The sequence below is a fragment of the Blautia sp. AM47-4 genome (assembly GCF_003479865.1).
GTDB lineage: Bacteria > Bacillota > Clostridia > Lachnospirales > Lachnospiraceae > Fusicatenibacter > Fusicatenibacter saccharivorans.
This window is the reverse complement of sequence record NZ_QUHY01000024.1, coordinates 1-48,729: the sequence shown is the minus strand read 5'-3', so window position 1 is coordinate 48,729 and position 48,729 is coordinate 1. Positions and strand designations below refer to the sequence as shown.

At 42.6% G+C, this 48,729-nt stretch carries 50 protein-coding genes and 5 pseudogenes; 20 read left to right on the top strand and 35 right to left on the bottom strand.

All coding sequences use genetic code 11. The features are described 5' to 3' along the window. Positions 1 to 126 precede the first annotated feature (126 nt). Complete coding sequence (locus tag DW965_RS14365) at positions 127 to 1,014, bottom strand: DegV family protein (protein WP_119198497.1); 888 nt, start codon at positions 1,012 to 1,014, stop codon at positions 127 to 129. A gap of 205 nt (positions 1,015 to 1,219) precedes the next feature. Between DW965_RS14365 and udp the strand changes: the two genes are divergently transcribed. Both udp and DW965_RS14355 read left to right on the top strand, forming a co-directional pair. Then, a complete protein-coding gene (gene udp, locus DW965_RS14360) occupies positions 1,220 to 1,996 on the top strand; it encodes a uridine phosphorylase (RefSeq protein ID WP_055220432.1) in 777 nt (258 codons plus the stop codon). 41 nt (positions 1,997 to 2,037) lie between these two features. After that, complete coding sequence (locus DW965_RS14355) at positions 2,038 to 2,469, top strand: cytidine deaminase (RefSeq protein WP_119198496.1); 432 nt, start codon at positions 2,038 to 2,040, stop codon at positions 2,467 to 2,469. A gap of 86 nt (positions 2,470 to 2,555) precedes the next feature. Here the strand turns inward: DW965_RS14355 and DW965_RS14350 are convergent, their stop codons facing one another. Next, positions 2,556 to 4,016 (bottom strand): DUF1846 domain-containing protein, encoded by a 1,461-nt coding sequence (locus DW965_RS14350; RefSeq protein WP_117802108.1) that lies wholly within the window; start codon positions 4,014 to 4,016, stop codon positions 2,556 to 2,558. A gap of 699 nt (positions 4,017 to 4,715) precedes the next feature. Between DW965_RS14350 and DW965_RS14340 the strand changes: the two genes are divergently transcribed. The 4 genes from DW965_RS14340 to DW965_RS14325 all read left to right on the top strand — a co-directional run bounded on the left by DW965_RS14340 (position 4,716) and on the right by DW965_RS14325 (position 7,735). Next, a complete protein-coding gene (locus DW965_RS14340; protein ID WP_330421212.1) occupies positions 4,716 to 5,324 on the top strand; it encodes a DedA family protein in 609 nt (202 codons plus the stop codon). A 307-nt stretch (positions 5,325 to 5,631) separates the two neighbouring features. Next, a complete protein-coding gene (locus DW965_RS14335; protein WP_117509394.1) occupies positions 5,632 to 6,051 on the top strand; it encodes a hypothetical protein in 420 nt (139 codons plus the stop codon). 178 nt (positions 6,052 to 6,229) lie between these two features. Then, positions 6,230 to 6,916, top strand: coding sequence for a tRNA (N6-threonylcarbamoyladenosine(37)-N6)-methyltransferase TrmO (gene tsaA / locus DW965_RS14330; RefSeq protein WP_117509440.1), 687 nt, complete (start codon positions 6,230 to 6,232; stop codon positions 6,914 to 6,916). A 156-nt stretch (positions 6,917 to 7,072) separates the two neighbouring features. Continuing rightward, positions 7,073 to 7,735, top strand: a complete 663-nt coding sequence (locus tag DW965_RS14325; RefSeq protein ID WP_117509393.1) for a YkgJ family cysteine cluster protein — start codon at positions 7,073 to 7,075, stop codon at positions 7,733 to 7,735. Positions 7,736 to 7,838: 103 nt separating this feature from the next. On the opposite strand, the gene DW965_RS14320 is transcribed toward DW965_RS14325, so the two are convergent. Continuing rightward, the gene (locus tag DW965_RS14320; protein WP_158554971.1) at positions 7,839 to 8,246 is read right to left on the bottom strand and encodes a LytTR family DNA-binding domain-containing protein; all 408 of its coding nucleotides are present in this window, start codon (positions 8,244 to 8,246) and stop codon (positions 7,839 to 7,841) included. A gap of 428 nt (positions 8,247 to 8,674) precedes the next feature. Here DW965_RS14320 and DW965_RS14315 point away from each other — a divergent pair, with 428 nt between their 5' ends. The 9 genes and pseudogenes from DW965_RS14315 (at position 8,675) to DW965_RS14270 (ending at position 17,707) form a co-directional block, all read left to right on the top strand. Further along, positions 8,675 to 9,127 (top strand): hypothetical protein, encoded by a 453-nt coding sequence (locus DW965_RS14315; RefSeq protein ID WP_022461015.1) that lies wholly within the window; start codon positions 8,675 to 8,677, stop codon positions 9,125 to 9,127. Positions 9,128 to 9,189: 62 nt separating this feature from the next. Next, positions 9,190 to 10,269, top strand: a pseudogene (locus DW965_RS14310) (UDP-N-acetylglucosamine 4,6-dehydratase family protein); the annotation flags it as partial. Then, positions 10,197 to 11,053, top strand: a pseudogene (locus tag DW965_RS22640) (tyrosine-protein phosphatase). The pseudogenes DW965_RS14310 and DW965_RS22640, both read left to right, overlap by 73 nt. Before the next feature lie 45 nt (positions 11,054 to 11,098). After that, entirely contained in the window at positions 11,099 to 11,974 is an 876-nt protein-coding gene (locus DW965_RS14295) for a hypothetical protein (RefSeq protein WP_119198492.1), read from the top strand. Positions 11,975 to 11,985: 11 nt separating this feature from the next. Continuing rightward, entirely contained in the window at positions 11,986 to 13,389 is a 1,404-nt protein-coding gene (locus DW965_RS14290) for a polysaccharide biosynthesis tyrosine autokinase (protein ID WP_119198491.1), read from the top strand. A 15-nt stretch (positions 13,390 to 13,404) separates the two neighbouring features. Continuing rightward, the gene (locus tag DW965_RS14285) at positions 13,405 to 14,886 is read left to right on the top strand and encodes a polysaccharide biosynthesis tyrosine autokinase (RefSeq protein WP_119198490.1); all 1,482 of its coding nucleotides are present in this window, start codon (positions 13,405 to 13,407) and stop codon (positions 14,884 to 14,886) included. A 12-nt stretch (positions 14,887 to 14,898) separates the two neighbouring features. After that, the gene (locus tag DW965_RS14280; protein ID WP_227093694.1) at positions 14,899 to 15,549 is read left to right on the top strand and encodes a sugar transferase; all 651 of its coding nucleotides are present in this window, start codon (positions 14,899 to 14,901) and stop codon (positions 15,547 to 15,549) included. Between the two features lie 291 nt (positions 15,550 to 15,840). Continuing rightward, a complete protein-coding gene (locus tag DW965_RS14275; RefSeq protein WP_117509438.1) occupies positions 15,841 to 16,920 on the top strand; it encodes a glycosyltransferase family 4 protein in 1,080 nt (359 codons plus the stop codon). 52 nt (positions 16,921 to 16,972) lie between these two features. Further along, positions 16,973 to 17,707, top strand: coding sequence for an EpsG family protein (locus DW965_RS14270; protein WP_119198489.1), 735 nt, complete (start codon positions 16,973 to 16,975; stop codon positions 17,705 to 17,707). A gap of 113 nt (positions 17,708 to 17,820) precedes the next feature. Here DW965_RS14270 and DW965_RS14265 read toward each other — a convergent pair whose 3' ends face one another. The 6 genes from DW965_RS14265 to DW965_RS14235 all read right to left on the bottom strand — a co-directional run bounded on the left by DW965_RS14265 (position 17,821) and on the right by DW965_RS14235 (position 21,417). Next, a complete protein-coding gene (locus tag DW965_RS14265; RefSeq protein ID WP_002317706.1) occupies positions 17,821 to 19,020 on the bottom strand; it encodes a tyrosine-type recombinase/integrase in 1,200 nt (399 codons plus the stop codon). A gap of 80 nt (positions 19,021 to 19,100) precedes the next feature. Further along, positions 19,101 to 19,307: an excisionase gene (locus DW965_RS14260; RefSeq protein WP_002317707.1), complete on the bottom strand. Its 207-nt coding sequence runs from the start codon at positions 19,305 to 19,307 to the stop codon at positions 19,101 to 19,103. Between the two features lie 405 nt (positions 19,308 to 19,712). Then, the gene (locus tag DW965_RS14250; RefSeq protein ID WP_002317709.1) at positions 19,713 to 19,961 is read right to left on the bottom strand and encodes a helix-turn-helix domain-containing protein; all 249 of its coding nucleotides are present in this window, start codon (positions 19,959 to 19,961) and stop codon (positions 19,713 to 19,715) included. Further along, positions 19,948 to 20,376, bottom strand: coding sequence for an RNA polymerase sigma factor (locus DW965_RS14245; protein WP_002317710.1), 429 nt, complete (start codon positions 20,374 to 20,376; stop codon positions 19,948 to 19,950). Before DW965_RS14245 ends, DW965_RS14250 begins: the two co-directional genes overlap by 14 nt. A 432-nt stretch (positions 20,377 to 20,808) precedes the next feature. Next, positions 20,809 to 21,174: a hypothetical protein gene (locus DW965_RS14240; protein WP_002317711.1), complete on the bottom strand. Its 366-nt coding sequence runs from the start codon at positions 21,172 to 21,174 to the stop codon at positions 20,809 to 20,811. Positions 21,175 to 21,192: 18 nt separating this feature from the next. Beyond that, positions 21,193 to 21,417, bottom strand: coding sequence for a sporulation initiation factor Spo0A C-terminal domain-containing protein (locus tag DW965_RS14235; RefSeq protein WP_002317712.1), 225 nt, complete (start codon positions 21,415 to 21,417; stop codon positions 21,193 to 21,195). A gap of 156 nt (positions 21,418 to 21,573) precedes the next feature. Here DW965_RS14235 and DW965_RS14230 point away from each other — a divergent pair, with 156 nt between their 5' ends. After that, entirely contained in the window at positions 21,574 to 21,942 is a 369-nt protein-coding gene (locus DW965_RS14230) for a helix-turn-helix domain-containing protein (protein ID WP_002317713.1), read from the top strand. Positions 21,943 to 21,981: 39 nt separating this feature from the next. Here DW965_RS14230 and DW965_RS14225 read toward each other — a convergent pair whose 3' ends face one another. The 26 genes and pseudogenes from DW965_RS14225 to DW965_RS18970 form a co-directional block, all read right to left on the bottom strand. Further along, on the bottom strand, positions 21,982 to 22,293 hold the full coding sequence (locus DW965_RS14225; RefSeq protein ID WP_002317714.1) for a winged helix-turn-helix domain-containing protein: 312 nt from the start codon (positions 22,291 to 22,293) through the stop codon (positions 21,982 to 21,984). Between the two features lie 115 nt (positions 22,294 to 22,408). Further along, positions 22,409 to 22,765 carry an ATP-binding protein gene (locus DW965_RS20080; protein WP_243036645.1) on the bottom strand — a complete coding sequence of 119 codons (357 nt, stop codon included), beginning with the start codon at positions 22,763 to 22,765 and terminating at the stop codon, positions 22,409 to 22,411. A 29-nt stretch (positions 22,766 to 22,794) separates the two neighbouring features. Continuing rightward, positions 22,795 to 23,778: a histidine kinase dimerization/phospho-acceptor domain-containing protein gene (locus tag DW965_RS14220; RefSeq protein ID WP_243036644.1), complete on the bottom strand. Its 984-nt coding sequence runs from the start codon at positions 23,776 to 23,778 to the stop codon at positions 22,795 to 22,797. Then, a complete protein-coding gene (locus DW965_RS14215) occupies positions 23,760 to 24,428 on the bottom strand; it encodes a response regulator transcription factor (RefSeq protein ID WP_002317716.1) in 669 nt (222 codons plus the stop codon). The genes DW965_RS14220 and DW965_RS14215 overlap by 19 nt, the downstream gene beginning before the upstream one ends. A gap of 12 nt (positions 24,429 to 24,440) precedes the next feature. Continuing rightward, positions 24,441 to 25,193, bottom strand: coding sequence for a lantibiotic immunity ABC transporter MutG family permease subunit (locus DW965_RS14210; RefSeq protein WP_002317717.1), 753 nt, complete (start codon positions 25,191 to 25,193; stop codon positions 24,441 to 24,443). Position 25,194: 1 nt separating this feature from the next. Beyond that, positions 25,195 to 25,953 carry a lantibiotic immunity ABC transporter MutE/EpiE family permease subunit gene (locus tag DW965_RS14205; RefSeq protein WP_002317718.1) on the bottom strand — a complete coding sequence of 253 codons (759 nt, stop codon included), beginning with the start codon at positions 25,951 to 25,953 and terminating at the stop codon, positions 25,195 to 25,197. Continuing rightward, positions 25,946 to 26,650 (bottom strand): lantibiotic protection ABC transporter ATP-binding subunit, encoded by a 705-nt coding sequence (locus DW965_RS14200; RefSeq protein WP_002317719.1) that lies wholly within the window; start codon positions 26,648 to 26,650, stop codon positions 25,946 to 25,948. The genes DW965_RS14205 and DW965_RS14200 overlap by 8 nt, the downstream gene beginning before the upstream one ends. A 149-nt stretch (positions 26,651 to 26,799) precedes the next feature. After that, positions 26,800 to 27,710, bottom strand: a pseudogene (locus DW965_RS14195) (conjugal transfer protein). A 17-nt stretch (positions 27,711 to 27,727) separates the two neighbouring features. Then, complete coding sequence (locus tag DW965_RS14190) at positions 27,728 to 28,735, bottom strand: C40 family peptidase (RefSeq protein WP_002317721.1); 1,008 nt, start codon at positions 28,733 to 28,735, stop codon at positions 27,728 to 27,730. After that, positions 28,732 to 30,942 carry a CD3337/EF1877 family mobilome membrane protein gene (locus tag DW965_RS14185; RefSeq protein ID WP_119198488.1) on the bottom strand — a complete coding sequence of 737 codons (2,211 nt, stop codon included), beginning with the start codon at positions 30,940 to 30,942 and terminating at the stop codon, positions 28,732 to 28,734. Before DW965_RS14185 ends, DW965_RS14190 begins: the two co-directional genes overlap by 4 nt. Then, on the bottom strand, positions 30,942 to 33,392 hold the full coding sequence (locus tag DW965_RS14180; RefSeq protein ID WP_117557166.1) for an ATP-binding protein: 2,451 nt from the start codon (positions 33,390 to 33,392) through the stop codon (positions 30,942 to 30,944). Before DW965_RS14180 ends, DW965_RS14185 begins: the two co-directional genes overlap by 1 nt. Continuing rightward, the gene (locus tag DW965_RS14175) at positions 33,370 to 33,768 is read right to left on the bottom strand and encodes a conjugal transfer protein (RefSeq protein ID WP_002317724.1); all 399 of its coding nucleotides are present in this window, start codon (positions 33,766 to 33,768) and stop codon (positions 33,370 to 33,372) included. The genes DW965_RS14180 and DW965_RS14175 overlap by 23 nt, the downstream gene beginning before the upstream one ends. 163 nt (positions 33,769 to 33,931) lie before the next feature. After that, the gene (locus DW965_RS14170; protein ID WP_002317725.1) at positions 33,932 to 34,438 is read right to left on the bottom strand and encodes an antirestriction protein ArdA; all 507 of its coding nucleotides are present in this window, start codon (positions 34,436 to 34,438) and stop codon (positions 33,932 to 33,934) included. Between the two features lie 15 nt (positions 34,439 to 34,453). Beyond that, positions 34,454 to 34,951, bottom strand: coding sequence for an antirestriction protein ArdA (locus tag DW965_RS14165; RefSeq protein ID WP_002317726.1), 498 nt, complete (start codon positions 34,949 to 34,951; stop codon positions 34,454 to 34,456). Further along, the gene (locus DW965_RS14160; RefSeq protein ID WP_002317727.1) at positions 34,948 to 35,160 is read right to left on the bottom strand and encodes a hypothetical protein; all 213 of its coding nucleotides are present in this window, start codon (positions 35,158 to 35,160) and stop codon (positions 34,948 to 34,950) included. The genes DW965_RS14165 and DW965_RS14160 overlap by 4 nt, the downstream gene beginning before the upstream one ends. A 121-nt stretch (positions 35,161 to 35,281) precedes the next feature. Next, positions 35,282 to 35,473 (bottom strand): hypothetical protein, encoded by a 192-nt coding sequence (locus DW965_RS14155; protein WP_002317728.1) that lies wholly within the window; start codon positions 35,471 to 35,473, stop codon positions 35,282 to 35,284. An 84-nt stretch (positions 35,474 to 35,557) separates the two neighbouring features. Then, positions 35,558 to 35,779: a hypothetical protein gene (locus DW965_RS14150; RefSeq protein ID WP_002317729.1), complete on the bottom strand. Its 222-nt coding sequence runs from the start codon at positions 35,777 to 35,779 to the stop codon at positions 35,558 to 35,560. Continuing rightward, the gene (locus DW965_RS14145; protein WP_002317730.1) at positions 35,776 to 35,919 is read right to left on the bottom strand and encodes a DUF3789 domain-containing protein; all 144 of its coding nucleotides are present in this window, start codon (positions 35,917 to 35,919) and stop codon (positions 35,776 to 35,778) included. The genes DW965_RS14150 and DW965_RS14145 overlap by 4 nt, the downstream gene beginning before the upstream one ends. A gap of 6 nt (positions 35,920 to 35,925) precedes the next feature. Further along, positions 35,926 to 37,125, bottom strand: coding sequence for a MobT family relaxase (mobT, locus tag DW965_RS14140; protein ID WP_002319753.1), 1,200 nt, complete (start codon positions 37,123 to 37,125; stop codon positions 35,926 to 35,928). Between the two features lie 250 nt (positions 37,126 to 37,375). Then, positions 37,376 to 37,780 (bottom strand): hypothetical protein, encoded by a 405-nt coding sequence (locus DW965_RS14135; RefSeq protein WP_002317732.1) that lies wholly within the window; start codon positions 37,778 to 37,780, stop codon positions 37,376 to 37,378. Beyond that, the gene (locus DW965_RS14130; RefSeq protein WP_002317733.1) at positions 37,777 to 39,168 is read right to left on the bottom strand and encodes an FtsK/SpoIIIE domain-containing protein; all 1,392 of its coding nucleotides are present in this window, start codon (positions 39,166 to 39,168) and stop codon (positions 37,777 to 37,779) included. Before DW965_RS14130 ends, DW965_RS14135 begins: the two co-directional genes overlap by 4 nt. 67 nt (positions 39,169 to 39,235) lie before the next feature. Beyond that, positions 39,236 to 39,847 (bottom strand): helix-turn-helix domain-containing protein, encoded by a 612-nt coding sequence (locus tag DW965_RS14125; protein ID WP_002317734.1) that lies wholly within the window; start codon positions 39,845 to 39,847, stop codon positions 39,236 to 39,238. Between the two features lie 204 nt (positions 39,848 to 40,051). Next, positions 40,052 to 40,434, bottom strand: a pseudogene (locus DW965_RS14120) (YdcP family protein). Between the two features lie 14 nt (positions 40,435 to 40,448). Next, positions 40,449 to 40,775 carry a YdcP family protein gene (locus DW965_RS14115; protein WP_002317736.1) on the bottom strand — a complete coding sequence of 109 codons (327 nt, stop codon included), beginning with the start codon at positions 40,773 to 40,775 and terminating at the stop codon, positions 40,449 to 40,451. Positions 40,776 to 41,009: 234 nt separating this feature from the next. Next, positions 41,010 to 44,067: pseudogene (locus tag DW965_RS14105) on the bottom strand (SrtB-anchored collagen-binding adhesin). Between the two features lie 416 nt (positions 44,068 to 44,483). Then, entirely contained in the window at positions 44,484 to 44,723 is a 240-nt protein-coding gene (locus tag DW965_RS18970) for a hypothetical protein (RefSeq protein ID WP_147398798.1), read from the bottom strand. A gap of 69 nt (positions 44,724 to 44,792) precedes the next feature. Here DW965_RS18970 and DW965_RS14095 point away from each other — a divergent pair, with 69 nt between their 5' ends. From DW965_RS14095 to DW965_RS19380, 4 genes are all read left to right on the top strand, one after another. Further along, positions 44,793 to 45,632, top strand: a complete 840-nt coding sequence (locus DW965_RS14095) for a glycosyltransferase family 2 protein (RefSeq protein WP_117760625.1) — start codon at positions 44,793 to 44,795, stop codon at positions 45,630 to 45,632. Positions 45,633 to 45,649: 17 nt separating this feature from the next. Beyond that, positions 45,650 to 46,348, top strand: coding sequence for a glycosyltransferase family 32 protein (locus DW965_RS14090; protein ID WP_117509387.1), 699 nt, complete (start codon positions 45,650 to 45,652; stop codon positions 46,346 to 46,348). Next, a complete protein-coding gene (locus DW965_RS14085) occupies positions 46,345 to 47,565 on the top strand; it encodes a glycosyltransferase (RefSeq protein ID WP_117509386.1) in 1,221 nt (406 codons plus the stop codon). The genes DW965_RS14090 and DW965_RS14085 overlap by 4 nt, the downstream gene beginning before the upstream one ends. Before the next feature lie 166 nt (positions 47,566 to 47,731). Further along, positions 47,732 to 48,729 (top strand): glycosyltransferase (locus DW965_RS19380; protein ID WP_199681660.1); only part of this gene is annotated, 998 nt, incomplete at its 3' end.

Genomic DNA, 48,729 nt, shown 5'->3' with positions numbered 1-48,729 from the left:
TACTGCGTCACAGATTTTCGTCGTACCCCGGTACGCCTTCAAATCTGTTCCTTGCAATTCGCGCTCTGCAGCACTGCCTTTTTTGCATTATTTTCGGGTCTTGCTATAGATGGAAGTGCAGGAGAGTTAATCCACCCGTTCTTTCCCCCAGAAAAACAATGCCACGGTTCCTGGCCCTGTGTGGCTGCCGATGGTGGTTCCGATGTTGTTGATCTCGACTTTTCCGTTCAGATTGGGAAAGCGTTCCTCGATAAGATCCGCAACGGCCCGCGCATCGTCGTAGCAGGCGGACTGGGAAATGTAGCATTTGCCGGAGTAGGAGAGGCCGCCCTCGGCGTTTTCTTCCATCTGGTCGACGATTTTTTTGATGACTTTTTTCTTCGTACGGATTTTGAACCGCGGAATCAGCCGTCCTTCGTTGTCCATGTTGAGCAGCGGGCAGATACCGAGGAGTCCGCCGATTGCGCCGGAGGCTTTGGAGATGCGGCCACCGCGCACGTAGAAGGTGAGGTCCGTGGAGAAGAACCAGTGATGGACTTTGAGGCGGTTTTTCATCGCAAAATCGTAAACCTCTTCCAGCGGTTTTCCTTCATCGCGCAGGTCGGCAAGGCGGTCCATCAGAAGACCATAGCCGGAGGAAGCGCCGAGGGAATCCACGATGAGGATTTTCCGTTCCGGGTAGCGCTCTTCAAGGTTGGCTTTGGCGATCATCGCAGAATTCAGGACACCGGAAATGCCGGAGGAGAGGCAGACGTGGAGAATGTCTTTGCCGTCCTGCAGGAATGTTTCAAAATAGGCTTCAAATTCATCGGCATTCACCTGGGATGTTTTCGTGGAAGCGCCGGCGGCCATGGCGGCATAGAACTGATCGAACGGCATGGACTTGCCGAGATCGTCCGCGTACTCGGTGTCATTTAATTTGTAATGGAAACAGATGTATGAGATTTCCCGTTTGGAGAAATGTTCTTCGGTAAGGTCTGCTGTAGAGCAGCAGCTGATGACATAGGAACTCATAAAATAATCCCTCCTTGTAAAAATGAAAGTAAGAACTCTGGTTTCTGTGCCTATTGTAGCATCCCGAATGGGAAAAGGCAACTGCGGAACGTGATTATATCCGTAATGAAAGGGGAAGCGAAATGGTGTCAAGCCTTGTATTTGCGGTGCGGCCTGTGGTAAAATAGAACTATGAGAATACGAAAATACAAGGAGGTTTTTGCATATGCAGAATTACTCAGGAGAAGAAGGGCTGCAGTATCATCTGCAGATCCGAAAAGGCGATGTGGGACGGTACGTGATTCTGCCGGGAGATCCCAAACGGTGTAAAAAAATTGCAGCTTACTTTGAGAACCCGGTGCTCGTCGCAGACAGCCGGGAATTTGTGACTTATACGGGTACTTTGGACGGTGTAAAGGTTTCCGTTACATCTACCGGCATCGGCGGTCCGTCGGCTTCCATCGCGATGGAAGAGCTGATCCAGTGTGGCGCCGATACGTTTATCCGCGTCGGAACATGCGGCGGTATGGCACTCGATGTAGAGGGCGGCGATATCGTGGTGGCAACGGGAGCGATCCGTGCGGAGGGAACGTCAAAGGAATACGCTCCGATCGAGTTCCCGGCAGTCGCAGACCTTACCGTGACGAATGCGCTGGTGCAGGCGGCAAAGAATCTTGGGAAAAAATGGCATGCGGGCGTGGTACAGTGCAAGGATTCCTTCTACGGCCAGCACGACCCGGAGCAGATGCCGGTCGGTGATGAGCTGCTGAAAAAATGGGATGCATGGATGAAGCTTGGATGCAAAGCGTCAGAGATGGAATCGGCGGCACTCTTTATCGTGGCAAGTGCCCGCGGCGTCCGTGCCGGATCGGATTTTCTTGTGATGGGAAATCAGGAGAGAGTGAAACGCGGCATGGAGAACCACATTACGCACGATACGGAAGGTGCGATTCAGGTAGCCATCGAGGCACTGCGGATTCTGATCCGGGAAGATCAGAAATAAGAAAGAAAAAATAAGGGGATACTGGAAAGGGGAGGCTGGATATGAAACAGGAAATCAGTACAGAAATAAAACAGGAGCTGGTAAAACAGGCTCTGGCAGCGCGGAAATTTGCGTATGTGCCGTATTCGAAGTTCCGCGTAGGCGCGGCGGTTCTGGCAAAGAATGGAGCGATTTATACCGGATGCAACATTGAAAATGCGGCGTATACACCGACAAACTGCGCGGAGCGCACCGCGGTCTTCAAAGCCGTATCCGAGGGCATAACGGAATTTGACGCGATCGCCGTCTGCGGCGGCCCGGGAGAGGCAGAGCCGGGGGATTTCTGCACACCGTGCGGTGTCTGCCGCCAGGTCCTGCGGGAATTTGTCGATCCGAACGAATTTCTCGTTCTCCTCTGCAAGGGCGACGGTTCCTGGAATGAAATGACACTTGAGGAGCTGCTGCCGATGGGATTCGGAAAAGAAAATTTATAAACAGAAGCCGGAAATAGAAAAAGTCCAGGCAGATACGGAAAGTACCGTATGCCCTGGACTTTTTTGTTTAATATACGAAAAATTATTTACTGAAATTTCGGCTCACAGGTCAGATCGCATCCCAGACGCTGGAACATTTTGCGGTCCACATCGGAGAGCATAACGCTGGAGTGAACCTGGCAGCCCTTTAACTGCGGCAGGCAGGACAGCGCTTTCTGTGCATCCTCGCTCTGTGCAGCAGTAGCGGACAGCGCGATCAGAACCTCATCGGTATGAAGACGCGGGTTCTTGCTTCCGAGGTACTTGGTTTTCAGGGTCTGGATCGGAGCGATGGATTCCGGTGAGAGAACATGTACGTCATGGTCGATGCCGGAGAGCTCTTTTAATGCATTCAGCAGAAGCGCCGCGCTCGATCCGAGCAGATCGCCGGTCTTTCCGGTGATGACGCGTCCGTCCGGAAGTTCCATGGCAGCGGCCGGTGCGCCGGTCGCCTCGGCACGGACAAGAGCCGGGGAAACGGTGGTACGGTCTGCGGCAACGATGTTTTCCTGTTTCATCAGAAGCTCGATTTTGTAAGCCTCAGTCTCGGAGCGGGAGCCGTCTGCGATACCGTCCACAGCAGTGTAGTAGCGGCGGATGATCTCCTGACGGGAAGCCTCACGGCATGCCTCATCATCAATGATACAGTTTCCGGCCATGTTGACACCCATGTCAGTCGGGGATTTGTACGGGCTCTCGCCGAAGATCTGCTGGAAGATCGCACGCAGAACCGGGAAAATCTCGACATCACGGTTGTAGTTGACGGTTGTCACGCCGTATGCCTCGAGGTGGAACGGGTCGATCATGTTGACATCGTTCAGATCGGCGGTAGCAGCTTCGTAAGCCAGGTTGACCGGGTGCTTCAGCGGCAGATTCCAGATCGGGAAGGTCTCATATTTTGCATAGCCGGCGTTTACACCGCGTTTGTGCTCATGGTAAAGCTGGGAAAGGCAGGTTGCCATCTTTCCGCTTCCCGGTCCCGGTGCGGTAACGACAACGAGCGGGCGGGTTGTCTCGATGTACTCGTTCTTTCCGTATCCCTCATCGCTCACGATCAGAGGCACATTGTGCGGATAGCCCGGAATCGTGTAGTGAATGTAAACCGGGATGCCGAGCTTCTGCAGTCTCTTTTTGAACGCGTCTGCGCTGTGCTGGCCGGAGTACTGGGTGATGACAACGCTTCCGACATAGAGGCCGCGTCCGCGGAACTCGTCGATCAGACGGAGCACGTCGCTGTCATAGGTGATGCCGAGGTCACCGCGGATTTTGTTTTTCTCAATATCGGCTGCGGAAATTGCCATTACAATCTCTGCCTGGTCGGAGAGCTGCATCAGCATGCGCAGTTTCGCGTCCGGTGCAAAGCCCGGCAGAACGCGGGATGCGTGGAAATCGTCGAACAGCTTTCCGCCGAATTCCAGATACAGCTTGTTGTCAAACTGGTTGATGCGGTCGCGGATGTGCTCGGACTGCATTTTCAGGTATTTTTCATTGTCAAATCCAATTTTCATGGTATTTTTCTCCCTTTTTTCCATGGTATTTGTTTGAAAGAAACGGATCATTCCTGCAGGGATGATGCAAAGTTTTCCCCATTGGGTTCTGAAGAGTTACAAACAACTGATTTTATTTTACTATAGAGAAAAGTCACGTGCAAGAAAAAAATGCGGCAGGAATAGAAGCGATTCAGAAAAAGCACTCCTTCGCGCAAGCATGATTCGCGATTTTTCCGGAATTTCGCATGGATCTGAATCGTTACAAAAAAAATCTCCCCAAAAGGAGAGAGGCCGGGACTTGGTTGAAGCCCCGGCGGTATGAAAAAGAAATCTATCTATTAGAAAGGTTGGCGTTGGAGACGTGCTTCCAGAAATGCTTTGCCGTCTCCGGTTTATTTATAGAGAAACAATGGAGGTTGTTTTTTACTTCCTTTGTTGTTGATAAGATTAGTATACGGGAAAATTGTGACCAGAATGTGTACACGGGATAAAGCTTTTCTGAAGAGAACATGAAAACAAAAGGAAGAAAATCTGACGGAATTGTAAAGAAGTAGTCAAAAAGGATTCATGCACCGTGGAAAAGGCGCATAAAATGCAGGAGAAGAAAAAGAGCATTTCCGGCAGGAAAACCGATAAGACCGGAAAACCGGCTATCTGCAGCTGCGGGGAAGAGGTTTCTATGCCGGAAATGAAAAGGAAGAGAAAAATTTGCAGAGCGTGATTCTGGATATGGTCAACCGTTTTGGCTATCTTGGTATTCTGATTCTGATTGCGGTGGAAAATGTATTTCCACCGATTCCCTCCGAGGTGATTCTGACCTTTGGCGGTTTTCTGACAACGTGTACTCGGCTGCACCCGGCGGGGGTTGTGCTGGCATCTACGGCGGGCTCACTGCTTGGCGCGCTGGTGCTGTACGGAGCCGGAACCCTCGTCAGCCCGGAAGGGCTTGCCGAGCTGCTCGAGAGCCGGCCGATGAAGCTTCTGGGGTTTCGGGCAGAGGATGCCTGGAAGACCATTGCCTGGTTTCAGAAAAAGGGGCAGCGGGCTGTGCTGCTCGGCCGATGCATTCCGATCATCCGAAGTCTCATCTCGGTTCCGGCCGGCATGGCGGGGATGAAGATGCCGGGATTTCTGCTATATACCATAGTCGGGAGTACGGTCTGGAATCTTCTTCTGGTTGGCATCGGTGCAGCGGTCGGCGCTGCATGGGAGCAGGCGGCAGAATATGTGAAGCTATATGCGGATGTGGTTTTCCTTATTTTAATGGTGGGAACCGTATGCTTTCCGGCATTCCATTTATATAGGAAGAAACACCGTCAAAAATAATAGGATGCATGAAATCATGCATGATATGCAAAAAATATGCTTGCAATTTAGCAATAAGTGTGCTAAGATTCATCTCAACAAATAAAAGGGAGTAGCGAAACGCCGCGGGATCTGAAATAAAAACATCCCGTGCGGGTTTGAAACCGTCAGCCGATGTTGAGAAACATCCGTATCAAATGAGAACGCAAGACTTTTATTGTGGCAGATGTCATGATAGGAGTCTTTTTTTATCCTTCGACTCCTGAATACCAAACATGAACTGCCATCCGTTGCCAGCGAAAGAAGCGTGGCGGAGAGAGAGGAATGTATGAGCAGCCAAAGAGTAAAAAAAGAATTGTACGAAACTGCAATGACAGGAGAAAAGGCACTGACCAGCCTGATGTATGTACAGATGACACTGTATGCAGCAAAAAGCCAGAAAACGTATGCCAGGGTGCGAAGCGAGGGGCGTGCAAGGATGCGCCACACGGGGCTTCATATGAATCAGTATTTAAGAGCGGCAGGAAAGGATCTGGAAAGCTTTCGAAACCGTCTGAAAGAGACACATCTGCCGGAAGAGCTTCAGTCAAAGGCAGAAACATTTCTGGTCCAGACGGTACATGCGCTGGATGTGACGGAGAAAAAACAGATGTACCGCAGGGAACTGATCGGGATGGAAGAGAAAGTAAAGGAAACAGCAGAACAGATCGAGGAGCTGCTGAAAAGCATGCGGGAGCTTGGAGTATAAGTCACCGTCTGGCAGGCTCTGCGTGACCCGTAACGTGTAGTATCCGCAGGGGAGTCGGCGAAGGGGAATGCGCATGGTGGACTTTTCAAAAACAAAATGTTAAGATAAAACATATGGTAATGATTCAGAGCCATGCGAAATAGAAGAGAAGATGCAGGAAAGAAAAGGAGTAAGAAACGTGGCAGAAGAAATTGCAATGAAGGTGATCGCCCGAATCCACACGGATTTCCCGGAAAAATTCGGGATTCCGAGGCAGAGCGGACTGATCGAAGAACTAAAGAGTACGATCGTTTTTGAACCGGAGTTCCGCGATGCAAATGCACTGAGGGGGCTGGAAGAATATTCCCATCTCTGGTTGATCTGGGAGTTTTCGGAAGCCGTGCGGGATACCTGGTCTCCGATGGTGCGGCCGCCGCGGCTTGGCGGAAATAAGCGTGTCGGCGTATTTGCTACGCGTTCGCCGTTCCGTCCGAATCCGATCGGTCTTTCTTCGGTAAAGCTGGAATATGTGGAGCAGCATCCGTCGCTTGGTCCGGTATTGCACCTTACGGGAGCAGATCTGATGGACGGCACACCGATTCTGGATATCAAACCGTATCTGCCGCATGTAGACAGTCACGTGGAGGCACTTGGCAGCTTTACGGAAAAGACGAAAGAATACTTTATTCCGGTTGAGATTCCGGACGAGCTGCTGGAAAAGGTTCCGGCAGACCACCGTGCGGCGCTGAAAAAAGTGCTGGAGCAGGATCCGCGTCCATCGTATCAGAACAGCGAAGAGCGCGTCTACGGACTTTCCTTTGCGGGAATGGAAATCAAATTCCAGGTAAAGGACGAGGTACTGCATGTTGTGGGAGTAGAAATGTGAGGAAGAAATAAAGATCGGGAGAAAAGACCGAAAGCAAGGATCGAAAGCAAAGATCAAAAGCGAAGATCAAAAGCAAAGATCAAAAGCAAGGATTAAAAGCAAAGATCGAGAGAAGAGACCAAAAGCAAGGATTAAGAGAAAAGATAGGAAGAAAAAATGGAACGAAATGTAGAGATAGATAAAATTTCAGATGGAAAACGATACGGAGCTAATGATCTTGTAAAAGTGGGCTGCGACGACTGCCGCGGATGCTCCGCCTGCTGTCATGGGATGGGAGATTCGATTGTACTCGACCCGATGGATGTCTACCGCCTGGAGAAAAAGCTGGGAAAGACGATGGAAGAGATTTTGCTGGCTGGGAACGTGGCGCTTCGTGTCGTGGACGGTGTTATTCTGCCACATCTGAAGATGACAGAGCAGTCAGACCGGTGCAGCTTTTTAAATGAAGAAGGCCGCTGCAGCATCCACGATGCACGCCCGGGCTTCTGTCGGATGTTTCCGCTGGGTCGGCTGTATGAGGATGGAACATTTTCTTATTTCCTTCAGGTGAACGAATGTCCGAAGGAGAACAAGACAAAGGTCAAGGTCCGCCGCTGGCTCGATACGCCGGAGCTTGGGAAATACGAAGCCTTTACGACAAAATGGCATTATTATCTGAAGGAAAAACAGAATGCGGCGCGCGAAAGCGAGGACGATGCATTCCGGCAGCAGATCAGCATGAACATTCTGAAGCTGTTTTATCTGCTTCCGTATGACGGAAATACAGATTTTTATACACAGTTTGCAGCTCGAATGGAGCTTGCAGCAGACAAGCATTAAGCAAAAACATATATTAACAGGAGAGGCTGTCGCACGAAGCGAAAACACTACAAAATCTATATTTTGTGGAAATTTTTCTTCGTGCGGCAGCCCTCCTGTTTTTTTATATCGTTTCGTAGGAAAACTTTCCTGCTCCGGCGTAGACCAGGAAGGCTTCCCGGGTCTCACGCCTCCGCCGGCGGCTGCAGAAAATGATCTGCCCATTTTTCAGCAGAACTTCGCCAGTTACCTGTACAAGGGAAACGTGGGCAAAGTTGATCAGCAGACCTTTTCCGCCGTGGAAAAAACGATCACTTGGTGTAAGGCAGACCGTCAGGTCGGCAAATGTGCAGCGGGTTGTAAAATCTCCCTGAATGGTGTGGAGAATCAGTCGGTGCTGGCAGGCTTCAACGTAAATCAGGTCGTCGAGCGCCAGCCGGTATTTTTGGGAAACACCCTGTGAGATAATGACTGGAATTTCGAGCAGAACAGAATCGTTCGGATCGAGTGGGAATATTAATTTGGAATACAAGAAAAACACCTCCGGGAAAGTATACCGTTTGCGTCGAAGTGCAGCCGTTCAAGTCGAAGCGGTTGTCCAGCGCAAAGAAACATGATAGGGTACAAAATAAAAGCAGGAGGAGAGCATTACAGCAAACATCATAAAAATACAAAGTGTAGTTTAACACAGTGACAGAATCTCATTCAAGCCGAATTGACGGACTTCTGTTAAAATCGTTCGACAGAAAGTGACACCGTATGGCAGAAAGGGGCGAAAAAAGTAAAAAAAGGAACGATAGACAGAAAAAGCAGAAGAAAAAAACAGGAAAATCAAAAGAAAATCGAAAGAAAAGGAGGCAGAGAAGATTGACGATGCGAGATTGATTTGGTATAATATTCCAAAAATAATTATTACATATAACATTACCATAAAAGAATAAATATCATATGGAGAGAAATATGAACAGAGAAGTAGAAACAATCAGAGAAAAAGTACATACAACAGCAGATGCAGCATTATTTTTATGCTTTCAGGAAGTGAAGGGAAGCCATTCCAAAGGAGTGATCCGGCTGCCGCTGCTTCATTATGACATTCCGTTTGAGGGATACGGAGAAATGCTGCTTCGGATGAACCGCATTTATGACCTGCTCGGCATGCCGGATGCAGGAAGCTGTATGCGGAGCCTTTCAGAAGGGGAAAAAGAAGAGTGGGAATTTACAGATGAAATGAAGAACAATCAGGATACAACGCTTCCAGCCGGAACCGAGCGTATGGTCAGTATTCAGATTCAGTTCCGACAGCACTGTAGTCTGCAGGGATTTCTGATCTGCGGAAAACAGAAAGCAGGTTTTCGTTCAGCACTTGAAATGCTGTATTTACTGGAAGATTGTCTGCAGGAACAGGATAACTGAATACGGGAGAAAAACGCAACAGAATGAGAGTGGGAGCTATGAAGGAAGAAAAAAAGATCAGAAAGAAAATAAAAATTGAGGATTTGTTGCCAAGAGATCTCATCCGGGTGGATCTCGATGCAATCCTGGGCTATGTGAAGGGAAAAACAATCCTGGTAACAGGCGGAGGCGGTTCGATCGGAAGTGAGATCTGCCGCCAGCTGGCCGGACACGACGTCGGGCATCTGATCATTTTTGACATCTACGAAAACAATGCGTACCAGATTCAGAAATCTCTGGAATGGGAGTTCCCAGATCTCAATTTGACAGTACTGATTGGTTCTGTGCGGGATGAGCGGAGGCTGGAATCAATTTTTTCGAAGTACCGGCCGGACATCGTCTTTCACGCAGCAGCCCACAAGCATGTGCCGCTGATGGAGGACAGCCCGAATGAAGCGATTAAAAACAATGTTATTGGAACCTTAAAAACGGCGCGCACAGCAAGCCATTATCAGGTAAAGAAGTTTATCCTGATATCAACAGACAAGGCAGTCAACCCGACCAACATCATGGGAGCGAGCAAGCGGCTCTGTGAGATGGTGATTCAGCTGATCGGAAGACACAGCACGACAGAGTTTGCGGCAGTGCGCTTTGGAAATGTACTGGGAAGCAACGGAAGTGTCATTCCGCTGTTCCGCCGTCAGATCGAACACGGCGGTCCGGTGACGGTTACGCATCCGGATATCATTCGATATTTTATGACGATTCCGGAGGCAGTCAGCCTGGTACTTGAGGCAGGCGCCTATGCGAAAAACGGTCAGATCTTTGTCCTGAATATGGGAGATCCGGTCAGAATCGCAGATCTGGCAAAAAATATGATCCGCCTTTCCGGATATGAGCCGGAAAAAGAAATCAAGATCAAATACATTGGCCTGCGGCCCGGCGAAAAGCTGTATGAGGAACTTCTGATGAATGAAGAGGGCATGCAGACCACAGAAAACAGCCGGATTTTTATTGGCAGACAGATTGCATTTGACGAGAAGGTATTCCGGGAGCAGATAAAGGAACTCGCGAAGGAAGCGGAAAACGAATGTCCGAACATCTGCTATCTGGTAAAGAAAATGGTGCCGGAATACCAGTACGAAGGAGAAAAGCAGGAATGACGGATCTTCATGTACATATTCTGCCGGGAGTTGACGACGGATCCCCAAATTTGTCCACCTCCCTTGAAATGGCAGAAATGGCGGCACAAAGCGGGGTACGCATCCTCGCGGTGACGCCGCATGCAAACCAGACGGGAATCGAAGGCGTGGAGGACGGATACGTCAACTACGAATCGGAACAGTTAGAAGAGCTGTTTTACCGTCTGGAGAGGGAAATCAACAGAGAACACATTCCCATCAGCTGGTGCGCGGCATGGAAATCATGAGCATCGGGCCGCTTGGAAAAAAAATCAGAGAGAGAAAGCTGATACCGCTCCATGAGGGCCGCTATTATCTGATCGAGGTGCCGTTTGATATGGCGCCGGACGGAATCAGAAAGCGGCTGCTGGAATTTCCGGCGATGGGAAAAATCCCGGTGCTGGCGCATCCGGAGCGGTATTTCTGCGTTCAGGATACACCGGAGCTTCTGTACGAATTTCGGGAAATGGGCGCGGTTTTGCAGATCAACAAAGGAAGTGTGTTTGGAAGATTTGGAGAAGAAGCGGAGCGGACAGCGGTTTTTTTGCTGGAAAACCGCCTCGCGGGCTGTGTGGCAAGCGATGCACACGGGGCTGATTACCGGACCACGGACATGCGGCCGGTCCGGCAGTTTCTGAAGGAGCGGTATGGAGAAGCGTATGCACAGCTTTTATTGAAAGTGAATCCGAGAAGAATCCTGGAGGACCGTCAGATTTTCTATGAACCGTCCCCGGAACGAAAACGGAAAAGACGCTGGTTCCTCTGAAAACAGGAAGAATGGCGTTACAGAAACGAAAGGAGCATCTTTGATATGCACAAAACGAGAGCGGCAGTTCTCATTCTGTTTCTGGCTTCCACACTTGCCTTTGGCGGGTGTCTGGTGCGGCAGCAGACGGGAAAAGACGGAAAAGGGCCGGAAATTACGATGGACAACAGTGAGATTTCTGCCAGCATCCATGCAGAGGAGTCAGAACTTCTGGCCGGAGTAACTGCTTACGATAAAAAAGACGGCGATGTGACGAGTTCTCTTGCTGTGGAACATATTTCGAATTTTGTGGAAAAAGGGCGGCGGAAAATCAGTATCGTCGCCTTTGATTCCGATAACCACGTTACGCATGCGGAGCGGGAACTGGTGTATAATGATTACACCTCACCGGTCTTTTCCCTGGATCGCCCGCTGCGGTTCAGCCTGAATGCAGATGATCTGACAGAGGGACTTTCCGCGGAGGACTGCCTGGACGGAACGATTACCGACCGCATCCGGATTTCTTACGAGGATGAGATCAGCAGTACACCGGGACTGTACCACGTGACATATTCGGTTGCAAACCGCGCCGGAGATGTGACAAGTCTTCCGGTGACAGTAGAACTCTACGATCCGGCAGAGGAGAACGGAAAGCCGCAGATTACCCTGAGCGATTACCTGATTCATCTGGATCTGCAGCAGCCATTTGATCCGCAGGCATATCTGGAAAGCGTGAGTGTAGATCAGATGCTGTATGAAAAGAGAGAAGACGGTGCGCTTCATGCAGCTTCGGATGAAGAAGAGCTCCTGGGAGAAAACCAGTTTTCCATTGACAATCCGGTCGATACCGGCAGTGCGGGTGTTTATGAAGTGACATACACTGCGACAGCGGAGGAGGGGCAGACAAGCTCCGTCCGACTGATCGTCTGTGTAAACGAATAGGGGGGATCCAGATGGGAGAATACGACAGAACAGGAAACGGGCAGAGCAGCAAAACAGACTGGGATCTCCGAAGTATCCTGTGCGACATTGCAAAAAACTGGTGGGTCATCCTTCTGATTGCCTGTTCGGTGGCAATGATAACCTATACCGTATTGACGACCGTACACAAAGACCGGTATACGGTAAAAACCACATTTGCCGTTATGGGACGCGGGGTGGATGCCAATGCGGCATCGAGCCTGTCGGCCACATATGAGATGGCACAGAAATTTGAAGCAATTCTGGAAAATACGATTTTGAAGAAAAAAGTGATGGAGGAGCTTAGCCTGTCCTCGTTTCCGGCAAAAATGAATGCTTCCATTGTGCCGGAATCCAATCTGATGGAGCTGTCTGTGACCGCAGATTCGCCGGAAATGGCATTTCGGATCTTAAAGTCGGTACTGAACAATTATACGAGCATTTCCGACTATATTATTCCGAATGTAGTGTTGGAGACACTGCAGCAGCCGCAGGTTTCCGGCGTGCCATCGAACCAGATTCCGACCAAAAAGTATGCCGCGACCGCATTTCTTGCGGCAGCCCTTGCTATGGCGGCACTCATCGGACTCTTTTCCTTTCTGCGGGATACCGTCAAAAATGAGGCAGAATTCACCCGCAAAATCGATGCGGACCTGCTGGGCGTTGTGTATCACGAAAAGAAGAAGAAAAACAGCTCCATGCTGATTACCAATCCGGCGCGGAGCTTTCTGTATGTGGAATCCTTAAAGCGTATTGCATCGCGTGTGCGGGGGCGTCTGAACCGAAAAGGCGGAAAAGTGCTGCTGGTGACCAGTGTGGCGGAAAATGAAGGAAAATCGACCCTTGCGGCAAATCTGGCGCTTGCCCTTGCAGAAGAGCAGAACCGTGTACTGCTTTTGGACTGCGATTTCCGACAGCCGGCGTTACATAAAATCTTTGAGATTCCGGAAAAAGACGGAAAGGATTTCGGAAAGGTTGTCCTCGGAAAAGAGTCGGCATCCGGCGTTTTTGAGAAACACAAGGATACCAACGTATATACCGGAATCTGCCGTAATCGTCTGGAAGAGCCGTCGCTTGCAATCGGCGGTGAGATTTTCCACCGGATTCTGGAGACATGCCGGACCAATATGGACTACATTATTCTGGATACGCCGCCGATGGGAATGACGGCGGATGCAGAAGAGCTTGCAGAGTATGCCGATGCGGCAGTTCTTTCCGTACGGCAGGACGGCGCACTGACGAGGGATATCAACGACGCGATTGATGCATTGAACCAGAAAGAGGAAAAAGTGATCGGCTGTGTATTTGGAAATGTTTATCCGGGATTCGGTGAGCGGATCGGCAACAGCTACGGTTATGGATATGGATACGGCACCTACAGCAGGGCAGAACGATAAGAGGGAGCAAAGAGCATGAGCAGAGAAACGTATGAAACCTATTCGGCGGAACCGGAGAAAATCGATCTGATCGCCTTTCTGGCAGAATATTTCCAGGCGTTCCGAAAATTCTTTTTGGGCGTGCTGATTCTTGTGATCCTCATGGGAGGCGGCTCCTTTCTGACGGCAAAGCTGCGGTATCAGCCCATGTATGAGGCATACACCTCATTTGTGGTCGGATCAAACCGCGCGGTCGGCTATTCCTATTATGACAATGTGACGGCGCAGCAGCTTGGAAAAACCTTTCCTTATATCGTAACAAGCGGTGTATTAAAGGATGTTGTAGCACGGGATCTTCAGGTGGGAGCAGTGACATCCCAAATTGAGGCGAGTGTGATGGAAAACACCAACCTGTTCACGATTCGCGTCAAAGATTCTTCACCGGATACGGCATATCGCGTACTTCAGTCCGTCATAACCAATTATCCGGAGGTGGCGGAGTACATTATCGGTGCGACAACGCTGACGGTGGTAGACGACAGCGGCGTACCGGTATCCCCGATCAACAGCCAGGATGCGGTACATGCCGGAATGATCGGAGCAGCGGCGGGACTTGCCGTTGCACTGCTTTTGATTTTCATCTATGTGAGAACAAGAAAAACAATTCGCCAGGCAGAGGACGTGAAAAAGCTGACGAACGCAACGTTCCTTGGAAATCTGCCGGAGGCGAAAATCAAGAAACGAAGCAACGTAAAAGAACAGACCATCACGATCTGTAACCCTAAAGTGCCGGATTCCTTCAAAGAAGCAATGCAGCTCATCCGGACAAGAACAGAGGACGGGCTTGGAAAAGCCGACTGTCCGGTTTTGCTTGTGACAAGCTCTGTGCCGGGAGAGGGAAAGACGACCGTTGCCGTGAATCTCGCAGAGGCATTCGCAAAGAAGAAGTACCGCGTAGTGCTGCTGGACGGAGATCTGCGAAATCCGTCGGTATTGAAGTGTATTGGACTTTCCGAGCGGAAGGGACGTGGAATCATAGGAGTGCTGAAAGGACAGATCAGCCTGGATGAGGCACTTACCGATTATCGGGATCTGTCGCTGAAAATTCTGCCGGGTGTCGGAAGTACACAAAATCCGGCCGGCCTGCTGCGTTCCGCGCGGATGAAAACGCTGATCGAAGAATTGAAAGAGGATGCGGATCTTCTGATTATTGATACGCCGCCGTGCGGAGTACTGTCGGATGCATCCCTTTTGGGCGGAATCGCAGATTCTGCAGTTCTTGTCGTACACCAGGGAACTACCAAGGACCGTGAAGTACAGCGGGCACTGGAATTCTTCGAGGATTCGCAAATTCCGGTCTGCGGCTATGTACTGAACGGCGTGCCGGAGGGTGCGACAGGCTACGGATACAGCACCTATGGCGGTTATGGCTACGGAAAATATGGTTATGGTTACGGAAAGTACGGCTATGGAAAAGAAAAAGAAGGCCGGAAAAGTAACCAGTCGGTGAAAGAATAGGGGGAAGAAAACATGAGGGAATCTGGAATTTATCAAATGTATCTGAAAAATCTGCTGGACCGGCTGCTTGCACTGGTTGGAACGGCAGCACTGTCGTGGTTGCTGATTTTGCTTGGCATAGCGATCCATCTCGATTCGCCGGGACCGATTTTCTTCCGGCAGAAGCGGGCAGGAAAGAACGGCACGTATTTTTACATATATAAATTCCGCACGATGCGTATCGATACCCCACATGATATGCCGACCCATATGCTGAATAATCCCGATCTTTTCATCACAAGAGTCGGACGGTTTCTCCGGAAAACATCCCTCGATGAGCTGCCACAGCTCTTTAATATCCTGAAGGGCGATATGGCGCTGGTTGGCCCGCGTCCGGCACTCTGGAATCAGTATGACCTCCTTGTGGAGCGTGAGCAGTACGGCGCAAACAGCGTCCGTCCGGGTCTTACCGGATGGGCACAGATCCATGGACGGGATGAGCTGCCGATCCGGCAAAAAGCTGAACTGGATGGATATTATGTGCACCATATCCAGCTCAAAATGGATCTGGAATGTCTCTGGAGAACAGCAGGAGCCGTACTGCGGCAGGATGGAATTCACGAAGGCAGACTGGAAAAACAGCAGATGAAGGGTGCAAAAGAGGTTGTGAAGGTTGGAAAATAGAAGAAGATAAAAAAGATAGAAAAAGACAGAGAAAGATAGAAAAACAGCAAAAGATAGAAAAAGTAGTAAAAGACAGCAAAAGATAGAAAAAATAGCAAAGATAGCAAAAGATAGGAAGAAACGGGCAGGATGTTTTTGGGAAGGAAAGCATGCTGCCTCGTTTTACATAGAAGCTGGAAAATAATGAGAAAAGTAATTGCATATTGATTGAAAGATGATATAATTTATAAAGAAAATAATGAAATTAGTAATGAAACAATGCGGAATATTACACCGAAACAGGAAAGAAAAATGAAAAAACGAATTCTAATTGTAACCAATCATTCGTATATGTTCTGGCAGTTTCGCAAAGAATTGGTGGAAGCCTTGCAGAAAGAGCATGAAGTGATTCTTGCCATGCCATTTGTCGGGCATGAAGAAGATTTTCGGAAAATGGGAATCGAGTGTATTCCCGTATCCATGAACCGACGTGGCGTGAATCCTTTTGCCGAGGCAAAGCTGTTGCGGGACTATAAGCGGCTTCTGCAAAAAATCAGCCCGGACTTTGTGCTTACATATTCCATTAAACCAAATATCTATATGGGTCTGCTCTGCAGTTGCAAAAAGATTCCCTATTATGCCAACGTACAGGGACTTGGAACTGCATTCCAAAAACCAGTACTGGCCGGATTTGTTACGGTACTGTATCGAATCGCTTTCCGAAAAGTAAAATATGTCTTTTTTGAAAATAAAGAAAACGCCCGCGAATTTGGCGAACGAAACATCGTATCGGCAGATCGTCAGGTTGTTCTGCCCGGTGCGGGAATTAACCTGGAAAAATACAAAATGGAACCTTACCCGAATCACAGCCGTGTCCATTTTCTGTATCTCGGACGAATCATGAAAGAAAAAGGAATAGAAGAACTCTTTTATGCCGTTCGGCGGCTGAAAGAAGAAAACGAAGACTTTGTCCTTGATCTGGCCGGATTCTTTGAAGATATCTACAAAAAGCAGGTAGAAGAACTGGAACAGCTTGGAATCGCCCATTTTTACGGCTTTCAGTCAGACCCGCGCCCATTTTATGCAGAAGCAGACTGTGTCGTTCTTCCCAGCTATCATGAAGGCATGAGCAACGTCCTCCTGGAAGCAGCGGCAACCGGCCGCCCTGTTATCACAAGCAATATCCCGGGCTGCCGGGAAAGCGTAGAAAATGGAAAAAGCGGTCTGCTGGTTGAAGTAAAAAACAAAGAGATGCTGTATCAGGCAATGAAAAAGATGCTGCATTGCAGCAGAGAAGAACGGGAAAAAATGGGTAAAGCAGGAAGAGAGAAGATGAAAAGAGAGTTTCGGAAGGAAGCTGTGGTGGAGAGAACGGTGAGAAGTCTGGAGTAAGATGAAAGAGGAAAGAGAAAATTTTAGTAAGACAAAAGGAGAAATGTAAAAGATGTCCATAACGAATTATTGGTTTCAATTAATCTGGCTTTTGACAGTAGGAATGGTTCTGGCAATATCTCTGCCGAAAAAGCAGGAAATCGTTATGGGAAGGATAGAAGAAAGATGGCAGATAGCACCGGCAGTGCTTCTAGTGGTTCCATATATATTGGCGGCAACACTAAGATCCGATAATTTTGGAGATACCTATGCCTACCGAAGTGTCTTTAGAGAAGCACCTAGTAAAATAGCTGCGCTTCCACTCTATCTCGAGGGAATAAAAAAAGATAAAGGTTTTTCGGTCTTAATTGTGATTATAAAAGCTCTTATTGGAAATTCACCTATTCTGTTTTTCATGTTCATAGCTACTGTGCAAATGTTATGTATGGCATTTATTTATCGAAAATATAGTGAAAACTATTGGATGAGTATTTTTGTTTTTGTTGCGGGAACAGACTATATGTCTTGGTGTCATAATGGTATCCGACAGTTTTTGGCAATTGCCATTATCATGGCAGGATTTCCATTACTGCTAAAAAGAAAATATATACCACTGATAGCAATTATTCTATTAGGAGCGACATTTCATGCGTCAGCATTGCTTATGATCCCGATCATTTTTATTGTGCAGGGAAAGGCATGGAATAAAAAGAGTGTGCTGTGCATTTTGGGATGTATTTTAATATTAATATTTAATATCTTTTTCCACTTATCTTTTTATAACTTCTTAAATGTCAGTTTAGCTTGATTTTATGGGCTTTTCTGGCATTTTTGTATAGGGAAGATAACTCACATATCTTTTTATAAGTCTATGTGTTTTCTCTGTGGGAAGTAGTAAATTAGTAGTATGTTCCGTATTTACTACAACGCACATATCCTTTCCATTTCAGCTTTTGCAGAACCAAATGAGCCGTGAGCGTAATAATTCAGCGTCATGCTTATATCAGAATGTCCCATGATATACTGTAAGGTATTCGGTGTCATTCCTTTGTTTGCCATTTTCGTACAGAACGTATGTCGCAGGCTGTGTGGCGAAATCTCTGGCAGTTCATCATCATGTGTCTTGTTGTACTTCTTAACCAGACCTTTTAATACCATGTTGTAACTGCTTGCTACTTGCGGTAAGCCTTTACCGTTCAACATCAAAAAGTTGCTGTAACCGTCAATCACGATTGGTTCTGTTTTCTTTCGGCTCTTGATAAGTCGCTGGAAAGCGTCATAGGCTTTGTCAGTCATTGGAATTTCACGGATACCGCTTTTTGTCTTTGGCTTCTCTATATAGTAGCCCGTTTCCGTGTCTTTCAATAGCTGGTGTTCCACAAGGATTGATTTATTCTTCATATCAACGGCAACGTTCAAGTCCAGACCGCAGAACTCGGAAATACGAAGTCCCGTTTCCAGAAGTATTACAAGTTCGTCATAATACTTTTTGTAGGTTCTGTCGCTTTTTGCAAATGTCAGCAAGGCTTCTTCCTGCTCTAAAGATAGGGCGGTCTTTTCTTTTCGGGTATCATCAAGAATATCACTTAGCACAAAATCAAACGGATTTTTTCTAACGTAATCATCTTGTATCGCCATGTAGAACGAAGCCCTCAAAGAACGCATATAATTCTTGATTGAGTTATACGCTATCCCGTTTTCGCTCATGCGGATAGCCCATTCTTTAGCGTCTGATTGCTTGACGCTATCAATGCTCATACTTCCGAAAGGGTCTTTTTTCAGAACGTTCATAAACTGTTGTCTGCCTTTGACCGTATTTCTGCGAATGTTCTTTCGTAGATTATTTTTCTTTTCGTAAAGCTGGCATACCGTCATTTTCTTGCCTGCGGTGTCGATACCGTCGCTTAAATCTCTCTGGACTTCTGCGATTTTCTCACGTAATGAAATATCATCACGTTTGCCTTTTGGTACTCTGTCCGTAGGAACAAGTTTCCATGAATAAATAAATTTCTGCTCGCCTAATGAATTGATGTATTTGTAAACGTATCTTCCCTCTTTGTTCTGGCTTTCCCCAGTTCTTAAAATTCGTCGTCTGTTATCTCGTCTAACTTCTCTTGACATAGTAGAAAACTCCTCTCCAAAACTGGAGCAAGCCTAGATACGTCATATAAATATTATAACATATTCTAGGCTTGATTTCACTATATTGTGTCCAGTGTATCAATGATTTTTTCAAACTGTTTTCGCTTTATCTGAATACGGTTGCCGTTCATAATAACCCATTTCGCACCGATATTTTCTTCTGCCAGACGACGCAGTTTATTTTCGCCAATGCGAAAGTATTTAGACGCTTCCTCAATGGTAAGCGTGTATTTTTCCCATACAGGCACATCAGTATTGTTTATCATAGTATATAACCCCCTTTACTGTGTGTCATTTTTTACAAGCAGGCAGACGGCTTTGGAAAGCTCCGTTAGTATCTCAACTATTCCCATTCTTGTGGGCAGAACCGCACCATGCGGACGTATCATTATTCTGTGAGGGTAGGTCGTGGCAAAGCGACTTTTCCAACGGTCGCTCTCGGATCACTGCGTGGGTCGCTCGCTTTCTTTTGGAAAGGTCATGGCGTACAGTTCCCGTGGCTTGCTACCTCACAAACGTATCTGTCTGCTTTATTCAATTTTCAAAGAACTATCGGCTCATACGTCCGTCAAAATTTATCTACTTTTCAATAAACTTTGACCGATATATCAATCCCAAAGAGGACGCAGGAAAGGGGGTATAGCGTCGCTCTTGTTGATAGGACAGTCCGTTTATGCTACTTTAAATTCAAGTATCTGTTGAATAAGTTTTGCTTCCAAACGGCTACGCATATCTTCATCAACGCAAGTATGCGGATTGCCGTATTCGTCAATGCTTGTTCTCATAGACAGTCTGGCAATGTAAGGCTCATAATGACTTAATACTACATTCATAGCCAGAATATCGCCTTGAGAAGCAGAAACGATAACGGGATATGGCAATAAGTTGTTGCCCTTATGTACTGCATTATTCTTTCTCATGCTGTTTTTCCTCCATTCTTTTCTTTACTTTTTCAAAGCCTTTTTTACGTTTATAGTGCACTGTACGACGAACAATTTTCATAAGGTCAGCAATTTCAACGTCATTAAAGCCCAAACCGTACAATAACAAAATAAGACGTTCTTCTTCTGAAAGTTCCTGCAATGCTTCACTTAACAACTCATTTTTGATTTTTACGTCATAGCCCATAACCTTGTAAGTGTCATAGTCTGTTGAATATTCATCATAAGTTGCAAGTTCGGCAAGCTGTTCTGGCGAAAGTTCTGAAAATGAAACTTGCATATTATTCAAACGCTGGTATTGCTTCTGAATATTGATAGCTTCATGTTTCAAAATCTTTTTGCAATAACAGTCAAAAACTTTCTGAATATCTTCATGGGAAGTCGATTTTTTCACGTTTTCACCTCCTTCCGTTTCTCAAAAGGCGGTGAGATTAACCGTTCCTTCCCCCTTTCCGTTATTAATACAAATGAGGGGGCATGGATTGGCAAAGATTGAGAAAAAAATTTAAGAAAAGTAAAAAAGCCCAAGAAGTCATAAAAACCTCATTGAGCTTTGCAAGGCAATATCAGCAAGCAAACTGTTTTTTATCTAAGTATCAACAGAGTATTACCTACTGTAATTTATAAGATTTTTAACGAATTTCTTTTATGCCATCTTATCATTCCAATTCCTCTCGTGTAGAAATTGACGCTATATCATAGCTTTCTACAAGATAAGCATAAAATATAAATCCGTCTTAATTCCGTCCGTATTCCTGTTTTTTAGCAGGATATAAAAAAGGTTACTGCAATATGTCAGATACCCGACCTTGCAATAACCTGTCCATTAAAAGTCATGCGTATTTTCTTTTATAAGTTGGCGATAGTAACTCTGTTTCTCTGTTGGTATCTGATTGAGAAAATCTTCTATCCATTGGCTTGTCTGCTCTAGTATTTGTTCGTCCTCATAATATTCTGGGTAATCAGCTAAAATATCATGCTCTCTGTCAATTTGCTCTACTTCCTTGCAGGCTAAGTCTAAATAAGTGCTTATCAATGTCTGTGTATATGCCGTATAGCCTAGCGATAGTGTAATATGGGTAATACGTTCAAAATCTGCTTGTGTCATTTTATTTTTACCCGTTAATAAATCATAATCATACTGTCCACAGATTGATAAAAAATCTTCCCTTTGCTTCTCTGATTGTTTCATAATCGCCACTCCTTACATTCAAAATTTTAGCTTTTTGCTGGTAATACAGATAAATTCCTCTGGTGTTGGTGTCTTGTTTCCAAACAGCCTTTGAAATTCTGCTTGTTTCTCTGCGTCGGGATTGTTTCTTGCTTCTTCAATAGCAAGTTGCATTTCTTCCCGAACTTCCGCAACAGAAACGCCACGAAGTCTTGCAACTTCCTTTAACATTTTTTTGCTATCTCTTTTATTGAACTTTATCATACCATATCCACCTCATTTCTGGATAAACTTTATTTTTGATGTCCATAATAAGCGAAACTATAACTTATGGAATAGTTTATTTTATAGGGCTATTATAATACATTTTCACAAAGGTTACAATGTAAAAGAATGGTTCAAGGAAAGGATGTGTGTGCTATGGAGCTTGATTTTAAAGCGATAGGGAAACGAATAAAAATTGCAAGGATAAAGAAAAATTTTACCCAAGAAGCCGTAGCAGACAGAATAGGCGTTTCCCCACAGCACGTCAGTAATATAGAAACTGGAAACTCCAGCGTCAGCCTGCCGACTTTAGTTGCGATTGCAAATATGTTATCTGTATCGGTTGATGAACTTTTATGTGATACTGTTCTTACCTCTAAGCCCATATTTGAAAGAGAAGCAAAAGATATTTTCGAGGATTGCAACGAATATGAAGTCCGTGTTTTAGTAGATGTTTTGAAAGCAACTAAAAATTCTATGCGTCATGTAAAGATGTTTGAAAACAAAATGAATAGGAACGAATAAAACCGTAGTGTACTGATCACAAATGATTGTGAAGTACCGCTACGGTTTTTCTTCGCTGAATTTATAACCCACACCCCAAACAGTCAAAATATACTGCGGATTGTCTGGATTGGGTTCTATTTTCTTTCTAAGTTTTCGGATAAACGAAGTCATGTTGTTTGCATTCGGTATATCATCATCTCCCCATACATTCTGATAGAGTTGTTCTTTTGTGAATACCTGTCCTTTATGAGAATACATAAAATACAATAGGTCAAATTCCTTTGCAGTCAGATAAATTCGACTGCCTTGTTTATCTACCACAGTGCGAGTAAAAGGATTGATATATAATTCTTCTGTTTGTATGTTCATAAGTGTCGGACTTGTATTCAGTTTCGTAGACAGCCATTCTAAGGTTTGCTGAAATAAGTTATTCTCTTTATCATTAAATTCTACAACTAATATTTTCCCATAGTATCCCCCCTAATTAAAATTTTCTATCAAGAGGGAACACGAGAGTAACTCTTGCCCCTATAATCTTATTATTTTCTTCTAAGTTTTCAAGCCTGAGAAATCCAAAATGTTCCCGCATGATTTTGTTTACGATTGCAAGTCCCAAACCGTAATGAGTGCCATTTCTCGCCTTGTTTTCAGAATAGAATTTTTGAGTTGCTCTTTTTAGGCTTTCTTCACTAAACCCTTTTCCGCTGTCAGTAACACTTATCCTATATTCAGATATATGTTTTTGAAATTGCAATTTTAATTCTGTATATTCTTCCGAAAAATCAACAGCATTTGATACTATATTTTGGAACGCTTTTTGTATTGCTTTTCCATCTATCAATAAGTCATCAGCAATATCTTTTTGTAGAACTACAATAGATATATTTTTAGGGAAGCTATTTGATTTGCCAGTGAAATTAGTTCATTTACATATTCTTCGCCCAAGGAAATATAATCCGTTTTTAAGTGTTCCATTTTCACAAGATTTTTTAGTTCTTCTACATATTCTGATATTCTTTTTATTCCGTCTTGCGCATCGTTTAAATACTCCTTTTGTTTTCCTGTTATTTCTGTTTCTTCCAGCAATTCCAAATTTCCAGATACAACCGTAGCAGGTGTTTGTATATCATGCGTAAGTGCTTGAATACCATCTTCTAATAATTGAGCTTGCTTTAATTGTTTTTTTGTACTGTCTTTTACTGCTTTTTCCATTTCGTTCAAAACAATTAAAATATCATTTATTTCTTTTAATGTACTCGATACCCCAGAGATTTGTTCATCATCATTCAAAATGGTTTCACGTATACTTATGATTTTATTTAGTTCTTTACGCAACTGATTTCTATGCCATTTTAGAATGATAAAAAAACCTATAACAACTGTAACAAAAAAGGAAAGAACAACTGTTAAATCAGCACTCGGAAAAACATTTCTCAAAAAATCATTTGAAAATTGGGAAGTGCCACTTTTATATCCCAAAATCCATTTTTCAGATAAACCATTGACACATTCATATTTCGTTCCGTTCATAAACTGCAAATGTGTAACTTGTCCCTCTTTATAAACTTCTTCTATAAGTTCTTTATCCTGTATTGTGCCAGTTATATAATTGCCGTCGTTTGAAAGTTGCGCATATTCTATATATGCTGGTATATCCTTAGCTTCAAGCACTCCATTGACAGCTTTACCTGTTATATTTTCCACACTTTCAGATATTACTTGCGGAGAAAGAATTATCCCTGTTTCCGTTAAAAATAAAGTTCCTGCTCCAAATATAACAATCACTATGAAGATGTAGCATATTTGAGAAATACTAAGAGTTAAAAGCATTCTCATTATTGATTTTTTTCCCATTGATAGCCCACTCCCCAAATTGTCTTTATCGGTTCTTCGTTATAAACTTTAAATTTCTTTCTTATCTCTTTTATTCTTTCTCGTATGGTCGTTTCAGCGTCTCCAATACCGTCAAATCCGAAAATTCTTTCATATATTTCATCTTTTGTAAATACACGATTAGGATTTTTCATGAGCAGACAACATATTTCATATTCAGACGGCGTCATATTTAACTCTGTTTCATTTACATAGATTTTCCTGCTCGTAAAATCACAAAAAACCTGTCCTATATGAATTAAATTGTTTTTTCCTCTATTTTCTCGACGCAAATGTGCTGTTATCCGACAACGAAGTTCTTTAATGGAGAACGGCTTAATAATATAATCATCTGCTCCAACCGAAAATCCTTCTACTAAATCTTGTTCAAAATTTTTGGCAGTTAAAAACAATACAGGTATATCAATTTCACGCCTTTTATCTTTCAAAAAAGTAAACCCGTCTAATTCGGGCATCATAACATCAAGTATCATCAAATCGTGTGCATTGATTTCTCGAATAGACACTCCCGATAAACCTGTATAAACCGTTACAGAATGTTCTTTTTCCAAAGTATTTTTTATAAGTTGAAGTAATGTTTTATCATCATCTATCACTATAATATGAGCCATGCTGTTTCTCCTTTATTCTTTTGATTTACCCTCCCAATTTTTAAACCATAATACAACTCCGATAAGCAGTAAAACAAAAGATACAAATTGTATCGCTAAGTCTAACGGTAAATTTACTCCCTGTACGCTTAAACTAATATTCTCGAAATAGAGGGTTGTTGTTTTTAAAGTCCAAATCCATGGAATAACTCTCCAAAGTTGTTCTTCAAGCATAGGAAACGAGCTGATATAAGAAACAAATATTGTTCCTAAAATTCCAATTCCTATGGAAGCTCCCATTCCCAAGTAAATACTAATCCATAATTGAAATGGAACTAAAAAAAGAGAACCTACAATAAAAATCAATGTAGTTTTTAAAGCAGGGATAAGCGTATAGTTTTCTGGTTTATAGATACACCATATACTAACATATAATAATAACATAGAGAATACAACAAAAAAAGTCAATATACCTATCAAATACATAGCTTTTGCGAGAAAGTTCATTCCCCTGTGCGTACTTTTTCTTATAATTTGATAATTCCCAGCTTCTTGTTCTTGCTCTCCTGTAATTCCAGCCAAAATCCCAATTAAGATAGGCGCAATCATAGCCGATATAGTTATCCAATAATTACCGCTATTCATGACAATTTCATTTTTATCGCTTGACCTAAAAACAAACAGAATAAAACCAACTATAACAAAAGCCAGTACAAAAGGTATTTTCTTTAATATCGTTCGCTTACTCTTTAAATGCTCTGCATATAAGACTTTCATGAAATACATTTTAATTTCCCTCTCTTTTTGCAAAAAAGATTGATGTGATATAGGTAAATATCATGCAACATAATACCGCTGACAATATTCCCAGTAGGATTGAATTTGTATTTAACAAATTACTTGTATTTTCCAAAACAATTCCATTTGGGTGTATTTTTGTAATCGGTACAATACTTCTTACCGCATAGCTATATGGATTTAAAATCCAATAATTTTCTGAAGCCATAATCGGAGCTGATACAAAGCCAACAAAGCCTATACCTAATGCACCAGCTAAGCCAAAATTATGAGTACAGAACAATGAGATCGGGATAATCGCCAATGACATCAACCATGTAATTCCACCCATTTCTAATATTGATATAACGGTATTCATACCAAGATGATTGCATAATGCCAATCCACATACGAATATAGTCAATAGTGCAGTAGCCACAAACGAGTAAAATGCTAAAGTAAATACTTTTACTGTCCAAACCCGTTTCACTGAATATGCTTCTACATAAATAGAACGATAGGTATTATTTTTCTTTTCTTCATACTCGCTTAAAATACACAATAGTGAAATTCCAAGTGTATTAAAAGATATTGTCCACATATTAAAAATCATTTTTGTGTAATGTTCCCAAGAGTTTTCTAAGGTATCTGGCGCAAGATTTGCTACAATCATAAGCAGAACAGCAAATATGACAGCACCAATAAAAAGAACAGGTCTAAGCAATGTCCTTTTGGATTTTAATAATTCCATACGAAATAATTTATACATAGAAACATTCCTCCTCTTTGGTAACGTTCATAAATATCGTTTCTAAATCATCAGTATCGTTGATTTCTCCCTCATACTTTAGTTTTCCATTGATGATAATTCCGATGTAGGACGCTATATGTTGGATTTCTGCAAGGTTATGACTGGAAACCAAAACCGTAATTTGATTTTCATTCAGTCTTTTTATTAAATCTCGTAATTCTTGAATACCAATAGGGTCTAAACCATTTGTAGGTTCGTCCAAGATAATTAAATCTGGATTTCCTAAAAGAGCTATTGCAATTCCTAATCTTTGCTTCATTCCAAGCGAAAAATTAGAAACCTTTTTCTTTCCTGTCTTATCTATTTTTAATAGTTTTAAAACACGGGTTATTTCATTTTCTGATACTCCTAACATACAAGCGTGTATCAACATATTTTCTTTTGCCGTCAAATTGCCGTAAATTGCAGGACTTTCTATTAAAACTCCTATTTTGTTCAACGTATCTCTTGACCACGGCTTTCCTTTAAAAATAACTTCTCCCTCACTAGGTTTTAATAATCCGCAAAGTAATTTCATGGTTGTGCTTTTTCCCGCACCATTTGGACCAAGCAGACCATAAGTTTCTCCTTTTGGCACTTTCAAAGAAAGTCCTTTAATAATATTTTCGTTTTTGATGTTTTTGGTTAAATTTTTTGTTTCTAAAATGTAGTCCATGGTCTACCGCCTTTCCTTACTTGAAATTTACTTGTCAGTGTATGTATCACTTCAAGCATTTATAAGATAAAACATAATTATAATTAAATTGTAACTGAATTAAAAAAAGGCTTACGAAACATAAAAATTGAATCGTAAGCCTTATATAACTATCCTACAATCTTCCAGTTGCTATCCTTATGTAGCACCAGCTCATACTGTGACACCTGCGTTGCCTTTGTCTGATTATCAATGAATTTCACAGCTACCTTGACTTTCACATTGTCCCCGTCCTTTGTAAAGATAGGGTTTACCAGTTCAGAATAAAGGCAGTCCCTGTCAATAGGTTCAAGCACATTTCCCGATACATAATAGGCAAGTTCCTTTTCTGTGGCTGTCGGGTACAGCTTAAAGAATGTTTCCAGAAATGCCGTAGCGTCATTGATTGTGTCAGCGTCCACGCTGTTGTCGGCTTCTGGTGTCTTTGGTTCATAGTCCGATTTTTCGATTGCTGGGGCAAGGGTAGGGTTCTGAACGATTACCATATTTCCGTCAGCGTCTACATGGACTTTTACGGTATAGGTTGCCTTGACGCTCGTTGTCTGTTCTCCCTCTTTTATCTGCTGATCTACTTCGTAGGTAGCAGAAAAAGTGTCCGTACCAGACTGTTCAATGCTCCATACAAGTACATCTGTTACCGTGGAGCTGGTCGGTATATCTGTCCGAATGGTATCTACATTCAAGTCCTGCAATTCCTTTGTCAGATAACCGCTGATTGCCTGCGTCCTTGCTTCAATCGCTTCTTTGCTGTTGTTCCATGTGTAATAGGACTTTGCAAAGTTCTTCACGAAATTTTCAATACCGCTGGTATCATGTAATCGTAACTGGATTGTTTCTGTTTCGTGTACCGTGTGCATATCAATAGCGGTAAAGTTCTTATATACGCCAAAGCTCACGCTTGCAATAAGCACCGCCCACAATGCAATCACGGATTTTTATGTGTGCCTACCTTGAAAGTACGCACCTTTTTTTCTTTGGGTTCTTTGATAGTTTCTGTCTGTTTCTTATTCTTTCTAAACATGATGAAATCCTCACTTTCTATTGTTTTACTCGTCCTGCACCGATTAAGTGCTGTTGCCAGTAACTATTCGTTAGGTCTGCATATCCTATCGGGTCGCCTGCATGGTACATCTGTGTCGGTGAAATGACAATACCGACGTGTGTTACATAACTCCCTGCGTCATAGGTGGAATGGAAAAATACCAAGTCGCCAGCCTTTGCCTGTGATAAGGGGATATGCTGGGTTGCGTCATACTGCATTTGTGCCGTTCTCGGTAAAGAGATACCAGCTTTCCCAAAGCACCATTGCGTCAGTCCCGAACAGTCAAAGGACGTGTTGGGATTGCTACCGCCGTACACATACTTCCACCCTTGATATTTCAATGCTTCATTCATAACCTTTTGTGCCAGCTCGCCCGATATTTGAGGAACAGTCAAATACTGATTGACTAATTCCACATAGAACATATTTCCATAGCCATACCGCCAGCCACCATTCTTTGCAACGGCTATCGGGTTGGTGTAGGTTACTTTCTTTCCACCCGATTTTTCTTTTGCGAAGTTTTCCGCAAGATTGTATGTATGCTTCTTACCTTTTCCAGCTACATAACCCACATAGCCACCGCCATAGTTATAGGACTGTATCGCTACATTCAAATCGTCGATACCTTGACTTTTGCAGGAAGAAAGCAGGGACGCAAAATATTTACACCCCTGCTTGATTGAGCTTTCCGTATCTAAAGAATTAGGCGGTAAACCAAGACTTTCCGAACTCTGCATGACATCTTCTGCCGTACCGCCACTTTCTACTTGAATGATAGCCAGCAACACATTGACATACTCGGAAATGCCGTATTCTCTGGCGTACTTTTCCACCATAGGCTGATGTTTCAACACTTCTGCGGATAGGTTCATACCACCAAAGGAAGAAGAATAGTTACCGCCCCCGTCGTCGTCCTCTGCACTAATCAGCACCCCGAAAAACAATACAATGGAAATGAGGATAGGAAACAGACTGCCGATAATGGCGATATGCTTCAATCTCATTTTTTCTTTTGTCCTTTCTGTAATACGGTCTTACGGTTTTTCTCGGTATTTACTTCCGATTGCTTCGTAGTTTGTGTCTGTTGAACCTTTGTCCTGCGTTCTTTCGTGTAATTCTGGCGTGTTTCCTGCGATACGGTCTTTTCTACATTCTGTTTATGTAGTAGCTGTTCAGATTTAGTCGTTTTTATGTCAGAACCACCCGAAGATAGCGGACGTTCTTTCACAGCATTTGTCTTGACTGGTTCACTTGCTTTAGAAGTGGTCGCTGTGGCAGGGCGTTTGACTTCCTGCATTTTTTCCACGCTCGGCTTTGCGGTTGTGGCTGGTCGTTCATGTGGACGGGTAGCTCCTTTTGTCGCTGATCCGTCCGTATGCGTTCTTTCCTGCCTTGCTTCTTGTGCCTTTTGGAGTTCCATTCGCTTGTCAGCGATATTTTTCTTATGCTGTTGCTGTTTTTCTAAACGTCCCGATTGCCGTTCTTTCTGTTCCTGCACGATACCACGCTTGAAATCGGAAACACTGGACTTTGCCTTTTCCTTTGCGGAGTGGACGGCATAAGCGGTCTGTGTCGGCATATCTTTGATATTCTCTTTGACGGCGTTTGCCTTGTCTTTCACTTTATTTTTCGTATCTAAGACAGCACCGACCTTTGAGCCTGCACGATTTCCAAAACTGGAAGAAGTGTTGCTTCGTGAAAAGGTTTGTTTATCTTTTTGAGGATTACTCCTTGAAGAACCATTACCCGATAGCATAGCTCCCGTAACTGCACCCGTGCCAGCTCCAACCATACTTCCATGACTAACAGCCCTTGCGATACGGTGTTCCATACGCCTAGCCCTATGTCGCATGAACAGATACGGTCTGCGGAATATCCTGCGTCCCATGCTTTGACTGTCGCCAGCGTTTAAGCTGAACATACTCATTAAGTCGCCCAGTTTCATGTAGATACCTGCAAAGCACACTATCTGCAAGAACGCTATCATAAAGAACGGATAGTCTGTGGAAATGTTGTAAAACATACTGGAAATGCTAAACGCCACCGTTACAATGAGCGTTATTCCTGCCCGTGTCATTATGGTATTAAATACCCTTACGATTGCCTGCTTTGCCATGCTTTCATAGCTCGGTATCATGGAGAGTAAAAAGCTGATAGACAAGAACATAGCGAAGATAATAAAAAGTATCTGGCTAAATATCATCATGCCCGTAAGCAAGAATACAAATATCGTGATACCAAGATTTAAGAACAAGAGGAAGAACACCATACCCAAGCGGTTAATGACCTGCGGTATCGTCAGATTGTTGTTGTCGTTATCCTCGATTTCTGTTTTTACGACTTCCTCTCTTGTTTCGCCGTCCTCGTCCTCTGGGCTTGCTGATACGAGAGCTTCGACACGTTCTGCCCCGATTTCCTCTGCGTTGCTGTTGCCAAATTGAAGCAAGAGCCACGGCTGTTGTACTTGAATGGAAAACAAGCTGTCCCGTATCAAATCCACGCTATCCCTGCCCTCACTGTCAGAATTAGGGAGCATGATTTTTGTTCCCAAGTCCAATGAAGCGGTGCTGATGTCGCTTGAAAAGTCATTGACTTTCTTAATGTAGTTGGGAGCATAGGCAATAAACGAAGCCGACAGAATGAACACCACAACAAAGTTGATAACGGCGTGTAATGCCTTACTGGTTTCCCGTTTGATTAGTCCCGTATAGGCAACATACATTCCCACCACTAAGATAATGAGAAGCAGGAAACCGACATAAAATCCCGTAGAAGAAAAGCCGTTCTCGGTAACGCCTGCAAGGGTCTGTATGCTTTTTCCGATACTGTCTGCCATATCGTTGATAAAATCCAGCTTGTAGGCTTCCTGCACCACATAGCCCGTTGCATTGGATAGGTAAAGGCTTATCGTCCAGACAAAGTTGGTAATGCAGTAAAGCCCGTACTGCACCGATTTTCCGATACCGTCCAGCCAGTTCCACGGCAACCACGACCAGCTATTATCCACATAAAAATCAAGCTGGTAGTTGGAAAGCGGATATTTGGAATAAAGATTTTCTGCGTTTATGGTATCGTCCACAAGCCCCGTCGCATGAGCCACCGTCCCCAGAAGTGAAAGCAGGATAAGGGAAAGTGCCACGACAAACAGAGCCATTTTGAGAAAGTGGAAAATCTTCTTTTTTGTGAACGCACCTTTTATCCTTTCTTTCATCACTCCACCTCATTTCTTTTCACTGGCGGTCTGGTATCAAAGGCGTGTAGCAGTTCTTCAAAGACTGGGTGTATCTGCACCACACCGACACGTCCGTATAAGTCCTGCAATAAACATTGTCCGTTCTCCAAATCACGCAAGCGTTTCTGGTTGTTCTCGTCGTCCTTGTCGATACCGAAAAATTCTAAGGTCTGCTTTATCTCGTTAATATCAGTAGAACGGAAAGCGAATTTCAAGCCGATATTGTTTTTCAGACTTTCTTTTGACACGTCCCCAGAAGATTGTGTAACAAAATAAACGCCTGCCTGCATTGCACGTCCAGCACGCACCAGCTTATTTGATAAGGTTTCGCCTTGTGCCACATTTAAGAACGCCCACGCTTCATCAAGGTCTACGATTTTGAAAATAGAACGGTCGCTGTGAATAAAATCTAAAGCAAAGGTACTAATCACAATAAGCATAGACACCGACAATAATTCAATGGTTGTGTATTCCTCAAAGGTCGTGTCCTTATCTGGCAGTACAAGGTCTGCTACTTGAATGATATTGAGCTGGTTATCTAAACTGATTGCATTTTCTACCGTACCGTCTGAAAACAGCAGGTGTGCAAAGTCGTAGTCCGTGAAGCTGTCGATATGGTCTGCGATATTTCTTGATATGGGTGTATCTTCACGGCGTAGCTCGTCTATCACATGAAGTAAGCCCCGTTTGTCGCTTTGGGTAACGGCACGAACTGCTTTACGAAGTACGGGGAATTTTTCGCCGTCCCTAGAGGAAATACCCGTAAGGAATGTTAAGATGTCGATTGCCAGACTTTCAGCGTCTTTTACATTTTTCATAATCACGAACGGGTCAAGAAGTCCTGCATTGTCCTTGTCGCTGGTAAGATTTACGATATTGATTTCATGGGCTATCTCTGGGAGTGTTTCTTTCCAATTTCCTCTTTCACTCTTAGGGTCTAAGATAACTGCTTGTCCCCCAAAGAGAACCGAATAATAGACAAGCAGATTGTTGCAAAACGACTTTCCACCGCCAAGCGAACCGACAAAGGCAGACGCTAACGCATTGGTAACAGTGCCTTTTACACCCTGCGAAGCTAAAGACGGTTGCAGGTACACATTTCTTCCCGTATCAACGGAATAACCAATATAGATACCCGTGTTTTCTCCTAACTGCTGTGTAGCACCAAAACCAAGCCCTGCTAGAAAATCACTTTTAACATACTGCACATAGTCATTGATGTATCGCTTGCTGGCAGGAAGAAATTCAGAATGAAGCCCCAGCATATCGCCAGCAGGACGCACCAGCTTTACATTGAGGTCGTCGTAAAAGTCCTTGACTTCATCACAACGGCGTTTCAGCTCGTCAAGATCGGGTGCAGACACCCGTATGACGTAGCTTAACTTATACATACTTTCTTTGCTCTGGTCTAAATCGGTTTCCAACTCGTCCACGCTGTCTAATGCGTCCACCACATTTGAGCTGGTTTCACTTCCTGCTTGATAAGCGTGATTGTCAAGGTCTTTCAATTCCTTTTTCTTGTTGCGGACTGTCGTTAATGCTTTTCGGTTTTCCACGATTTCTACATTCATAGAAGTATCAACGGGGAATGTGAATTGCTGTTGCTGGAAATAGAAGATTTCAGACGACGGAAAATCAAGCTCCCCGACAATCGCATTGACGGTAAAGTAGGACACATAGCTTTCCTTGTCCTCGTGTTCCAATCGTAAATACCGCTGGCTTTCCTCAATCACACACCTTGTCGGACGGATAAGGTCGTAGTATTTTATCAGCGTTTCTTTCTTATAGTTCTTCTTTGGTATCTGGTACTCATAATCTTCATAGGCGATACCGTCCCTGCCGTAAAGATGTTCCATGAGATACCCAAAATCATGGATTTCCAAGCGACGCACCTTAAAGCGACGGGAGATTTTATTCTCCAGTAACTTTTCCATTTTCATGTAACGGTTGATTTCATCATTCGGCATGGAAACAAAATCATTCATCAGCGTGTGATTGACTTCATGGAGAAATTCTTTAAATGTCAGCCACGCCGATTTTTTGAGGTTCTTCAGATTGAGCTGTTCTTCCGTAACCATGAGCTTAAAGCCAAGAAAAAAGCGGTAGTCCACTTGATTGTCCCCAATCATAGAAACCAACGCCTCGGTCTGTTCGTCTATTTTTTCTAATGCCACTTCACGAAGTTTCCCCGTTACTAATCGTTTGGATTGTTCCTGCATACTTCGTATGGAGCTTTCCGTCGCTATCTGCAAGGCATGGATTTTACCCTCACGGGACTGTGCGATAAGCTGGCGAAAGCTGTCATGCACGATAAACTTTTCTTCTGCGGATAGAAAAGAATAGTTGTAGGGTATCAGCTCATAGTAAGCGAACACCTCATTGTCCTTGTTCCAGACAAGGTTGTTGTCAATATATTTTATCGGAAACATAGTTCATACTCCTTACTGCCGTAATATTTTCATGTAGTATCTGCTTATCCAGTTTTACGGCTTTTCCTGCATAAGTGATTTTCGGACGCAACGCATAGGTTATCTGTGATTTCAAAAAACTGTAAGGCTTCTTGCCGTCAAAGGTTTTCTGGCTCATAAACCAAGTGAGGAAAACGGGAATACCGAAGTATTTTAGAAACGCCCCCTCAATCATGGAAAGTGGCGGTAAGTCTCCAAACAGAATGATGATAAATTCCGTAATCACAAACCATGTAATCTGTGTAAAGGTAACGGGAAAGGGCAAGTTAAAATCGTTGATGGCATACAAGACTTTTTCCACGTTCCAGATACCCGTGTAACTTTTAATCTTTTTCAAGTTCTTTCAGCTCCTTTCTTTATTCCTGCCGTGTTTCTCACGGCATAGAGGTATCCCTTGTGGGATTTCGTAAGTTCTAAATGAGAAAAGGACAGCCATGTTTCAGACTGTCCCTCAATAAAATCGCTGTCAGTAGCAACAATGCTGTTGCTGATCTTCCAGCTTATCGTTTGATTTCACACATACCGTACCTTGTTTCGATAAAGTAATCTTCAATCTCAATATCTCTGCCGTAGGCTTCACAGTCTATGTAATGGTAGAGGGCAGGCGGTATCTCGCCAAGTGCATTTTCTTCATAAATTTTTTGGTATGCCACATCTTCCATACTGTTGCACCCAGAATAGCAGATAATATCGTCGATATGGTCTGCCAGTTCTTCGACACTTCCGTAATAAGAAACAAAATCGTCCAGCTTATCCAATACTTCCTCTGGAAAATCTTGTATCAGTTCATAGATACGGTTCAGTTCATCAATGGACGTGTATTCTTCAATCTTCATCGGGAAGTTTTCAGTATCGTGTATTGCGTATTCTTCATAGCGTCCGTTTAAGCCGATACGTTCTCTAATTTCTTCCTCATTTAAGGGAAAACGAAACCAAGCCCCTTTGACACCGCCCTCAACATAATCGCCTAAGTTTGCGATATAGACTGCCATATCATCAATGCTCATCAGACCACCTCATTTCTAGGGCAGTTCATAAATGCCGTGTTCCGTTTCCACGAAATGTCCGTTATCGTCCAGATATTGTCCGTAGGCTTCAAAATCGAAATATCGGACTAGGCGTTCGTCAATCTCTGCAAAGGCAGGGTCATTGTCGAGCAGATGTTTCGCCACATCAGCCATGTTCTTACACCATGAATAGTGGATAATGTCGTGTCGGTGGCTGTGCAGTTCGTCAAGGTCAGTAAACCAGCATAACAGCTCCGCACAATCTTCTTTCAAATCCGCTGGCAGACTTGCATAGGTGGAATAAAGGTCATTGAGCCTTTCGACGCTGGTATCTTCCCGTACATCATCAGAAAAGGGGAGTGCTTTGTCTACAATGCGGTAGTTCTCGCTTTCTGCGTCTATTCCCAGCTTTTCTAAAAATTCTTCCTCGTCAATCGGCAGGGTAAACCATGCGGACAATAGTTCCTCATTGGTTGCTTGTGTGCTTTCGATACACACCCTTAATTCATTCATACGTTTTCACGTCCTTTCTTCAATGCTTCTGCTATGACGGCATAGGGAACGCCGAATACATAGCGTGTAAAATCTTCTAATTGTTTCGTCGGATAATCAGCAAGGCAGATACGCTTTAATTCAAACCACACCGCACGACGTTTGTAGGGCAGGTCTGAAATATATTGACAGCCGATTTTTGCCTGCATATCCGTAAAAATATCATTCAATGTATCACTTCCAATCTTGATAAATCTTAAATTTAGGTATGAAAAAAGCAGTCAATCCTAAGACTAACTGCTTTGTATGTATGCTGGTATGAAGTTGTGAAACTGGGATTTGTCGTCTGTTCTATTTTTTTAGATTTGTTATAAAACCAGAAATAGCAGATATAAGCCACCCCAAGCCAATAACAATTAACGCAATTTTCCACCCTATACCATTATCAAAAACAAAGATAAATGTATATAAAGCGAATAAGCTAATAGGAATAGCAAGTCCATATAACACTAAATGAAATTTTCTCATTTTTTCTTTATCCATTTCTTTGTTACCTCATTAACTTCCAATCTTTTTACTTCTCGCTATAATCATATCACTTTCATACCAGCACTACAATGAAAATCATTATGCACCGATAATCTTATTGAACAGTTCCAGCAACACGTCTTTTACACCGCCAGCATTGAACACCAATCCGACGGCAACAAGGGCAACCACCAAGAACCCAATGAGTTTTGAAAACTCACGTTTGAACCCTAAATAGATACCGATTACCACGATTGCCATTAACACTAATGACTGTGCGTTGCTTAAAAACCATTGATATAAATTTTGACCGAAATTCATTTAATTGTCCTCACTTTCTTTTCTTTGATTTCTTCCATGTGTCTGTCAGCTTCTTTGCCGACGCTTATAATACACATCAAGACTACGCCGATACCCATTCCAAGCGATACCAGCAGTAAGTCTTTTCCTAATTCCCACATTTTTCATCACTCCTTTTCCTTGACAATCATATCCTCAACCGTAGCGGTCTGTTGCTTGATTATCTGGTGGTGGCGTTCCGTCAGCCTTGCCTGCTGTTCAATCGTTTCCAAATAGTCGGTCTGATTGTCTTTGTCTATCTTTTTCAACATTTTCAAGGTCGGGGCAACCTGCCTTTGTAGCCAGTTGAGCGTCCGCTCCAATGTGTAAGGCTCAGGCTTTGTCGTCAGCTTCACGGGCGGTCGCCCCTCACCAATGAACCAAGACCAGCGGGCATTGGTTTTCCAGTCGCTTTTTCGCTTGTCTGGTTCTTTATCGGCAAAACGGATATACTGATTGATGATAGAAAAAGCAGTCTGCTCTGCGTCGTAATTCGTCAGCAGTTCCCGTACCGCATAATAGGCACGCTCATTTTTCAAACGTATCTCAAAGCGGTTTTTAATCGGGACTTCCTCAATCGGTATTCCCAGCTTTGCGTACTGTTCATAGTTCTTTTCATAACAGCAGAAGTACACTTCACTGGAAAATGAACCGATATACAGCGTATGCCCCATACCGCCTTTGTCCGCTTCGTTGTGCTTTACCAGCTCGCCAGAACCATAATTCTTAAAGGAACGGAATTTAGAGATACATTCTTCGTTTTCGCATTTCTTAATCAGTTCTGGAATATCCAGCAGTCCCGTTCTGTCATTGATTGCAAGGTCAAGGCGTTTCATCACGCCACCCTCAACCAAAGCGTCCATGAAGAAGTCATACCAGCTTCTTTCTTGTGCCAGCAGATAACTTTCAAACTGGCGACAGCCTTTGCCTTTCAGTTCCAGCAGGACGCCTTTTTCTTCATCAGCGGAAGTGTAGATAACCACGTCCCCGATATAGTAATGCTCCGTGTATTTGTAATGCCCGTAATCTTCATGGAGCATATAGTTGATATTCAGCTTTAGAATATCTTTGATGATGTGCTTTATATCCATTGTGGGAAAACGGATACGCACATAGTCGAACAGCAGGAACATAGGATTGTCGGGATTGAATTTTTCCACGGCTTCAAGGAGCTTGTGTTTCATATCCTCTGTCAATGTTACCCTGCCAGCTTCGATACGGCTTAAATGTTCTCGGCTGATACCAGCCATGATTGCAAGCCTTGTCTGCGTTACGCCGTAATCACAGCGTTTCTCTTTCAAGGCGGTTAGAAAATCAGTTTCATTCAGTTGTCATACCCCCAGTCGTGATATTTTTGTGATTTTGTGATAATTTCAAGGCTTTATCACAAACGGCGAAAGGTACGAAAAACCCTTATTTTATGCGGACTTGCAAAGGTTTTTGTGGAAGTTTCCGCCGTAATTGTGCCCCTCTGTTAGATAATGAGGGGCTTGTATATGCTGGCGTGGCTAACGCCACACCAGCAACGGCATACACGGTCTGGTTCGCTTCGCTGACCGTTCCTGCCGTTTCGGTGGACTATCCGCATACATTCATACCCATATACAAAACAATGAAGTCCATATCCTCGTTTTCGCACAGCTCTAAGGCTTCTTCGTCAAGCTCATATTCATGTTGCATACGCATAAATATGGATTTATCCATAACGATAAACTGATAACAGAACGTACAATTTAAGAACGTCATTTCTTCTTCAAGAGGAATTGAGAACAGTAACGGTAATTCCTGCTGTCTGCGTTCTGCTTTTTCCAATAGCTCCCTCATTTTCGCATGGTAACGCTCAATCGGGTATTCTTCTGATTGGTAATAGTCCATATCGCTGGAAAAATCCAAGTCATCAATGAAGTTGCCGAAATTTAGGCAAATCCCTTTTGTGCTTGCTTCTCCCGTTTCATTTCTTAATTCCATTTCCATATAACTCATAATGTTTTATTCTCCTTTTCTTGTTGTTCTGGCATGACTTGTCTTTGTTCTGCAAGCCTGCCGATTGTCTGTAAAAAATCATGTCCTTTTGGGACTAACGGCGTGTAAAATTCACTTATTACGCTTGTTCCCACATCACAATAGCCACGTCCTTTGATACGCTTCTGAAAAAACTGTTTCTTCACATCTGAACCGAACAGCATACCGTAACCAAGCTCACTGATACGCCCCAGTCCTACACGAAAGTTGAAGTTATCCCTTATCCCGTCCGAGAAATATTTTGCGTCTGGTCTTTGACAAGCGACGATAAGGAAATATCCTGCCTGCCGTCCCAGCATGACGATTTTCTTTAACTGGCTAAGTAGGCTCGTACTTTCTTTTATCCCAAGCATTTCAAAGAACGCCACATATTCGTCAAAGATTAAAAAGCAGGGTGGCAGTCCCAGATAGGCGTAGTTTTCGCCCGTCTTATAATCTGGGTGTCGCTTCATTTCCTCGCTTCGCTGTACCATGCCCTCATAAAACGAATTGACGCAATCTATCATTTCTTCTTTGGTGTGATACACATTTCCCATAACTGTTCCTAAGTCTGCAAGGTCAGCGTTCTTCGGGTCTAAGATGTAAAGGACAGCGTTGGTATGTAGTAGGGCTTCAATGAGCGTCAGCAGAAAATAGGTTTTACCGCCACCAGTCCCACCAGCAATCAAAGCGTGAGGGAGTGCGTCATATTCCCAGACAAGATTTTTCATCAGTCTAAGACAGCCGTTTTCTGCCCGTACTTCATCAATGGTAATACGGTTTGCTATCATGTCATAAAGCAGGGTGTATTCAATATATCCGTCATGTAAGGTCTTGTCGGTCAATTCACAATACAAGCCACTTTCCAATTTATCCTCTAACCGTAAAAGCTGGTCTTGATATTTTCCTAACGTAATTTCACAGCGGATATGGAGCAGTCCCTTTTCCATTTGATAATAAATCTTTGGAAACCAGACGATTTTTTCCCTTGATCTGCTTTGCAGGTCAGTGAAAAAACCGCTGTCTTGTACGGTATCAGCTTCATACCACTTATTTTCCAGTACCATTCGTGCCAGCTTTTGACGGTGTAATATTTTCTTGAAACTGTCATAGCAGAAACGATAATACAGAAGAGCGACCAATGCACAAACACCAGTCGCTATCAGTATGGTTATGAAGTTGTAAGGGGAAAGCGTCAAGCCGTTGTCTAACAAGCTGAAATGCTCCCAATCGGTACGCATGAGCTGTTTCATATTCAGTAGCAAAAGAACTGCCACGAATACAAACAGAAGTGTACCAGCACAGAAACGATATACTAAGCCTTTGTCGCTGGCTCTGATACGCTTTCCCTTGTATTTATAGAATGTCATAAATGCTCCTTTCTTTGCATGGAAAAAGCGGTCAATCGTAATGACTAACCGCTTAATGAACATAAAATTATTTTGCTTGCTTTTTTAGAATAGTATAACTTGCAACTAAAACCACGAAGAATAGTAATATGAAAGTTAAAGTATGAAATATTCCATTTGGATAAGGTGCTACCCAGCCTTGTTTGAAAACAAGGATAGAAATATATCCCGTAATCATAGAAATAGGCATAAAAGTAATCCCAATTATATTAAACCAACTTACATAAAATGTTGCTTTTTCTTCTGATAATATTCTTGCAATAAAATACCCAATAATTCCTACCGCTTGAATAATCATTGAACCTGCAACAACTTCCATTGTTTGCAATTCATACCAGCCACCAAAAGCACAGAGTAACCCAATAGCAACAAAAGCTGTTGATGAGATATAAAGTATTTTACTTGCAATCTCTTTACTCTTTTGTTCTTTATCATTAACTGGCTCAATGCCCTTTAGAATGTAATCAGTAGTTACTCCAAAAAAATCGCTCATTATAATTACTTTTTCTAAGTCTGGTGTACTTTGCTCACTTTCCCATTTAGAAACAGCTTGTCTTGAAACACCAACTTTATCAGCAAGTTCCTCTTGTGATATTCCTTTCGTTTTTCTTAAATATTGTATTCTGTCTGACATATTCATTTTTAGCACTCCTTTCTTCATGGTTATTGTACCAATATTGGCAGTTGCACAGCCACCATTTAGGAATGGAAATATGTCAACTGACAGTTGCAATCGTGTTTTTTGCGAAATATTCAAATATTTTTGATTATAAATCGTGCTTTCAACATATTCACATTATAACAATTTTTCACAATCGCTACAATGAAAACCTAATGTATCAACTTATTTCTTCGGTTGTCCCTGCGGTGTATGGTTCTGTGGATTGCCAGTTTGATTGCCTTTGTTCTTCAAGACAATATCATCAGCCTTGATATACCAGTCCACAACCACACCTCGATAGTTGGCATTTGCCACCGTATCGGCTACGGGATTGACAAGCTCCACCTCTGCATATACGGATATTCCTTGACTGGAATATCCGCAGGGATTGACACTTGTATCATGCGTTCCTGCACACTGCATTTTAAATCATAGGTTCTTCTTGTGATTTCCTCACTGGTTGAGCCGTCGTCGTTTTCTGCTCGCACCTCATGTCTAAGTGCAGAGAATTTCAATGTTCCGAATGTCTTTTCTTTGTCTAATACAATACCGTTTGCTAATCTCATAATCATTTACCCCCTTACTTGCTTTCCTCGACTGGCAACATATCATCAGCCGTTAAAATATAGTTTGTAAAGCCACGTCCTTTGACATTTTTACCGTCAGCGGTAATCTTCGGATTGATAAGTTTTACCCTCTGCTCTGGTTTAAAGTGCTTTTCGCCTGCTTTCGCTGGAATGGTTACGATAATGTCGTCGGCTCTCTGCACATCAGAGTACAAGTTATAGCTTCTTGATACGGGCATAAAGCGTCCGTTCAAGCGTTGCTGGTTTACATTGTTTTCCCCAGCAAATTCCAAGTTTCCAAAAGTCTGTGCCATGTTCGGCACTACATATTTTAATTCCATATTGTTTTACCTCGTTTCTTTCTGTTGTTTTGATTGATTTGTTCTATTTCTTATTCTGGCGGTTAAGGAAGTACCAGCAATCCCACAGATAGTAAAGGGTAAACTGTATGCTTCGCACCCTTGACTATCCGTGTTCTTGCAGGTTGTTAGCAGACAAGCCAGAATAAGAGGAAGTCTGCTGTTTGACAGCTTCGGTGGAGAACGTGATTTTTCTTTCATCATATCGTTACCGCCTTATGATTTTTTCACTTTACGGCGTTTGTAAAGATATGTTCCAGCCAGCCCAGCACCAGAAGTCAGAAGAAGTGCAAGCAGTCCGTAAAGGTTGGTACTGTCGCCCGTTTTTGGACTGTCTGTTTTCTTTGGTGTATCGGGTGTCTGTGGTGTTTCTGGCTTCTCTGGTTCTTTGGGTTCTTCGGGCGTTTCGGGTACTTCTTTGATAGTAACCGTCTGTCCGTCGTCCTCAATGTCTTTGTGTTCCGTAACCTTTTTCGGTTCATCTGGATTGCTTACATCATACAATTCTTCAAAGGTTACAAGCTGTTTACCGCCAAGAGAAGAAGCGTCAAAGGTAAAGGCAATCTCTACTTTCATGCTTTCTTTATCAGCGATAAAGGTATAGTCATTCTCTATACGTTTGCCGTCAATGATAAGCTCAGCATTTTCTTCTTTCAACATCTGCCAGCCTACAAGCTGATATTTTGTACCGATTTCCAAGCCCTCTAAAGTAACCGTATCAACGATTGTAACGTCTTTTCCTGCTTCAATCTCTTTGTTGCCGTCTTTATCGGTAGCGGTTGTATGTATCTTGATGATACGTTCGGTAATCAATACCGTTTGCCCGTCGTCCTCAATGTCCTTGTGTTCCGCAACTTTTACGGGTTCGTCTGGATTGCTCAAATCGTATAATTCCTCGAATGTTACCAGATTTTTACCGCCAAGCTCGGACGCATTGAATGTATAGGAAATTTCCACTTTCATAGCTTCATCATCAGCGACAAAGGTATAGTCATTTTCTACACGCTTTCCGTCAATGATAAGCTCGGCGTTTTCTTCTTTCAGCATTTGCCAGCCTACAAGCTGATACTTTGTGCCTTTCTTCAAACCGTCTAACTTGACGGTATCAACGATTGTTACCTCTTTTCCTGCAAGGATTGTCTTTTCGCCGTCCTTGCTGGTTGCTGTGGTATGGATTGAGATTTCTTTTTCGTATTCATCAGTCAAAGTTCCTAAATCAATCACACGATTATTTCTTGATACTACGATTTCAAATGGTGGGATAAGCTCAAAACCCTTATTGCTTTCACATCTCAATTCTTCAATGATGTAAGTATCATAAGGCAATGCCCCTTTGCTGTCGTCTGGTTCAGAAGTTCCAAACCACACACCGTCCTCACTGGTCTTTCCTGCGTTGGTATTGTGCTTATGACTAGCCCATTCAGCAGAAGTAGAGAACTGTCCGTTATCATCAGTTACCACGATATGACTTTCTCCCGTCGTCTTGCTTGTGATCCTAAACGGAACATCAGCAAGACGCTTGTGTGTTCCTGCACCGATTTTTACGCCCTCAATATCGCCACGCTTAATCTGATTGTAGATAGAATGGGTTGCGTCGGTTAAATCAACGATTTTTCCATTTTCTGTGATTGTAAAATCAATCGGTTTTGCACCGTCAGTCAAGTAACCGTCGGGAGCTTCACTCTCAACGATACGGAAGTTCCATAAGGTAAGAGGTCGGCAGAAGTAGAAGCGATACCCTCAATATCCGTATGGATTGTCTTTACCACTTCATTTTTCTTGTATAGCTTGCCCTCAACCAATACCGCATTATCATTTAAGGAAATGATGTCAAAGGCAGTATCTTTCAAGGTCGCACTTCCTTGTGGCTTTGTATCGCCAGTTTCTAAATCTCGTTTCTGAATTTTGACACCGCCACGGATAACCTTGTCTGATACGGAAAACTGGTTACTTCCAGATAATACGGCAAGGTTGCCGTCCTCGGTAATCTGTGTTACATATAAGCCTTTCATCTGTTCGGACTTATCGCCAGCCTGCATATATGCACCGTCCAATAAGTACCCGTTTGGAGCTTTTGTTTCCTCAACGGTTAGCGTTCCTAAAGGAAGAACCGCTTTTCCGTCCTGCATATAGAAGCTGTCGCCAGATACTTTGTATGCGTCAGCTAATTTTGTAACATAATGGACTGTACCGTCGCTGTCCTTTTCAGCGATTGTCTTTGTCGTCCATGTACGAGTAGCTTTTTCTGGAAGATTGTTCTTGTTGTAATAACCGTCATAATATTTCCATGTAAACTCCGCACCTGCCAGAGAAGCGTTCCCTTGTGGGTTGTCTTTCTGTGTTTCCATGTCGATTTTGAAAAGCTCAATCAAAGTGTCTGTTACTTTCGGTGTATCAGATACATTCAAGGTCGCTGTTTTTCCGACTTCTACCTTTAAGGAATAGACCGTATCATCAACCTTATATCCTTTCGGAGCGGATAATTCCTTGATATAAACTGTTCCTGCTTTGACCTCTACAATCTCTGTATTGCCGTTACTATCAGTCGTAAGGGTAGCAAGCTGTTTCGTGCAGTCTTTATCAGAAAAGACACCGTAAGTTGCACCAGCGATAGAGTAATTCCCGTTACCGTCTGTAATGCTGGCATTACTAGAAGATTTCTTCAAGGTGGCATTTCCGACGTTTAAGTTCGCCCAGAACTGTCCTAGTTCCTGCCCCTCGCCAGATAGATATAACCGCCACATTCATAACGTCCTTTATTCTCTTTGACAAAGGATTTCGCCCCTGCGAAAACTTCGTCCTGCGTTGCCTTTGGTATTTCATCATAAGAAGCTCGCACGTTGTCGCATTGCCAGCCCAGATGAACGCTTAATCTCTGCCAGACCACAAGCTGTCTTAAAAGGTAGGCGTGATTGTTGCTTATTCCGCTGTGGCTGTCTGTGTACTGTTTTACATATTCAATGGATAAGGCAACGTCGCTTATCTGGTCGGCAGTCATGCGTGAGCTTGCGTCAGTTCTGGTCTTATAGCCGTTCTTAAAATCTGTGTTAATGTCGATACAATAAGCGTCCTCGCCCTCAACGGTCAAATGCCCCTCATTAAAGGTAGAACCAATCGAACCGTCATTCATTACTTTTTCAACGATACCGACACGCTCATTGGATTGCGTCCAGTATTGCTTACTTTCTGCATGAACGGTTGTACTCGGTAAGGTGGTAACGACAGTCGCTAGGGCAAGTACGCCCGTACACAATCGTTTCAATATCTTTTTCATAAATCTAATGCTCCTTTCATTTTGGGTAATAAAATAGCCGTCCATAAAGAACGGCTGGAAATAGAAAAGGAACGTCATTTTTAGGAGTTCCATAGTCTATGAAATATTCAATTTTTTGTTGTTTCAATACTGATGTGCTGTATTCATAACTTCTTAAATCGGGTTAAATCAACGTATCAAGGCTCGCTCGCAGGTAGTAAATTAGTAGTAAAATGAATGTTTTGAACCCTTATAAAAGCGAATACAGCTAGGTTTTTAGGGGATAATTGGACTTTTTATTGTGATATTTACCAAATATTTGTAAATCAGTTTACAGATGGAATGAACAATATACTATCAAATACACAATATTCTAATATGGTAGCGGATTGGAAAGAGTGGGAAGATAACGGAACTAATCCGATCAGGGTATTTGTCTATTCCATTCCCATGATTTTATCTATTATTGGACGTAAGCAAATCAAAGAAGCAGACAATCCGGTAATTAATATTGTGACAAATTTCTCGATTTTGACCAGTGTAATTGCAATGGTGTCTATGAAAACTTCTGGAATATTTATAGGACGATTGATTTCATATGGATCTATGTATTCTGCATCCATTTTACTACCTTGGGAAATTGAAAATATTTTTACGAGAAATTCAACCATAATCATAAAAAGTGCTACTGTGTTAGGATATATTGGATTCTTTTATTATCAGATGCATTTTACATGGGGGCTTATATGAAAAATCCAGAAATTAGTGTAATTATGGGGATATACAATTGTGCAGATACGTTGTCAGAAGCGATTGAGTCTGTTTTAGGTCAGACGATGAGTGAATGGGAATTGATTATGTGCGACGATGGATCATCCGATGCAACGTCTGAAGTGGCAGAATTCTATATAAAAAAATATCCAGAAAGAATGGTATTGCTGAAAAATAAAGAAAATAGAGGACTTAACTATACCTTAAATCGTTGTTTAAAAATGGCAACAGGAAAGTATATTGCAAGAATGGATGGAGATGATATTTGTTTGCCAGAACGATTTGCGGTTGAGTATGAAATATTAGAAAAAGAAAAAGCAATTTCGATTGTAAGCACAGATATGGGGTATTTTGATGAGACAGGAATATGGGGGAATATAAGTCATCCTGAATATCCCAAGAAAGAGGATTTTTTGCATGGATCTCCGTTTTGTCATGCACCATGTATGGTGAGAAAAGAAGCATATGATGCGGTGAAAGGATATACAGAGAAAAAGCGTTTGTTGCGAGTAGAAGACTATCATTTATGGATAAAAATGTACGAGGTCGGATATAGAGGCAAAAATATTCCCAAACAGCTTTATCTTATGCGAGATGATAAAGCAGCATATAAGAGAAGAAAATTTCGATATAGAGTAAATGAAGCATATGTACGAGGAATGGCAGTGCGAAAACTTGGACTGCCGATAAGCGGATATCTATATGCGATACAACCAATTATTATAGGCATTTTACCTAAGGTGGTATATGACTATTTTCATAAAAGAAAATTGGAAAGTAATTCGAAAAAAAATAATGTGTGCAAAAATAAGTGATAGGAAGGGATGGATACATGATACCGAAGAAAATACATTATTGTTGGTTTGGAAAAGGGAAGAAATCCAAATTAGCTTTAAAGTGCATAAGGAGCTGGCGTCAGTATTGTCCAGAGTATGAAGTTATTGAATGGAATGAGGAAAATTTTGATATAGATATGAATGGGTATACGCGAATGTGTTATGCCGAAAAAAAGTATGCGTATTTAAGCGATTATGTCAGACTTTGGGTAGTGGAAAAGTATGGAGGAATCTATTTTGATACAGATGTAGAAGTAATTAGATCGCTGGAAGAATTGTTAAGAAATGATGCATTTTTTTGCTTTGAAAATAAGCAATATGTAGCTTCGGGATTGGGATTTGGATCTGTTGCACATGGAAAAGTGATTCAAGCGATGTTGAAAGAATATGAGATATTACTGGACGGGAAAAATGGAGTAAGAATGTGTCCGAAATTGAATACACAAGCGTTGGTAGCATTGGGGTTAAAACAGAATGGTAGAAAACAAAATGTGTGTGAAGCGGTAATATATCCTATGGATGTTTTGAATCCATATAACAGCGCTACCGGAAAATTAGAAAAAACAGAAAATACATTTTCCATTCACTGGTATGAGGCAACGTGGATGAGTAAACACTTAAAAATTCGTGGCATGATAACAAGACCAATACACAGAATATTTGGTGTAGATGTCTTTCAGAGGTTCCGCAAATGAAAAAGAAATTGCTAATTGTGTCTCATGCTTTAGAATTAGGTGGAGCAGAAAGAAGTCTTATCGGGTTATTAAATGCATTTGATTTTGAAAAATATGATGTAGATTTATTTTTATTACGGCATGAAGGGGAATTAATGAGAGAAATCCCATCAGCTGTTAATTTATTGCCAGAAATTCGCGCTTATACAGTATTAGCGCGACCGATAAAGCGGACTTTAAAGGAAGGACATTTCATATTAAGTATGGCAAGACTTGCGGGGAAAATGGCAGCGGCAAAATATAATCGAATACATAAATATACAGACAGTGATGTGGCGTTAGAATATAGTCATAAATATACTTGTCCATTTATGCCAAAAATTCAATCCAATGAAGTATATGATTTAGCAATCAGCTTTTTGACACCGCACTATTTTGTTGATAGAAAAGTACATGCAAAAAGAAAAATAGCCTGGATTCATACAGATTATTCTCGTATACAGGTGAATATTGCTTCTGAAACCGCAATGTGGAAGAACTATGATTATATTGCTTCGATTTCTGATGCAGTAACAGAGAATTTTCTTTCGGTTTTTCCTATGTTCAAGGAAAAGATTATTTTGATTGAAAACATCTTGCCGGAAGAATTTGTGAAAAAGCAGGCAAATGAATTTTTAGTGGATAAAGAAATGAATGCAAAAGGGATAAAAATACTATCTATTGGGCGATTCTGTAAGGCTAAGAATTTTGATAATGTACCAGAAATTTGTCAACGGATACGTGAAAGAGGGATGGATATAACATGGTATTTGATTGGTTTTGGCAGAGACGAAGAATTGATTAAAAGAAAAATTGCAGAAGCTAATATGCAGGAATATGTAAAAATTCTTGGAAAAAAAGAGAATCCATATCCATATATTCAGGCATGTGATGTTTATATACAGCCTAGTCGATATGAAGGTAAATGTGTTACGGTTCGTGAGGCTCAGATGTTAGGAAAACCTGTAATTATTACAAATTATGAGACAGCTAAGGAACAATTGGAAAGTGGTGTAGAGGGCATAATTGTACCTATGCAAAATCAGGAGTGTGCGGATCAAATATTTGATTTGCTAAATAATAATTGTCTGTTAGAGCAACTATCATTCAACTGTCAAATGAGAAAGTATTCAAATAAGGAAGAAGTGAAAAAAATATATCGTATATTGGAAAAGAGTAATTGTGTGGGTAAAAGGTAGAAATGGTGCAAAACAATTATAATAATGATGTTGGTTAGATATTATAGCTATCCATAAGTGGGAGTATCTGAGGGTGTTATATTGAGAGCAATAGTATGTTGCGATTTGTACAGGATATTTTATAGATGAAAATAAGGCAATTGATGTTGATAAGGGAGAAATTTCTATGCCTAAAATAAGTGTGATTGTACCAGTGTATAAAGCAGAAAAATTCTTAGCTACTTGCATAGAAAGTATTTTAAATCAAACATATGGCAATTTGGAAATAATATTAGTCGATGATGGATCACCTGATTCATGTGGAAAAATTTGTGAAAAATATGCTTTAAGTGATAGTAGAGTTAAGGTGGTTCATCAGAAAAATGCAGGAGTTGCTGCTGCAAGAAATGTAGGATTAGATTTAGCTGAGGGAGACTATGTAACTTTTGTTGATAGCGATGACTATATTCAACCTCAGATGTATGAAAAAATGATAAGATGTGCGGAACATAATCATTGCGATTTAGTAATGTGTGATTGTATAAAGGTATATTCGGATGGAAGAAAAACTATTTATTCTCACAATATTCGTGGCGGGTTATATGAGGAGAAACAATTGCATCAAGAATATTATCCTCATTTACTAATTACTCGTTCGATAGAATATCCTGCTACAATTTCCAACTGTGTGTGCATGGTAAAAAATATGCGACAAAGAATGCCACGATATGAGATTGGAATTCGATTTTCTGAAGATTGGTTTTGGGGATGTCAATTGATGCTTAGAATACATTCGTTTTATTATATGAAAGGACAAGCCTACTATATGTATAACTGCAGCAATCAAAGTTCAGTAACACATACATTTACGTCTGATAAATGGGACGATTATAAGGCTTTGTATGCACGATTCCAGGAAGAATTTGGTCGAAGCGAAATATATGATTTTAGGGATCAACTTGACAAGGTATTATTATTTTTTATTTATAACGCTATTGGGGATATATTCTGTTCGAGTGTTCTTACTATAGGTGAAAAAAAAAGAATGGTTAATAAAATATTATATGAAGATAGCGTTGCAACGGTGTACAAAGGGAACATAATAAAAAACTTAATAATGGACTGCCAATCTTACACAAAGTACCGCCCAAACGAGACTACGGGCGGTATTTTTGTATCATGGCG

Excerpts from the sequence above, each read along its gene's own strand:
- DW965_RS14365 (WP_119198497.1), bottom strand. The coding sequence starts at position 1,014 with ATGAGTTCCTATGTCATCAGCTGCTGCTCTACAGCAGACCTTACCGAA.
- udp (WP_055220432.1), top strand. The coding sequence starts at position 1,220 with ATGCAGAATTACTCAGGAGAAGAAGGGCTGCAGTATCATCTGCAGATC.
- DW965_RS14355 (WP_119198496.1), top strand. The coding sequence starts at position 2,038 with ATGAAACAGGAAATCAGTACAGAAATAAAACAGGAGCTGGTAAAACAG.
- DW965_RS14350 (WP_117802108.1), bottom strand. The coding sequence starts at position 4,016 with ATGAAAATTGGATTTGACAATGAAAAATACCTGAAAATGCAGTCCGAG.
- DW965_RS14335 (WP_117509394.1), top strand. The coding sequence starts at position 5,632 with ATGAGCAGCCAAAGAGTAAAAAAAGAATTGTACGAAACTGCAATGACA.
- DW965_RS14325 (WP_117509393.1), top strand. The coding sequence starts at position 7,073 with ATGGAACGAAATGTAGAGATAGATAAAATTTCAGATGGAAAACGATAC.
- DW965_RS14315 (WP_022461015.1), top strand. The coding sequence starts at position 8,675 with ATGAACAGAGAAGTAGAAACAATCAGAGAAAAAGTACATACAACAGCA.
- DW965_RS14295 (WP_119198492.1), top strand. The coding sequence starts at position 11,099 with ATGCACAAAACGAGAGCGGCAGTTCTCATTCTGTTTCTGGCTTCCACA.
- DW965_RS14290 (WP_119198491.1), top strand. The coding sequence starts at position 11,986 with ATGGGAGAATACGACAGAACAGGAAACGGGCAGAGCAGCAAAACAGAC.
- DW965_RS14285 (WP_119198490.1), top strand. The coding sequence starts at position 13,405 with ATGAGCAGAGAAACGTATGAAACCTATTCGGCGGAACCGGAGAAAATC.
- DW965_RS14280 (WP_227093694.1), top strand. The coding sequence starts at position 14,899 with ATGAGGGAATCTGGAATTTATCAAATGTATCTGAAAAATCTGCTGGAC.
- DW965_RS14275 (WP_117509438.1), top strand. The coding sequence starts at position 15,841 with ATGAAAAAACGAATTCTAATTGTAACCAATCATTCGTATATGTTCTGG.
- DW965_RS14270 (WP_119198489.1), top strand. The coding sequence starts at position 16,973 with ATGTCCATAACGAATTATTGGTTTCAATTAATCTGGCTTTTGACAGTA.
- DW965_RS14265 (WP_002317706.1), bottom strand. The coding sequence starts at position 19,020 with ATGTCAAGAGAAGTTAGACGAGATAACAGACGACGAATTTTAAGAACT.
- DW965_RS14260 (WP_002317707.1), bottom strand. The coding sequence starts at position 19,307 with ATGATAAACAATACTGATGTGCCTGTATGGGAAAAATACACGCTTACC.
- DW965_RS14250 (WP_002317709.1), bottom strand. The coding sequence starts at position 19,961 with ATGAGAAAGAATAATGCAGTACATAAGGGCAACAACTTATTGCCATAT.
- DW965_RS14240 (WP_002317711.1), bottom strand. The coding sequence starts at position 21,174 with ATGAAACAATCAGAGAAGCAAAGGGAAGATTTTTTATCAATCTGTGGA.
- DW965_RS14235 (WP_002317712.1), bottom strand. The coding sequence starts at position 21,417 with ATGATAAAGTTCAATAAAAGAGATAGCAAAAAAATGTTAAAGGAAGTT.
- DW965_RS14230 (WP_002317713.1), top strand. The coding sequence starts at position 21,574 with ATGGAGCTTGATTTTAAAGCGATAGGGAAACGAATAAAAATTGCAAGG.
- DW965_RS14225 (WP_002317714.1), bottom strand. The coding sequence starts at position 22,293 with ATGAACATACAAACAGAAGAATTATATATCAATCCTTTTACTCGCACT.
- DW965_RS14220 (WP_243036644.1), bottom strand. The coding sequence starts at position 23,778 with ATGGGAAAAAAATCAATAATGAGAATGCTTTTAACTCTTAGTATTTCT.
- DW965_RS14215 (WP_002317716.1), bottom strand. The coding sequence starts at position 24,428 with ATGGCTCATATTATAGTGATAGATGATGATAAAACATTACTTCAACTT.
- DW965_RS14210 (WP_002317717.1), bottom strand. The coding sequence starts at position 25,193 with ATGTATTTCATGAAAGTCTTATATGCAGAGCATTTAAAGAGTAAGCGA.
- DW965_RS14205 (WP_002317718.1), bottom strand. The coding sequence starts at position 25,953 with ATGTATAAATTATTTCGTATGGAATTATTAAAATCCAAAAGGACATTG.
- DW965_RS14200 (WP_002317719.1), bottom strand. The coding sequence starts at position 26,650 with ATGGACTACATTTTAGAAACAAAAAATTTAACCAAAAACATCAAAAAC.
- DW965_RS14190 (WP_002317721.1), bottom strand. The coding sequence starts at position 28,735 with ATGAGATTGAAGCATATCGCCATTATCGGCAGTCTGTTTCCTATCCTC.
- DW965_RS14185 (WP_119198488.1), bottom strand. The coding sequence starts at position 30,942 with ATGAAAGAAAGGATAAAAGGTGCGTTCACAAAAAAGAAGATTTTCCAC.
- DW965_RS14180 (WP_117557166.1), bottom strand. The coding sequence starts at position 33,392 with ATGTTTCCGATAAAATATATTGACAACAACCTTGTCTGGAACAAGGAC.
- DW965_RS14170 (WP_002317725.1), bottom strand. The coding sequence starts at position 34,438 with ATGAGCATTGATGATATGGCAGTCTATATCGCAAACTTAGGCGATTAT.
- DW965_RS14165 (WP_002317726.1), bottom strand. The coding sequence starts at position 34,951 with ATGAATGAATTAAGGGTGTGTATCGAAAGCACACAAGCAACCAATGAG.
- DW965_RS14155 (WP_002317728.1), bottom strand. The coding sequence starts at position 35,473 with ATGGATAAAGAAAAAATGAGAAAATTTCATTTAGTGTTATATGGACTT.
- DW965_RS14150 (WP_002317729.1), bottom strand. The coding sequence starts at position 35,779 with ATGAATTTCGGTCAAAATTTATATCAATGGTTTTTAAGCAACGCACAG.
- DW965_RS14145 (WP_002317730.1), bottom strand. The coding sequence starts at position 35,919 with ATGTGGGAATTAGGAAAAGACTTACTGCTGGTATCGCTTGGAATGGGT.
- DW965_RS14135 (WP_002317732.1), bottom strand. The coding sequence starts at position 37,780 with ATGAGTTATATGGAAATGGAATTAAGAAATGAAACGGGAGAAGCAAGC.
- DW965_RS14130 (WP_002317733.1), bottom strand. The coding sequence starts at position 39,168 with ATGACATTCTATAAATACAAGGGAAAGCGTATCAGAGCCAGCGACAAA.
- DW965_RS14125 (WP_002317734.1), bottom strand. The coding sequence starts at position 39,847 with ATGAATATGTCAGACAGAATACAATATTTAAGAAAAACGAAAGGAATA.
- DW965_RS14115 (WP_002317736.1), bottom strand. The coding sequence starts at position 40,775 with ATGGAATTAAAATATGTAGTGCCGAACATGGCACAGACTTTTGGAAAC.
- DW965_RS18970 (WP_147398798.1), bottom strand. The coding sequence starts at position 44,723 with ATGATTATGGTTGAATTTCTCGTAAAAATATTTTCAATTTCCCAAGGT.
- DW965_RS14095 (WP_117760625.1), top strand. The coding sequence starts at position 44,793 with ATGAAAAATCCAGAAATTAGTGTAATTATGGGGATATACAATTGTGCA.
- DW965_RS14090 (WP_117509387.1), top strand. The coding sequence starts at position 45,650 with ATGATACCGAAGAAAATACATTATTGTTGGTTTGGAAAAGGGAAGAAA.
- DW965_RS14085 (WP_117509386.1), top strand. The coding sequence starts at position 46,345 with ATGAAAAAGAAATTGCTAATTGTGTCTCATGCTTTAGAATTAGGTGGA.